Annotated in this window: 41 protein-coding genes (1 of these 41 cut by a window edge); 18 read left to right on the top strand and 23 right to left on the bottom strand. The window is 33.4% G+C overall.

The annotated features are described in order from the left end of the window. Positions 1-2 precede the first annotated feature (2 nt). Together WBG07_RS15365 and WBG07_RS15360 are read right to left on the bottom strand one after the other, a co-directional pair. Positions 3-341 carry a DUF4870 domain-containing protein gene (locus WBG07_RS15365; RefSeq protein WP_340202446.1) on the bottom strand — a complete coding sequence of 113 codons (339 nt, stop codon included), beginning with the start codon at positions 339-341 and terminating at the stop codon, positions 3-5. Between the two features lie 195 nt (positions 342-536). Beyond that, positions 537-1,037 (bottom strand): Dps family protein, encoded by a 501-nt coding sequence (locus WBG07_RS15360; protein WP_340202444.1) that lies wholly within the window; start codon positions 1,035-1,037, stop codon positions 537-539. Between the two features lie 194 nt (positions 1,038-1,231). On the opposite strand from WBG07_RS15360, the gene mnmE reads away from it, so the two are divergent. The 3 genes from mnmE to WBG07_RS15345 all read left to right on the top strand — a co-directional run bounded on the left by mnmE (position 1,232) and on the right by WBG07_RS15345 (position 6,715). Continuing rightward, entirely contained in the window at positions 1,232-2,644 is a 1,413-nt protein-coding gene (mnmE, locus tag WBG07_RS15355) for a tRNA uridine-5-carboxymethylaminomethyl(34) synthesis GTPase MnmE (RefSeq protein WP_340202442.1), read from the top strand. Positions 2,645-2,656: 12 nt separating this feature from the next. Then, positions 2,657-3,034 (top strand): DUF423 domain-containing protein, encoded by a 378-nt coding sequence (locus WBG07_RS15350; RefSeq protein WP_340202441.1) that lies wholly within the window; start codon positions 2,657-2,659, stop codon positions 3,032-3,034. Between the two features lie 537 nt (positions 3,035-3,571). Further along, positions 3,572-6,715 (top strand): glycoside hydrolase family 2 TIM barrel-domain containing protein, encoded by a 3,144-nt coding sequence (locus tag WBG07_RS15345; RefSeq protein WP_340202439.1) that lies wholly within the window; start codon positions 3,572-3,574, stop codon positions 6,713-6,715. Positions 6,716-6,973: 258 nt separating this feature from the next. Here WBG07_RS15345 and WBG07_RS15340 read toward each other — a convergent pair whose 3' ends face one another. The 9 genes from WBG07_RS15340 to WBG07_RS15300 all read right to left on the bottom strand — a co-directional run bounded on the left by WBG07_RS15340 (position 6,974) and on the right by WBG07_RS15300 (position 24,425). Further along, positions 6,974-7,861: a glycoside hydrolase family 17 protein gene (locus WBG07_RS15340; protein ID WP_340202437.1), complete on the bottom strand. Its 888-nt coding sequence runs from the start codon at positions 7,859-7,861 to the stop codon at positions 6,974-6,976. A gap of 231 nt (positions 7,862-8,092) precedes the next feature. Then, the gene (locus tag WBG07_RS15335; RefSeq protein WP_340202435.1) at positions 8,093-9,658 is read right to left on the bottom strand and encodes an MFS transporter; all 1,566 of its coding nucleotides are present in this window, start codon (positions 9,656-9,658) and stop codon (positions 8,093-8,095) included. Between the two features lie 22 nt (positions 9,659-9,680). Further along, positions 9,681-11,171, bottom strand: coding sequence for a glycoside hydrolase family 30 protein (locus WBG07_RS15330; RefSeq protein WP_340202433.1), 1,491 nt, complete (start codon positions 11,169-11,171; stop codon positions 9,681-9,683). A gap of 23 nt (positions 11,172-11,194) precedes the next feature. Beyond that, a complete protein-coding gene (locus WBG07_RS15325; protein WP_340202431.1) occupies positions 11,195-12,490 on the bottom strand; it encodes a glycosyl hydrolase family 17 protein in 1,296 nt (431 codons plus the stop codon). Between the two features lie 44 nt (positions 12,491-12,534). Continuing rightward, entirely contained in the window at positions 12,535-15,951 is a 3,417-nt protein-coding gene (locus tag WBG07_RS15320) for a hypothetical protein (protein WP_340202429.1), read from the bottom strand. 163 nt (positions 15,952-16,114) lie between these two features. Continuing rightward, on the bottom strand, positions 16,115-18,940 hold the full coding sequence (locus tag WBG07_RS15315) for a PKD domain-containing protein (RefSeq protein ID WP_340202427.1): 2,826 nt from the start codon (positions 18,938-18,940) through the stop codon (positions 16,115-16,117). 26 nt (positions 18,941-18,966) lie between these two features. Continuing rightward, positions 18,967-19,806 carry a glycoside hydrolase family 16 protein gene (locus WBG07_RS15310; protein ID WP_413788828.1) on the bottom strand — a complete coding sequence of 280 codons (840 nt, stop codon included), beginning with the start codon at positions 19,804-19,806 and terminating at the stop codon, positions 18,967-18,969. A gap of 35 nt (positions 19,807-19,841) precedes the next feature. Then, positions 19,842-21,251 carry a CIA30 family protein gene (locus tag WBG07_RS15305; RefSeq protein WP_340202425.1) on the bottom strand — a complete coding sequence of 470 codons (1,410 nt, stop codon included), beginning with the start codon at positions 21,249-21,251 and terminating at the stop codon, positions 19,842-19,844. 6 nt (positions 21,252-21,257) lie between these two features. Continuing rightward, the gene (locus WBG07_RS15300) at positions 21,258-24,425 is read right to left on the bottom strand and encodes a glycoside hydrolase family 2 TIM barrel-domain containing protein (RefSeq protein WP_340202423.1); all 3,168 of its coding nucleotides are present in this window, start codon (positions 24,423-24,425) and stop codon (positions 21,258-21,260) included. A 1,003-nt stretch (positions 24,426-25,428) separates the two neighbouring features. On the opposite strand from WBG07_RS15300, the gene WBG07_RS15295 reads away from it, so the two are divergent. The 3 genes from WBG07_RS15295 to WBG07_RS15285 are packed head-to-tail and all read left to right on the top strand — an operon-like array spanning position 25,429 to position 28,055. Then, positions 25,429-25,821, top strand: coding sequence for a hypothetical protein (locus WBG07_RS15295; RefSeq protein WP_340202421.1), 393 nt, complete (start codon positions 25,429-25,431; stop codon positions 25,819-25,821). After that, positions 25,802-27,169: a radical SAM/SPASM domain-containing protein gene (locus tag WBG07_RS15290; protein ID WP_340202419.1), complete on the top strand. Its 1,368-nt coding sequence runs from the start codon at positions 25,802-25,804 to the stop codon at positions 27,167-27,169. Before WBG07_RS15295 ends, WBG07_RS15290 begins: the two co-directional genes overlap by 20 nt. Beyond that, positions 27,162-28,055: a hypothetical protein gene (locus WBG07_RS15285; RefSeq protein ID WP_340202417.1), complete on the top strand. Its 894-nt coding sequence runs from the start codon at positions 27,162-27,164 to the stop codon at positions 28,053-28,055. Before WBG07_RS15290 ends, WBG07_RS15285 begins: the two co-directional genes overlap by 8 nt. Before the next feature lie 168 nt (positions 28,056-28,223). On the opposite strand, the gene WBG07_RS15280 is transcribed toward WBG07_RS15285, so the two are convergent. Beyond that, entirely contained in the window at positions 28,224-28,847 is a 624-nt protein-coding gene (locus WBG07_RS15280; protein WP_340202415.1) for a hypothetical protein, read from the bottom strand. Between the two features lie 483 nt (positions 28,848-29,330). Here WBG07_RS15280 and WBG07_RS15275 point away from each other — a divergent pair, with 483 nt between their 5' ends. Continuing rightward, complete coding sequence (locus WBG07_RS15275; protein WP_340202413.1) at positions 29,331-29,441, top strand: histidine kinase; 111 nt, start codon at positions 29,331-29,333, stop codon at positions 29,439-29,441. A gap of 150 nt (positions 29,442-29,591) precedes the next feature. Here the strand turns inward: WBG07_RS15275 and WBG07_RS15270 are convergent, their stop codons facing one another. Further along, entirely contained in the window at positions 29,592-29,780 is a 189-nt protein-coding gene (locus tag WBG07_RS15270) for a hypothetical protein (protein ID WP_340202412.1), read from the bottom strand. Positions 29,781-30,288: 508 nt separating this feature from the next. On the opposite strand from WBG07_RS15270, the gene WBG07_RS15265 reads away from it, so the two are divergent. Together WBG07_RS15265 and WBG07_RS15260 are read left to right on the top strand one after the other, a co-directional pair. Continuing rightward, a complete protein-coding gene (locus WBG07_RS15265) occupies positions 30,289-30,702 on the top strand; it encodes a hypothetical protein (protein ID WP_340202411.1) in 414 nt (137 codons plus the stop codon). Further along, complete coding sequence (locus WBG07_RS15260) at positions 30,699-31,886, top strand: hypothetical protein (protein WP_340202410.1); 1,188 nt, start codon at positions 30,699-30,701, stop codon at positions 31,884-31,886. The genes WBG07_RS15265 and WBG07_RS15260 overlap by 4 nt, the downstream gene beginning before the upstream one ends. A gap of 87 nt (positions 31,887-31,973) precedes the next feature. Here WBG07_RS15260 and WBG07_RS15255 read toward each other — a convergent pair whose 3' ends face one another. Next, the gene (locus WBG07_RS15255) at positions 31,974-33,368 is read right to left on the bottom strand and encodes an exonuclease domain-containing protein (protein WP_340202409.1); all 1,395 of its coding nucleotides are present in this window, start codon (positions 33,366-33,368) and stop codon (positions 31,974-31,976) included. 468 nt (positions 33,369-33,836) lie between these two features. Here WBG07_RS15255 and WBG07_RS15250 point away from each other — a divergent pair, with 468 nt between their 5' ends. Continuing rightward, complete coding sequence (locus WBG07_RS15250; protein WP_340202408.1) at positions 33,837-34,574, top strand: thioesterase II family protein; 738 nt, start codon at positions 33,837-33,839, stop codon at positions 34,572-34,574. Between the two features lie 14 nt (positions 34,575-34,588). Here the strand turns inward: WBG07_RS15250 and WBG07_RS15245 are convergent, their stop codons facing one another. Next, positions 34,589-35,245: a 4'-phosphopantetheinyl transferase family protein gene (locus tag WBG07_RS15245; protein WP_340202407.1), complete on the bottom strand. Its 657-nt coding sequence runs from the start codon at positions 35,243-35,245 to the stop codon at positions 34,589-34,591. Between the two features lie 199 nt (positions 35,246-35,444). Between WBG07_RS15245 and WBG07_RS15240 the strand changes: the two genes are divergently transcribed. Both WBG07_RS15240 and WBG07_RS15235 read left to right on the top strand, forming a co-directional pair. Beyond that, positions 35,445-37,661 carry a transglycosylase domain-containing protein gene (locus tag WBG07_RS15240; protein WP_340202406.1) on the top strand — a complete coding sequence of 739 codons (2,217 nt, stop codon included), beginning with the start codon at positions 35,445-35,447 and terminating at the stop codon, positions 37,659-37,661. A 49-nt stretch (positions 37,662-37,710) separates the two neighbouring features. Then, on the top strand, positions 37,711-38,463 hold the full coding sequence (locus WBG07_RS15235; RefSeq protein WP_340202405.1) for a tyrosine-protein phosphatase: 753 nt from the start codon (positions 37,711-37,713) through the stop codon (positions 38,461-38,463). On the opposite strand, the gene WBG07_RS15230 is transcribed toward WBG07_RS15235, so the two are convergent. The 8 genes from WBG07_RS15230 to WBG07_RS15195 all read right to left on the bottom strand — a co-directional run bounded on the left by WBG07_RS15230 (position 38,453) and on the right by WBG07_RS15195 (position 50,852). Further along, on the bottom strand, positions 38,453-40,849 hold the full coding sequence (locus WBG07_RS15230; RefSeq protein WP_340202403.1) for a GumC family protein: 2,397 nt from the start codon (positions 40,847-40,849) through the stop codon (positions 38,453-38,455). The two genes, WBG07_RS15235 and WBG07_RS15230, sit on opposite strands and share 11 nt — an antisense overlap. A gap of 18 nt (positions 40,850-40,867) precedes the next feature. Further along, entirely contained in the window at positions 40,868-41,638 is a 771-nt protein-coding gene (locus WBG07_RS15225) for a polysaccharide biosynthesis/export family protein (RefSeq protein ID WP_340202401.1), read from the bottom strand. A 43-nt stretch (positions 41,639-41,681) separates the two neighbouring features. After that, positions 41,682-43,616 carry a polysaccharide biosynthesis protein gene (locus tag WBG07_RS15220; RefSeq protein WP_340202399.1) on the bottom strand — a complete coding sequence of 645 codons (1,935 nt, stop codon included), beginning with the start codon at positions 43,614-43,616 and terminating at the stop codon, positions 41,682-41,684. After that, positions 43,613-44,704, bottom strand: coding sequence for a DegT/DnrJ/EryC1/StrS family aminotransferase (locus tag WBG07_RS15215; RefSeq protein WP_340202488.1), 1,092 nt, complete (start codon positions 44,702-44,704; stop codon positions 43,613-43,615). Before WBG07_RS15215 ends, WBG07_RS15220 begins: the two co-directional genes overlap by 4 nt. Before the next feature lie 612 nt (positions 44,705-45,316). Further along, complete coding sequence (locus WBG07_RS15210) at positions 45,317-46,870, bottom strand: hypothetical protein (RefSeq protein WP_340202398.1); 1,554 nt, start codon at positions 46,868-46,870, stop codon at positions 45,317-45,319. Between the two features lie 229 nt (positions 46,871-47,099). After that, on the bottom strand, positions 47,100-48,044 hold the full coding sequence (locus WBG07_RS15205; protein ID WP_340202396.1) for a hypothetical protein: 945 nt from the start codon (positions 48,042-48,044) through the stop codon (positions 47,100-47,102). Between the two features lie 2 nt (positions 48,045-48,046). After that, positions 48,047-49,453 (bottom strand): MBOAT family O-acyltransferase, encoded by a 1,407-nt coding sequence (locus WBG07_RS15200; RefSeq protein ID WP_340202395.1) that lies wholly within the window; start codon positions 49,451-49,453, stop codon positions 48,047-48,049. 139 nt (positions 49,454-49,592) lie between these two features. After that, on the bottom strand, positions 49,593-50,852 hold the full coding sequence (locus tag WBG07_RS15195; RefSeq protein WP_340202394.1) for a right-handed parallel beta-helix repeat-containing protein: 1,260 nt from the start codon (positions 50,850-50,852) through the stop codon (positions 49,593-49,595). Positions 50,853-51,069: 217 nt separating this feature from the next. Between WBG07_RS15195 and WBG07_RS15190 the strand changes: the two genes are divergently transcribed. The 6 genes from WBG07_RS15190 to WBG07_RS15165 form a co-directional block, all read left to right on the top strand. After that, positions 51,070-52,689 carry a glucosamine inositolphosphorylceramide transferase family protein gene (locus tag WBG07_RS15190; RefSeq protein WP_340202393.1) on the top strand — a complete coding sequence of 540 codons (1,620 nt, stop codon included), beginning with the start codon at positions 51,070-51,072 and terminating at the stop codon, positions 52,687-52,689. Positions 52,690-52,712: 23 nt separating this feature from the next. Next, complete coding sequence (locus WBG07_RS15185; protein WP_340202391.1) at positions 52,713-53,750, top strand: alpha/beta hydrolase family protein; 1,038 nt, start codon at positions 52,713-52,715, stop codon at positions 53,748-53,750. A 155-nt stretch (positions 53,751-53,905) separates the two neighbouring features. Beyond that, the gene (locus tag WBG07_RS15180) at positions 53,906-55,003 is read left to right on the top strand and encodes an acyltransferase family protein (RefSeq protein ID WP_340202389.1); all 1,098 of its coding nucleotides are present in this window, start codon (positions 53,906-53,908) and stop codon (positions 55,001-55,003) included. A gap of 3 nt (positions 55,004-55,006) precedes the next feature. Beyond that, positions 55,007-56,038 (top strand): NAD-dependent epimerase, encoded by a 1,032-nt coding sequence (locus tag WBG07_RS15175; RefSeq protein WP_340202387.1) that lies wholly within the window; start codon positions 55,007-55,009, stop codon positions 56,036-56,038. Positions 56,039-56,206: 168 nt separating this feature from the next. Continuing rightward, positions 56,207-57,205 (top strand): SDR family oxidoreductase, encoded by a 999-nt coding sequence (locus WBG07_RS15170; protein ID WP_340202385.1) that lies wholly within the window; start codon positions 56,207-56,209, stop codon positions 57,203-57,205. A 6-nt stretch (positions 57,206-57,211) separates the two neighbouring features. Then, positions 57,212-57,671 carry the 5' portion of a UDP-glucose dehydrogenase family protein gene (locus WBG07_RS15165; protein WP_340202383.1) on the top strand. It continues 872 nt past the right edge of the window, so 460 of the gene's 1,332 nt are visible here — the first part of the coding sequence; its start codon is at positions 57,212-57,214; its stop codon lies beyond the right edge, outside the window.

Below are 57,671 nucleotides of genomic sequence, written 5' to 3'. Positions count from 1 at the left end.
AATTACGAAATAATTCTTATTGATAATGGGTAATTGGGTGCATCTCCATTGCTCGCTCTTATGGCATTTACAATAGGAAAAATAAAACAAAATATCCCTATAAATAACAGTCCTAAAAGACCTAAACCAAATAATAAGATTAGTGGCACACAAATTAATGCATAGATAAACATACTTATTTGAAAATTTATAATAGATTTTCCATGTTCATCCATCGCTAGTATCTTATCGCGTTGTGTAAGCCATAAAATAAGTGGTACTATAAAACCTCCAAAACCGGTGATTACATCCAGTAATTGAGTTAAATGGGTAATAACAAGTACTTGTTTGTCGTTTTTCATGATTAATGATTTTTTGATTGATACTAATAAGACGTACAGAATTTGCTTTTGTTACATAAAAAAAGTCCGAATTTATATCCGGACTTGGTACCTATTTTAAAATACTATAATAAGCTTAGAAATGGTATTTTGCCTTTTCACCAACTAATTTTACTATTTTACTAATAGGCCTATTTCTAATTTATGAGATGTGAATTATGACATAGAAGGTTTCATCATAAATTCAGTAGTTTTCATTCTCCATGCGTCTAGCATCCAGGAAGTTTTTTCTAGTTCACGAATATAGGCTCCGATCAAATCAATAGTACCTTCATCATTCGCATCTCCAGCAGTGGCTACAATTTTTCTCATTTGCTTTAAAATGCTTCCATGGTCTTTCAATAGAATTTCTACCATTTCACTATCACTAATGGTTGCATTTGATTCTTCCAAATTGGAGAGCTTCAAATATTCAGAATAATTACTGATAGGTTGAAAACGTAAAGTTAATATCCGTTCTGCTATTTCATCGATTTTTATTTTTGCTTCATCGTATAATTCTTCAAACTTATCGTGTAAATCAAAAAAGTTTTTTCCTAAAATATTCCAATGAAAATTTCTTAATTTTTGATAATACATATGATAGTCTGCTAATAATATATTGAGTTCTACTACTGTTTTTTCTGTTTTACTTTGATCTAAATTCAAATAGTTCATATGTTGTTTTAAAGTTTTAAATTAATAATTCATTTGCTACATAGTAAGGAATGAAAGCTTTCAAGTCAAATATTCAGCAGGGTTTATAGATAGTTTAACATCTAGATGCTCAAATGTTAAAGGCTGTTAAAAGCAGTTTTCATAATCACTTTACTTTGCACTTCAATTTGTACTTTTGCAAAAATTAAAAACCTATGGTGAAAGATACCATTGTAGCTTTGGCTACTCCTTCTGGTGCAGGAGCCATTGCGGTACTAAGAGTATCGGGAAAAGATGCTTTAAACATTGTTGCCTCCATTTTTCGTTCCTGCAGCGGAAAAGACTTGTTAATACAACATACGCATACACTTCATTTAGGACATATCTTAGATGGAACACGTGTACTAGATGAAGTTTTGGTCTCACTTTTTCTAGATACCAAATCATATACCGGAGAGCCAACAGTAGAAATATCATGCCATGGCTCCTCTTATATTCAACAAGAAATAATTCAGTTACTCCTTAGAAAAGGTTGCCGAATGGCTAATGCGGGAGAGTTTACCCTTCGTGCATTTCTCAATGGAAAAATGGATCTCAGTCAGGCCGAAGCTGTAGCAGACTTGATTGCTTCTGATACAGAGGCTTCTCATCAAATTGCAATGCAACAAATGCGCGGAGGATTTAGCAATGAAATTAAAAAACTTAGAGAAGAACTTCTCAACTTTGCCTCCCTTATTGAGCTAGAATTAGATTTTGCCGAAGAAGATGTAGAATTTGCCAATCGAGAACAATTCACCTCCCTGCTTCTGCGTATAGAAGTTGTTCTAAAAAAGCTAATAGATTCATTTGCGGTTGGAAACGTTCTTAAAAATGGGATTCCAGTAGCTATTGTGGGGGAACCCAATGTAGGTAAATCTACGTTGCTCAATACGCTACTTAATGAAGAAAGGGCCATTGTAAGTGATGTAGCGGGAACAACGCGAGATACCATAGAAGATGAAATTAGCATAGGAGGCATAGGTTTCCGATTTATTGACACCGCAGGTATAAGAGACACTAAAGATATCGTGGAAACCATAGGCATTAAAAAAACGTTTGAAAAAATAGATCAGGCTCAAGTAGTGGTCTTGCTTTTAAATGCAGAAGCTTCTGGTAAGAACACTGAAAAATTAAAAACTGAGATTGAGAATATTCATCATAAGCATCCACTTAAACCATTAATTGTTATTGCTAATAAAATTGATTTGCTGTCTCCTGAGGATAAAAATCAAGTTGAAAGTCTTTTGAAAGAACTTACCCAGGAACGTGCTAAGTTTAATTATTTACTTCTTTCTGCTAAAACCAAAGAGGGTGTTGATACTTTAAAAAATTATTTGCTTGAGCTAGTTAATACTGGTTCGCTTCGCTCTAGCGAAACTATAGTTACCAATAGCCGTCATTATGATGCATTATTGAAAGCATTGGAAGAAATTCAAAAGGTACAGGAAGGTATGAATATGGGTGTAAGTGGTGATTTATTAGCGATTGATATAAGACAGGCTTTATATCATTTTGGAGAAATTACCGGAGAAATTACCAGTGATGATTTATTGGGTAATATTTTTGCTAATTTTTGTATTGGGAAGTAAAAAATTAAATTAATGACACAACAACTAGTACTTATAATAGGGGGTCTCTTTGGGGCCTTAGCAATTGTTTTAGGCGCCTTTGGCGCGCATGCTTTAAAAAAAAGATTTACACCAGATCTCATGCAAAGTTTTGAAACTGGAGTAAAATACCAAATGTATCATGCTTTAGTTTTGCTTATCCTAGGTTTTAACTTGAATCTAGATACATCCCTTGAACGAACCATTGCTTGGTTCTTGATTATAGGTACTGTTTTATTTTCTTTTAGCATCTATGGGCTTTGTATCTCTGCTTCTCTAGGAAAAAAGATTAAATTACTTGGTCCCATCACTCCGTTAGGTGGTTTGTGTTTATTGATAGGTTGGATTTTAGTCGTAGCTAGGTTTTTATAATAAAAAATCTATTTTCTTGCTTTTCCAAAAAGAAAAATATTTTATTTAAATGGCTGGGATTTAGGAAAAAGAAAAGGTTTTAATAATTCCATTTGGAAAAAAGAAATTACTGTCCAGATGAATAAGTTAAAGTTACAGATGGCATTTTTCTATGTAAAGAGAAGGAGAGAAATCGTAAAAGGATTAACGGTTGATTAAAACTAGAAAACAAAGCAATATAGTGAGTACCTAACCTAAATTTCATCAACAACTTTTTCCTCTAAAAAAACAAATTGATCCAAAGAATCACTTTTATAACATAAACCCCACTTCTTATCTGAGCTTTGTTTAAGACAAAAGTAGACTTGCTACGGATGACTATCCCCTAAAAAACAGTAGCTTAATTGAAAATAGGGCTATTTTTATTTATAAAATGATATGGATACTTTTGGTATTATTTATAGTTTAAATCCCACTTATGACATTTTAAGTAGTCTTATCAAGAATTTATCCGACATTGGTGCTTTAAAATTAAATTGAATAAATATTAAAATACAAATGAAAAGTATCCATTATACCTTCCTATTCATCTTTATTATTTTAACCAATTTCGTTGATGCACAAAAAATAATGGATTGGGAGAATCCAAAGATAAATTCTATAAATACCGAAAAAGCTAGAGCTTCCTTTTATCACTATGATGCAAACTCTTTAAACAAATTCCCAGCAGATCTTTCAAACTACCAGAGTCTCAATGGGTTTTGGAAGTTTAATTGGGTAGCGAAGCCATCAGAAAGACCTAAATATTTTTATAAAGATAGTTATGATGTATCTAAATGGGATAGCTTGGTTGTTCCATCTAATTGGCAAATGCATGGTTACGGAAATCCTATTTATACCCATATTAATTATTCTTTTCCAAAAAATGCGCCTGAAATACCACATGACAACAATCCGGTAGGGAGTTATAAAAGAACATTTTCTGTTCCAACAGATTGGAACGGCAAAAATATATTTGTCCATTTCGGTGCAGTTAGCTCTGCTTATTATGTATGGGTAAATGGTAAAAAGGTAGGCTATAAAGAGGGTTCTAAAACTCCTGGAGAATTTAATATTACAAAATTTATTGAACCAGGAAAGAATACTATTGCGGTTGAAGTATACAGATGGTGTGATGGATCTTATTTTGAAGATCAAGATTTTTGGAAAGTTAGCGGCATAGAGAGGGATGTTTATGTATACGCAACAAATAAAATCTACATTCAAGATTTAAAGGTGAATGCTTCTTTAGATAAATCAAACTACAAAGAAGGACTTATTAACATGGAACTTGCTCTAAAGAATACTACTGGCAAAGATCAGGTGTTGAAAATTGAAATTAAAGTGCTTGATGTAAATCGTGTGGTTACCTCCGGATCTAAGAAAATAACAGCCTCTAAAGACGAGCAGCACAATTTTAATTTCTCTGATGAATATTTAACTGTAACCCCTTGGTCTACGGAGACTCCTGAACTTTATGATCTCCAGATCGTGGTTAAAGATGATAAAGGAGATCAACTAGATGCAACCAAAATCCGTATTGGTTTTAGAACTATTGAAATAGGCAATGGTCAACTTTTAGTTAATGGGCAACCTATTTTGTTAAAGGGAGTAAATAGACATGAACATGACCCTAAAAATGGACATGTACTTTCACAGGAAAGTATGCTTGAAGATATTAAAGACTTTAAAAAATATAATATCAATGCAGTAAGAACTGCACATTATCCAAACGATCCATTGTGGTATGAACTATGCGATCAATATGGCATTTTTGTAATAGATGAGGCTAATCTTAAATCTAACGATTATGGCCTAGATTCTATTAATGTTACCTTCAGGAAAGACTTTGAGCAAATGCATCTAGATAGAATAGAACAAATGGTAAGAAGAGATGTCAATCATCCATCAATTATTCTATGGTCTCTTGGAAACACAACAGATGCAGACACCCATTATTTAAATGCGTACAAATGGCTTAAAAATTTTGATAGCACCCGTCCTGTCCATTATGAAAGTGCTGACAAGCCAGAGGTTGAAAATAACAGCAGAAATACAGACGTTATTAGCCGGGTGTATTATGATCAAGACAAAAAAATTATAGATTATTTTGATCTGGATAGTCAAAAACCTAAAGAAGAGCAACGTCCATTTATTTGGTTTACCTATGGTAATTCTATGGGCAACGCGAGCGGTCACTTTAAAGATTATTGGGAATGGATAAGAAGTAACCCAAAAGCGCAAGGAGGTTTTATTTCTCATTGGATAGATCAAGGTTTAGAAAAAAAGAATCCATCTGGTGAAATTTATTATAAATATGGAGGTGATTTTGATTCCGAAAAAATATGGAATGACAATAACTTTTTCGCTAAAGGCTTAATGACGGCAGATAGAACTCCTCACCCAAGTCTTTATGAGGTGCAAAAAGTATATCAGAATATTCAATTTTCACAAAAAAATGCCACACTATACCAAATCTTTAATGAGAATTTCTTCCTGTCTACAGAAGATTTAATCTTTACAGTTGAATTGATTGAAAACGGTAAAAAAATATATAGTACGGTATTAAACATCAATACAATACAGCCTCAGCAAAAAGAACTGGTTAGTTTTGATTTTAATTATGACAAAGATCCACTTAAAGAGTATCTTGTTAATTTTTACGCACATACTACAAAAGATTCTCCGTTTATAAAAAAGGGAAGTTTAATAGCCTCAGAACAGTTTTTATATAAAGAAGCAACTCCTTTACCCCCTAAAGGAAAAGAAAAACTTGAATTTTCTGAAGATGAAAAAAAGTTTTTTGTAAAAGTTCAGAATCTAGAATATACATTTAGCAAAACTGGGTTCGGATTAGTAAGCATTAAAAAAGATGGATTAGAAATGTTACAAGAACCTGTTAAAATGAATTTTTGGAGAGCTCCTACTGATCAGGATTTTGACACTTGGAAATTACAGGATTCATTAGGTAGTGACTATTTTAAATGGAGAACAGCAGCAGAAAAGTATGATTCAACATCTGTAGAAAAAAAGGAAGAAGCTAAAAAGTATATTTCATTCACATATAAACAATTTTATAAGGAGATTAAGGCTGTAAATAGAATAGACTATGTAATTCATTTTGATGGAAGATTGGAAGTAAAGTGTAAGTTGATACCGAGAAATATTAAGGTTCTAAAGTTTATTCCGAGGTATGGAATGCAATTTGTTTTAAGAAATGAATTTGATCAGGTAAGTTATTATGGTAAAGGACCACATGAAAATTATGAAGATAGAAATACGAGTGCTTTTGTTGGTTACTATGAAAATAAGGTAGAAGATTTTTATGTTCCTTATGCAAGACCGCAAGAAAATGGATACCGAACAGAAACAAGATTTGTCTCTTTAAAAGATCAAAAAAACAGAGGACTAAAGTTTATGACAGATAAAACTTTTTCGTTTTCTGCACATCACAATCCTATTTCAGATTTTGACACAGGAAATATAAAAATGCAGCGATATTCTTTTGATATAAAACCTAAAGCGGCTGTCTGGTTACAAATTGATTACAAACAAACTGGAGTTGGTGGAGATAAAAGTTGGAGTGAATTCGTATTGGCTAATGAAAAATATAGAATAGACCCCACAAAATGTGAATATAGATTTACTATAAAACCATTTTAAAGATATTTTGAAACGGTTTTTTTCTATTTAAAAAAACGTGATCATGAAATAATCTTAACAAAAAAAAAATTATGATATTTTGATTCAATAATTCCCATTTTTGAATAGAAATACAATGAACTTAAGTAAAACAAAAATTGCATCAAACTGAACCGAATAATCATCTATTTTGGATGAAGTATTTCGATTATATTTGATGCAATTCTTTTAGTATAAAGGATGCTTTAATAAGCCAACAGCTCCTTTAATTTTCTTTTATTAAAACTTTAACTGCTCATCTTTATCCCATAGGCCCCAATAAGCTCCTACATCACCTTCGGCACCAACTTTCCAGGACTCATCAAAAGAAGAAAAATAGAAAATCTCAATATCTTCATCTTCTGACCATTTTTGGGTATTCATAAAATATTTCAAGGCATTTTCATAAGTTGGGTACGCCCCTTCCAGATTAGTTCCTTGACTCGGCCAACCTGTTTCTGATATGATCACTTTTTTTCCGTTTGCTGCACGAAGTGCACGTTGATACATATCCTTCATATAAAGCAATGAATAATCTAAATCGCAACCTTCCCAAAATGGATAACAATTTGCAAGTACTACATCACAAGCTTCCGTTACCTTAGGATGCTCTGTAAACTCGTAATAAGCATCTACATATCCTACAGGTATGTTTTTGATCTCTTTTTTTACTTGATAAATAAAGTCCAGCAATTCAGCTTCTGTCAAATCACCACGATAAAGTACTTCATTGCCTACGGCAGCTATATCTACATATCCTTGATTTGCTAGTTCTATAAGACCCTTTATCTCTTTCTTATTAATTTCTGAATCATCTCCTAACCAGGCACCCACCATTGTTTTAATACCGTACTCGTGAGCAATTCTTGGGATAGCTTCATTTCCATCCGTACATGAAAAAGAACGAATCCATTTGGTGTACGGTTGAATAATTTTCATTCTCCGGTGAATTTGTTCTTCAGACATTTGATCTCCCGGTTTTTGACCTTCCATATAAGGACTGAAACAAAGACCATGCATTCCATTTTCTAAAACTTTTCTGCTTAATATTTTGAGTTCTTCGGTTGTTTTACCTGCATAATCAAGCGATGCTAACGCTAGAAATTTTTCTTTTCTTCCTGAAGACATATTTTTTAACTATGTTTTTAATTGTTTTTGTTATTTCAAGTTTCTATCTTCCAACAACATCCACTTAATTTAGACGTTTTAATGAATCATCTAACGATGAAAGATAGAAGGTATTTTATTCTTAATTACTTAAATTATTAAAATCTTTTGTTTCATTGATATCGCATAGCGTTCCCTTTCATTTTTTTACTCCCATGAATTACTTAGACTCTGTATCAATAATTATGCTTATTAAAGCTCCCCTCTGCGTTCAACCAACATCTCTTTAATTTCTTTTGCGCGTTCTTCACTAAGACTATATTTCCACATTACCAGAATAGCCAGTGCCGCAGTAAATGAAGGAATTACTATATCTGCAATTCTAAGATTGTTCATGGTTTCCAGCGTTTGCTCAGTAACATTTGGATCAAATCCTACAATCTTTAAAATTAATCCTCCTAACACAAGTGCGATAGCTTGGCCCAATTTAACCATCCACCAATAGATGGCACCAAAAGTACCTTCTTTACGTGGCATCCCATTTTCTAATTCATCTAAATCGCACACATCCGCTGTCATAGACATCATCAACGTAAATAATCCACCCATTCCAAAAGCAAATAATGGAACTGGTGCAAATATAAGCCATGGAATTTCACTACCGGGATCTATGGTGAACCAAGACATTCCAATATCATTCAAGATAGGATTTAATGATTCAAAGAGAGAACCTACAGCAGAATTTAAGCCTTTACCAAATCCGGTTTCACTAAATTTACTATTCAGTTCTTTATCAAAGCCCCACCATTTCAAAAGATATCCAACAATAGACAAAGTTGTAGAGATTATAAAAGCCTTTTTCTTTCCCCATTTGCTCGCCATTTTTGAAATAATAGGAATAACTAAAAATGCAGTAATCATGGCATTTATTGTATTAAACCAAGCCGGCCAAGTACCTGCCAATTCATAACTACCATTGTACATGTAAAATACAATAATAAACACCCCAAATGCAGCTACAAGCTGAAACCCATTAAAAACCAAAAATGTGGCTCCACATAATTTCATGAAAGGTTTGTTTTTAGAAACTTGAACAATCCCTCTAAATAACTCCTTCATATTGGAGGCCAGTGTTTTGAATGTAATTTCTGTTCTATTCTCCATGTTTGCAGAATCAATTCCTTTACAAAACATTGCCGGAAGAATTCCAAATACTACACACATGGCTCCTACAATCAGGGCCATTGTTCTCACTCCTTCTGTTTGGGTATTAAATGTATTTGAGTCTGGAATAATAACATACAGCCAAGGAACAATCATCCAAGCAATTTGCCCCATACTGTTTGCAAAACTCATTAATCTTGTTCTTTCATTATAATCAGATGTCATTTCATATCCAAGTCCTACAAGTGGGGTTGCAAACATCGTATTACCCACAAGAAATAGAATTTGAACGATCATTACATGCCAAATAATATAGGTTTGTGAAGCATTGTCATCAAGCTGCCACATTAAAAAGAAGAGAACTCCACTTATTAGTGCACCAATAAAAATATAGGGTCTTCTACGTCCCCATCTTGATTTTGTGTTATCGGAAATAAAACCCATTATTGGGTCTGTTATAGCATCGAATATTCTTGGTAAACCACCCAAAAGTCCTGCCCAAAGAGGATCAACTCCCCAAGCTGTTAGTAAGAAAAATTGAATGAAAACACCTAGTGTACCAGGTAAAATATTCAATATAAAATGCCCTGCCCCAAATGCAGCTTTTTGGCCAACAGGAACTTTGTCTTTTGCAGCGGTTTTGTTTTGCGACATATCGATGTATTTAAGTTAGTTTTTAATTAGCAATTATAACAGTTTGCAGAGCCTCTGCACTTATTTGTAATTCTTTCATTTTGTCTCCTAGTGAAAGATGAATAGTTTTGGGTGTAGTACCTTGATTAAGCATTACAACAGTGATCGCTCCATCTGGATTTTTTGTGGCAGTTACCAGAAGTGATTCATCTGAATTTTCAAATCCTATTCTTTTAGCTCCAGGTCTTATATATTTGCTGAAATGAGACATTGTATAGTACAGAGGGGTAAAATATACTTCATCACTTTCTATATCTACAATTACGGGAGCAACACACCAATTTTTGAACCAATTAGGGCCTCCTTGCCTATCTAAAACCATATTCCAATCTATCCAACCATCTACCCAATTGTTAAGACAACCAATAATATCTCTAGCATACCTATATACAGGAACGTATTTTGGATGATACTTTTTATCTTCTTCTGGTGCCCAATCCCATCCCCAATCTGTTGCTTCTTTTGACCAGTACCAAGCGTCGTCTTGCCATTTTGGAACTTCTGCATCCACACAGGCTTCAGATTGAATTAGATGTTTATTAGGTGCTTTCTTATGGGCATATTGCAGCGCATCTGGAAATACTTCGTAAGTACTGGCATACCAATGAATGGCCGTACCATCGTAATACTTTGAAGTTCCTTCATTTTTATACATCGCATCTACCCAATGGTTCAAGTGTTCTCTATTTTGATCGTATCCCAGAATTTTCAACTCACCTTTTCCGTCGGCTTCTAATTTAGGTCCCAAGAAATTCTGAACAAAATGAGTCATTTCCTCAGCTGTAAAATGCATACTTTCCCAGTTACTATCATTCCCCAACGGTTCATTTTCTACTGTAAAGCCCCAAATATCAATTCCTTCTGCTTTGTATGCATCTATGTATTTAGAAAAAAATAGTGCCCAAGTATCATAATATTCAGGAAGTAGTTTTCCTCCACGCCATTCGTTATTATCTTTCATCCAAGGTGGTGCAGTCCAAGGGGAAGACAAGATTTTAAATCCATCTTTGGAGATTTTCATCGCATCTTGAATCATGGGTATGAGATCATTTTTATCCTCTTCAATTGAAAAATGAATTAATTCTTTGTCATCCTCTACGGGCGCATATGAATAATTACTCAATGAAAAATCACATGAATTCATATGAGTACGTGTCAAAGAATACTTGGCTCCTGTCTCTCCAAAATAAGCCTCTAAAATTTTGTTTCTATTTTGTTTACTAAGGTTATTTAATAAATATGCAGAAGCTTCAGTAAAAGACCCTCCAAATCCTGTAATTGTTTGAAATTCTTCTTGTGGTAATAACTTCACTTCTACAATTTCATCTGTACCAGAAAACGTTGTTATTTCGGTCATTTTATGACCTTCTGATGAAGTTTCATAAACTTTCACATTCAAAAGTTCGTTCTTATTGTCGCAGCTAGTTATCATTAAAAAAAGAAAAATATAAATAAACGGATTTCTTAATTTCATACCTCTGGATTTAGAATACATTATCAATTGCGAACCAATACTTCATTTCTGGATGGCGGAACTAAAACATCTTTTAGAAGTTGGTCTTTGTTGCCATTATAGGTTTTTTTAATGCTATTACCATTTCTCGTTAAACCTTCAAACACACCATCATCAACCAAATCCCAAAGAGGATACTTAGCTTCTCCATCAATAGTAAATAACCCAAAGTGATTTTCTGAGCCTTTCGCGTTATGTGCATCTTTCCACCGCTCATTAAAGGCTTCAAAATAAAAACAGGAAATTCCGTTTTTATTGGTCCATTCCCTTAAATGTTTATAGTACAAACCTTGTTTATACTCATCTGTAGCTCTTGATCCTGTAGGTCCATAATGCCCATTAGAAATACTTGCCCAACCCGTTTCTCCTATATGAATAGGTTTATCTACACCTAAACTTTTCATATAATTAGAAATACTGTCATATTGAGCCATTGCGAATTCCTTCGCACGAAGCATTGCGGCATCAATTTTTTCTATGTCTGATAATTTTTCTTCTTCTTCTGGGACATACCAAAAATCAGGATTGTAATGCGAATTATGATAAGCATACGTATGCATAGAAATATAATCTACGGCTTTGATTAGTTTTTCAAGATCATTGGTATGGTAGGTTGCATCTCCTCCACCCCAAGATGAAAAATCATCAGAACTAGTTATCCATAAACTACTAGGAAGTTTTCCTTCTTTCTTTAAATTCTGAAGATGGTTTACCCATTTCAATATCACCTCTGGCTGCACGTAGTAGCTGGTAGCCCATCTTACCATGGCTTCATTTCCAACTGCTATTACCTTTACAATTTCAGGATATTGATTTGCTAGGGCTGCTGCTCGATCAATTTCAGCCGCATTTGCTTCACTCTCTATATTGTGATCTGGTGTTTGATCTGTCCATGCGTTTTTACAATCAATCCATGCGCCAAGCATAACGTACATTTCAAAATCAGGATCTTCTTCTTTTAATTGACGAATTGCTTTTAGCAAATTTGGTGCCTGCGCTAATTGTACATTATAAGTACGTAAAATTTTAATGCCCATCGCAGCCAAAATTTTCATATCGTCTTTAAGCTGCTCAATGGTTGGCTGTACATCCCTTGTTTTTTCTCTATATCCTCCATAGGAAATAGCTAAATAATCCGGATTACCTAAGATCTCTTTGGCTGTCACTTCTTTTTTCTTTTCAATTTGGGTTTCTTTTATTTCTTTCTTTTGTGAATTGCATCCATAACTTAAAACGCAAAAACATACTAGCTGAAAAATCAATTTTAAATTCCGTCTCATCCGTTACTATTTTAGGTTATTAAGCTAATTTTATACTTTAATGTCTACCGTTCAATTGCCACATTTATTAATCTTTCTTTTAAGGTTACCACAATGTGTGAAACCAAACCAGTTCTTTTAAAAACCTTTTCACTTGTTTCCTTATCTAATTGCAACTCATCAAATTGTTTATGGTGCTCATCACTAAAGATCACTTCTAAGCTTTCTGTATCTGCCAATTTATAAATAACAGGAACCTGACAGTAGGTAAAACATAGTGAGTTTGCATCTAAAGGAAGTCTTTTTTGATTGGCATCTACATCTAGATACTCAAACATTTTTGGGTGTGATAAAAATTCATTTCTTCTTAGCAAACAAGGATTAAAAGATAATTTGCCATTTTCTAAGAAAACGCCTAATTCTCCAAACCTGCTTAAAATATCTTCTTTTACCTGCCCGGTCATACCTGGTTGTTGTGCACCTTTTCCAGAAGGTGTATGTGAATATGGATCTGTTGGGAAAGCTCCGTAAAGTGAGGGAGATTTATGTACACCTATGCCTTCATTAATTTCATAATAGTGCTCTAATAACCTACCAATAACTTTATCACTTTCTTTATCTTCAATTGCTCTAATACAGCATTCTTGCACTGCCAATTGTAATTTAGAGACCATATGCCAATAAATAGAACCAAGACCTTCATACCCATAGAAAGTACCAGATCTACCCGTAAACGCTTTATGGTTAAAAACTTCCTCAAAAATGTTAAGTATTAATGATTTTTCAGCGTCTACTAAGTCTTTGTATTGAGATGCGTCTAATTTTGATAAGGCATTTTTAACACTATTGGCATTATTAAAATTACCATTAAAATGATATTTTCCATTTATATCTTTCTCTATAATTCTATTATTCCCATCTTTAACAAGCTGTTTTAACAATTGAGATCTTTCAATGGCTTCCTTTGGAATACTATTCTTATTTAAAAAACTAGGCAGTTCCTTATTTGGATACAGTAAATAACTATATTGATCTTCTCTAAATAGTGCACTATTTTTTAATCCATCTAGCAAGTTCATACAATCTTTAGATGAAATATAACCAGAACTCAAGGCTGCTACCTGGCCCTCTAACATTTCCTCTAAATAAGATATGGATACTGAATGATCTCCATGCAGTGTCATTAAATTGTAGGCATGGTACATATTATCTTTACGCCTATTAGCATCAATCGTGTGATCTAAATAACTAAGGGTAAGCTTTAAAAACTGAATAACTTTTTGTAGTTCCAGATTGTTTTTATTTCCTGTAAACTTTTTGTCATAAATAGTAAGTCTGTATTCACTTCCCGCCTGTCCAAGACCATCTAAAATTTGCTTACGATCTTTATCTGAAATTGTCGTATTTAATAAATCCTGATGCGTTTCTAAAGTTGCATGTATGCTTTGAAAGAATTTCATTAATTCTTCTGACACAGCAACCACTTTTACATTAGAATCAGTAAGCGTTTTTTCAAAAAAGTTTAAAAAACGTCTTAAATAATAGAGGGTCACCATGGACACTCCATTACCTACTAGGGCATTATTAGCATCGTTCCATTCTGGCCGTTGTGTATTTAACCAGATTCCAGCTTCAGGAATAAAATTAGATACTTTGGCCAATACCGTTGCCAATATTTTCTCTATAAAATTTACTTGATGTATGGTTCCCTCTTTATTGAATCTTAGGGCACTATCAGCTCCTAGAGTTTCTTTTGTAATAGCTATATGATGATCTAATTCCTCATCAAACTCTATAGTATCTTTTGGGTTATTTAAAATATCTTCATAACTCTTTATTTTATAAGGAACATTGGCATACACAAATATCTCCTCATTAAAATAAGAGTCTAATTTACCTGGAGTGTATTTCTCTATAAATTCTAAAAATTTAAGTAAGTATATAATTTGATGATCTCCCCAATATCCAATATATGACCAAGGATTATCTGGCTCAATAGTTTCCCAGTCAAATCCGTCTTTTGTAACGCGATAAGGGTTATATCCATCAAATGTAGTGGCATTCAAAAATTTATGAATCATGGCCTCAACAAATTCAGGAAAGGAGAGCGCTAGTGCTTCCCAGTTTTGAAAAATATCTCTCCAATTGCCTTGATAATCTAGAATTTTTGATCCATCTAATTCGCTACGTGTATTTATAGAAAATATGTTCCATGGTCTACTTGGGTCACCATGTCTTCTACTAAATTTAAGCGGCATATATTCTAAACAAAGTCTTCTAAAGTTCTTATCGTTACTTTGGTTAGCTACATTTTTTAATTGAGTAAGAGAAAATATTTCTGGAAGCGAATCAATAGTAGCTTCAACACTTTGAAAAACTGTTTTATTAGCATTTGATAGATAATTTTTGAAATCCCACTTTTCAATATTATAATTATTATCAAAAATCCCACCGCGCATAATATTGAACAGCGTATTAGAAAAATGTCTAGTATCTCTTAAATTATCTGCCGTTTGTTGTAAACCATCTGAACTTCCATTGAGTTGAATTAATCTTTTTGTGCCAAGTTCTACGTTTTCTAAAACTTGTTCATATAAGTTTTTTTCCTGATTAATTTGATGAATAATACTTGCAATAGCAGAATGATCTTGATTTACGTTTGCAACCAATATCCATTCTTTTTCTGCTAAAGATGCAAGCTCAATTTCCACGTTCACAAAATAGGCTCCTTTTTCTGCTTTAATGTCTGTTTCTTCTTTAATCTTGTTTCCACTTCTAAATTCTTGAAGCTGAAGGGAAGACACTAAATATTTTGGATTCTTTAAACCTAATGACCAAGCTATATTTGCTTTTAAAGCCTCACTTGGTTCTGCTTTATCTACAATAATTGCACTTAATGCATAGATACCAAGACCTACTTCTTTTTCAAGTTGATTTCTTTTGTAAGCATCTACCAAATTACTCACTCTGTTTTGAGTATCTGTAGGCACTCCATAGGGTAAAATATTCTGAAATCCATCTAGTAAGACCACATTGATGTTTGAAGATGAATTATTTACCAATGTAGACTTTTTTACAAAACCAAATTCATTGCTAGAGCTCCATTGATACCTAAAGGTTAAAGATAAGTCATGATTAATTTCTTCAAATATCACTTTATTACCAAAGATATTTTTATAAAGATTTCTAGTGGTCTTGTATAAACCTTCTTGTCGAATAGAAAATGGTTCCCAGAGTTGTTTCCCATTAACTTGAAAAATGGATTTGCTTCCTGTTATTTCAGCAGACTCTGTAATTTTATCATCCGTATAATAAGGGAAAAACGAATATTCACTGTTTTTACGTCCAGCTGTTAAACCTCCATTACTTGAAATAAACATCCAATGGTTGGAATCACTTACAATACTCATAAAAAACGGACGCATATGATCGCTATTAGCGATTTTAAAATACGCTTCGTTGTCAATTATAACTTGTTCCATTGCTATTTTTTGATGTGCTTTATCTTGCTTCATTAATGTATGTACAATGTGGTTTTTTATTAGCCTATCTAGAGGATCCTATAAAACTTTGATTCTATAATAAATTCAATACGGTCTTAACAGTTTGAAAGACCGTATTGAAAAATTAATTCTTATTTGTAAATTATAATATATTGATTGAAACGTTATCTAAATTTAGCGTAGAGTTACAACCATCAACGGCACCACAGGGAGAATTAAACTGTAGTGTAATTCCGCCACTAACATCCGCCCCATTTGGAACAGTAAATGTATACGTATAAGGTGTCCAAGTAGTTGCAAAAGTTGGTGATGGAGGGTTTTCTGTAAAGGAAACTCCTCCTGCTTGAATTTCGCCAAAAATTTGAATGTTAATCACGGCTCCAGGCGCAGTTGCTCCTCCTAAGTAGTCAAAAGTTATTTGTACAGTATCACCGGCGTTTACAACACCCGCTCCTTTACGTTCTTGCTTTAAAGTAGCATTACTTCCAGCTGCTGAACTTCCAGTAGCCACTATTTTTCCAGACCAATCTCCACCATTATTCTCAACTCCATCTATGGTTATAGATCCTCCATTTTCAAAAACTTCCCAACTAGTGAAATCTCCAGTTTCAAAATCACCATTTTGTGCGAGACCAGAAGTAGTACCTCCGCCTCCACCTCCGCCTCCGGAGCCTGCAACTTGTTTTATATCATCAAAATAATACACGTCACCATCACAAGGTTGGTTTCTTTCAAAATAGATAATCATACTTTTATAAGTACCTGTATTGACATCAGAGAAATCAAAAGTTAACTCTTGCCACGCACCTACTTGGGTTATGGTGGCAACACGGTCTTGTGCAGGATCTGTATCAGGGAAAGGTAATCTTTCTAAACGCAGTGTTACTTCTGTAACCTGTGTTTCTGCTAGAACCTTCATGGTGAAAACTTTATTAGTAGCTGCATTGGTAAAATCTAAAGCAGTTGCTAGTTCTGTTCCAAGTCCCGCAAAAGTTTGGCATCCTCCAGTTTTCGTAAATTTTTCTACATTACAGCTTGAATTGACAGCATCTAACACAGGGTTTTCAACTATTTCTCCTGCAGTATTTCCAAAGGCTTCAAATGTTGTGTTTACATCATTAGTAAGGAATGTCCAGTTAATATCTCCGTTAGCAGGGTCAATATTCTCTGCTGTTTCAGGAGTACAAGTGGTACCTACACCGCCTGCAACTTGTTTTATATCATCAAAATAATAAACATCTCCATCACAAGGTTGGTTTCTTTCAAAATAGATAATCATACTTTTATAAGTTCCAGTGTTTACATCGGAAAAATCAAAAGTTAGCTCTTGCCATTCTCCTACTTGGGTTATGGTGGCTACCCGGTCTTGTGCAGGATCTGTATCAGGAAAAGGTAATCGCTCCAAACGGAGTGTTACTTCTGTAACCTGCGTTTCTGCTAAAACTTTCATGGTGAAAACTTTATTAGTAGCTGCATTGGTAAAGTCTAAAGCAGTTGCCAATTCTGTTCCAAGTCCTGCAAAGGTCTGGCATCCTCCAGTTTTAGTGAATTTTTCTACGTTACAGCTTGAATTAACTGCATCTATCACAGGGTTAGGCACTATTTCTCCAGATGTATTACCGAATGCTTCAAATGTTGTGTTTGCATCATTGGTAAGGAATGTCCAATTAATATCTCCGTTAGCAGGATCAATATTTTCAGCCATTTCGGGTGTACATGGCGTACTTACGTTACCTGATACTTGCTCAAAATCATCTACATAAAATGTACCTGCCGCTGCACCTGGGCCGTCTACAAATAGTACCATATCATTGTAAGAACCTGTTGAGTTAAATGTAAAAGTTAACTCTTCCCAACCAGAACCTGTATGGTTTTGAGTATCTTCTGTATCACCCTCTGTACCATCTTCAAACTTCAATAAAATAGGTAAGGCTTGTGTAGAGAACATTTTTAAACTAATTCCTTTATCTGTTGTAAAGTCTACGGGTACATCAAAATTGAAAAACGCATTTTCAAAATTTGCACCAACATTCGTAATTTGACCTACTTTGGAAGCAACATTATTAATACCAGATAATTCTGGATTATCTACCACTGTAAAATTCACGTTACCAACAATTTTAGTAGCATAATCTATGCCTTCACAATCAAAATCTACTGGTAATTTTAATTCAGTTTCTAGACATGGAATATCGTCTGTATTGATTTGCTCTATTCCATCCAAGTAAAAAGTGCCAGCAGTTGTACCTGTTGGATCAATAAAAAATGTAATGATTGAAAAGCTACTCGATGAATCAAATGTAAAATACATTTCTTCCCATCCTGTTCCACCGTGACTTACGGTTACTTCTGTATCTGGACCATTACCATCTTCTAATTTTAATAAAACATTTATTGGGGTATTAGACCAGAAGTCTATTTTTACGGATTTGTCTGTGCTTAAATCTAATGGCACTCCTAACTCAAAAAAGAAACCTTCAAAAGTTGCTCCGCTATTTACGATTTCGGCAACATTAGATGCCTCCGTATTTGAACCTGACAAATCTGGATTTTCTACTATTTGGAAAGCTACCCCATTGAATACGGTAGGCTCATAAGATACTTGCGGGTTATCAAAAGAAATTGGGAATGCTACCACTTCAGGAATACTGATGGTTATAACATCTTCAAAACTTTCTGAGGCACCAGCACTATTACTTGCTTCCAACGTTACAGTGTAAACTCCTGTAGGGAATGACTTGATAGGGTTGATCTCAGTTGAAGTGGTTCCATCTCCAAAATCCCAGGCATAAGTATCTGCGTTTGTAGATGTATTGATAAAGGTTACTGTTCCTGTATCTTGATTAATTGTTTGCGTAAAACCTGCTTCTATTTGCGGTAATATTACATCGTCGTCGTCACATCCAACATAAGCTAATGCCAATATTAACACTGCAACTATTCTAAATCCTTTAAAAATTTGTTTCATAATATACGTATTATTGATCCCTGTTTTTATTGTTGATACACTCGAACATAATCTACGAGCATTGTTTGTGGAAATTCAGTTTCATCATTTGGACTACCTACAAAGCTGCCTCCTACCGCTAAATTTATAATAATATAAAATGGACGGTCAAAAACCCACTCGCCTGGAACATCTTCTGGCGTAATTTGGTTGTAGAGGACATCGTCAACATAATAGTTGATATAATTTGGTCCCCATTCAATGCCAAACACATGAAATCCAGTATCAAATCTGTCATTTTGAAGCGTATATCCTTTAGAAATAGCTTCGCCTGCAGAATATCCCGGACCGTGTACGCTCCCTAAAATGAGAGATGGATTTTGGCCGCGGTATTCCATGATGTCAATTTCACCAATATTTGGCCATATTTCTGTACCATTATTGTCATCACCCAGCATCCAAAATGCAGGCCACATACCTTGTCCATAGGGTAAACGCATACGTGCCTCAAAACGGCCGTATTGCTGCTCAAATTTGCCTTTGGTAAGTAAACGTGCCGATGTATAAGGGGAACCATTAAAAGACTCTTCTCTGGCGGTAATTAATAGGTACCCATTTTCTACCGTTACATTTTCAGTTCTATCTGTATAATATTGCAATTCATTATTTCCCCAACCGTTTTCGCCTGTTCCTATATCATAACCCCAAATTTCCGAGTCTGGCGCGCCTTCGGTATCAAAATTATCTTCTAATACTAAATTATTGAAGGTAGCTACGGTTTGCGTCTCATCTGTAGAGCAGCTATTCATTGCATAGAAGCATGCAATAAGTGCGCTTTGCAGAATAATAATTTTTAGTGTAGATACTGTTATATATTTTCTTATCATAATTTTATTATTTATAGATGAATCATAGTACTGCCTTACTCAGTATAGAAATATATGTTGTCTAATATAAAGTTAGGTCCACCTGTTAAAATTAGCGCTCCTAAATTATTTTTTTGAGAAGCAATATCTCCACCAAGCGGTATTTCAAAAGAAGTCCATTCACCAGCTGTTAATCCTGTTACATCAAATCTAAAATCTTTGTCATCACCTATGGGAAATCCATTATTAACATCTGTCTCTATCTCTTGATTTGCACCAACGTCTCTAATTTGCAATCCAAATTCTATTCCAGCTTCTTGTACATATACATCAACATGCATAAATGTTAATCCCGAAGCATCCACCGTATTTTCAAAAACAATTCCAGTAAAATTATTATTGGAATATATGAGCACTGAATTATCACTTGGTCCTGCAACAGTAGTCTCCGTTGTTGATCCTCCAAAACCAGGGGTAAAGTTGCTTTCCGTATCATTTACATAGGTATTGCTAAAGATAGATTTTACATTAGCTTGGGGTAACGTTGGAATTGGAGCAGTTGGCAGACTGCCAGTTGCTGTTATTTCTATAGAACCTTCTGCCAATACACCTCCTAAGATTGCTGTTATTGCGGCAGTTCCTTCACCGACCACAGAAATCTCACCTAATTCACTTACTCTAGCCACTTCAATATCTGTAGAAGTAAAATTGAAATATGATGGAGCTGCCGTAACTGTTTGATTAATTCCGGTAGACAAGTTAAATGTCTGGGAGAGTCCATTTATCTGAATACTTGAATTTGTAAAGGTTTGTTGTACCAAATCTTCTCCATCAAAAATCTTTGGATTTGGTTGTGCAACCGCACCGAGTTTTTCAAACTTAACTTCGTCAAACCACAATATGTATCCGCCCTCGTCTCCTTCAAAAGAAGCTCCTTCAGCCAACCAGAACAATCCGGTTTCATCAATTAAGTTAGATGCATCTGGTATGGGGATCACGTATTTTTTCCAATTGGTACTTACGTCTAGACCGTTTAGTGTTACCTGATATTTATTATTTGTAGCGGCATTAATTCCAAAACCTATGGCATCAATTGTTGCTGCCTGAGATGCTTTGGCATAAAATGTAAGCGCATCAAAATCTGTAAGATCTCTGGCAGCAGTAGTATTAAATGCAGCACCTACAAAACCATTTCCAAATGAAGGAACATCAAATCGCATCGCAGAACTCCCTGAAAATACCTCGTCTGTAACAACAGTGAAAGCAGTAGGATCTGCACCTGCATCTACAAAAGGAAAATAATTTAAACCAGAAGAAAAGGAATCAATAAAAACATCTCCATCGTTAGGAAAGGTAGCAAATACGGCGTCATCTGAAAGGTCTCTTTCACAACTCACTAAAAGCATAGTAAATACTAGAGTTACTAAGGGAGTGATTTTTGAAGTTATATATTTTTTGTTTTTCATGATAATTTATTTTCCAATGTTAATCTGTACATAAGTTCTTATTTCCCATTCTTGGCCGTTATCAAAACCAACAGTACTAACTGGAGGAATTGGTGGAAATGTATTGGGTGAAACTGCATTTGGTGAGTATCGTGGTGAAAACTCATTCAAAGATCTCCATGTACCTCTTATCCCAATTCTTGTGCTAGGTAAAATAAACCAGTCTGGTTTTCCTAAACTTGTAGAAATATCTAACATTAACTGTAATGGAAAGGTTAAGTTAAAATCACGATGGTAATCAAAAGGACCCCAATCATTCACTTTTACATGTGTTTCCAATCTCATTTTTTTATAAATAGCTCTGATATTTCCTCCAAAACGCTTAACTAATCTATCTGAATCACCATTTGCCTGACCATTACCATAGTAAAAGTTTCCTATAAGTCCTAAATCTGGATTCACTTTAGAAACCATTCTAGAATTTATCTCCCATAAATCTTGGGCTGGTGCTGAATTGGGAAAAGCAAAAAATTGTCGATTAGCTAAAAAACCAATATGTGCATCCATGGTTGTTGGCAGGTGACGATAAACGAAGCCTAAATTCATAGCAAACTTAGCGTCTTCAGATCTATCGTTGTCCCATTCATACATCCAGGTTCCAGGGGTAGGATCATACGTTAATAATATTTCACCTGCTGTAGTTTCCCGATTCCAACGCACCGCAAAAGGATCGTCAATAACATTTCTTAAACGCCCTGGACCAGTGACATCATTAGGAATGGCATCTACCAAAGGTTTTTGCCATAAGAAATTTGGTGCGATTTGGAAATTTCCTGTAGAATAGGTAAATCCTGTTAATACATTTACTTGATTACCGCTCCCTGTATCTTTCAATTGCCAACCTGTAAATGTACGTGTTAGATCTGCCCCTCCATTTGCTATTAAGCCCATGTAAGCTGTTTGACCATACCAATTAAACTTACCTCCTTCATAGGTAACCTTAAACTTTCCACCCCAATTATCACTAGATTTGATTTTATCTTGATAAACTATGTAGTTGCCTGAGGTACCGCGAACGTCTTGATAAGTACTCCCATTTAAAGGACTTCCAGACCAGAGACCACCTACGGTAATTCCAAATTTCCCAAATTCTCTTTCTATAGCAAGGGTGGCTCTTTCTGTTGGCCAAGGTGGAATTACACCACTCCTCAATTGGTTTTGATCTAATTGCCTTCTTCCATTTTCATCAAAAATGATATCAGTTTCAAAATCTCTGTGATAAATACCTGTAACGCCAAATTTTCCAATTTGTCTGCTATATTTAAAAAGCATGGTTGGATTTGCACCCCACCATAATTGAGGGCCAATAGCTGCCTTTAAACCTTTTAATGCGCCTTTACCATCAATTTCGGCTCCTAAAATCTCACCATTATAAATATCTAGGTTGGGACCGTAATTTGCTTCAGGATACAATCCGAAAAAATCGCCTTCATATCCCCAGTGGTAATGGCCTGTTCTGTAAAAACCTCTTAAATCAAAATCTTTAGCATTCCATTCAAATTCTGCTTGATAAACAGCTACTCTATTATTATCTGCTAATATTACATCACCCTCTGGTGAATCTACTGTAATTGGTCTGGCCCTATTTTCATAAAAAATTTCATCAATAGGGTTGAGAGCTACGTTACCTGTTACATTAAATTCCACATTTGCTCGCATATTTGGTGCAGGCTTTCCTTCTAAACCTATGAAATAGGATTGCATATGATCAAATCCCAATTGATTTGGAAAAGAATTTGATTCTGGATCGGGAGTTTCTGGTGTTGTGATTAAACTTCCTCCAGTACTAAAAGTGCTAAAATTTGCTGATAATCTGCTAATACTTAACTTCTCTGAATCACTACCTCCTAAAGCTGCTTTATCTCCGCGAGCTCTTAAAACCGCATCCATAAGATTAATGTTACTAAAATAGTTTTGAACAAATTCTTGATCAACACCTTCCGCATAAGGATTTAGTTGATGCGCTTCTTTTAAAGCATAGTATGCTGCACGTGGATATAAATCATATAATCCTCTCTCATTAGATTTTCCTTTAGCGGCAATACCAAACCATTCTTCATTCATGTTCTTTGAACCATTCTCAGTATCTAAATCATATCCCTTACTCAACCAACTCGCCTCTGTATTATGAATATCTAAATCTTTAGTTTGACCTCTTTTCCACCAACCATCGCTAAACTGAAAGGTAAATCCTCCGATTGCATTTTCTGCCTTACCTAAACCAGCTGCATTTGCGTAAATTTCTTTCCAGTTATTCACCATATAATATGCTTGCATTTTTTGATCCTCTTTATTATTAAGGGCATTAAATGCATCTGAACCAAACTCGGCAAACATTATAGGTTTATTAAGCTCTTTTTTAACTCTTTCAAAAGCATCTCCAAAAGAAACTCCCCTATACATATTAGTGGCATAGATATCAATGTCTTTACAATGCTCTGCTACCAGTTCTACATATAACATATCTCCATTACATATAGCTACCGGATGATTTGTATCTATTTTTTTCATTTCCAGAACCGCCTCATTCATTAACTTATACATTGCTCTGGCCCTTGTTATCACCGTACCCTCAGTTTCAATGGGAATATCTTCTGTTTCTGCACCACCCCAAGATAGTCCATAGTTATTTTCGTTACCCAACATGAATAGAAGTAGACCAGGTGTATCTTTAAATTCCTTAACCATATTCGTAGCTTCTTTCAGTAGAAACTCTCTGGCATCTGGATCTGAATACTCAGTGTTTGGTACCCAAGTTCCATTGAGGGTTAACCCATACCGTCCAAAAGAGTGATTAAGCATGGTATAAATACCATAATTTTCGTAGATATACTTCACCCATTTTGGCTGGATACCTGTATAAACTCGAATAACATTTACCCCCATATTTTTCAGGAGCCCCATTTCAGAATCTAATGCGGCTTTAATAAAATTATCAGATTTTGCCCAAAAATTATAAGAATAATTAGCACCAATAGGAACATAATCCCAATTCATACCATTGATAATGAAGTCTTCTCCATTAACCACCAATTTCATTCCTTCTTCATTCTTTACAACAGAAACCTGATTGGTTTGGGCATACCCACCTATTGCAAATAAAAAAAGTAGTAACCTCAGCAAATTGTTTTTCATAGTATTGTATAGTTTAAATTGATCTTAATGATGAAGTGTTCTAAACCCGTTTCCTTTCCCTACTATTACCATTTTATCTTTGATTTGCGTTTTTGAAATTTGATAGTTTTAGCAATTTTATTCTAACTATTAAATTAATTTAAAAGCATCTAAAAAAACCTCTGGTTTATGAACAGTTAAACTTATCTTAAAAAGATATGAAATCCACATTAAACACCTTTACAAAAAACATACATAATAAAAATATATATGTTTTTTTATCATTTTAATAAAAACCCTTGTTAATAAAGGTCTCAATGGCCTATTATTCAGCTTCACTAAAACGTTATAGTTGATTATGTATAGGTAATGTTGAGGTCTTTTGGTGAATTTGTCTTTTAGTGACTAGTGATACGGTTGAGAAAATGAACTACACAACATTGATTTTAGGCAAATTTTGATCATTAAAACAGTCTTATTGATAAAAATACCGTTACAATATTATTAAATAATGAAATTTTTACCCAATTATTAAATTCCTATGAATTTAAAATAATTTTAAACGAAAAGTTTAGTCAGTAAAATTTCACATATTAATTAGTTTTTATTAATAAATGCAGCTATCCTTTATTCAAAACAGAAGAATCAAAAAGAATATATACTTTAATCTATTTTGTGCTTTTTTAAAAAAAGCATTTAAGAGAAGTTTATGCTATTCAAGAATTATATATCTAAGTGTAATATCTTGGAATTATTTAATCTGCTATGAATTGTACATTACTAAAAAACAATTGAATATTTCTAATTTACTTGTATTTCTGATAATGTTATAGGAAAAAAATTATGAAATCATAAAAAAATTCACTAAATTTATTAGGAATTAGGAATCTTAAAAATTTCCCTCTTTATTAAAATTTCTAATTAGTAGTACTAAACTACTTCCCCCCTATTTGTTATCACTTTTAAAAATTGCATATGAAGAATTGAGAGTTTTAAAAGAGTATTAATCAAATCTTATTGTATTATGTCAAGAACAATGAAATTTAACAATTCAGGGAAAACTCCACTCAGCAAAATGAGTGAAAAAGAAATCAGTAAAATGGTCATTCAACAGGCGGAAGAAATGTTGGATAAACTTCCCAAAGATCTTAGAGTTTCTCAAGTAAATTCTATACAATTGGAATCAAGTCTGCAAGAGGTTGCAGATTTTGGAGCATGGGCACAATGGACTCGCGCATGTTGCGATAAAAGAAACCAAATTGATGACTTCATCAATCCAGTTATCGACGAGTTGGCAGTATTTGATCCAAGAGTTGAGAGAAGTATTTATCAGGATCATTTTGATTCTAATTTTAACGTGAAACAGGTTACTGAAGAATCCTCTTTAAAGAAAATCAATGCAAGATCTAAAAAATAACGCTTATTCTCATGTTATTGATTTAGATAGAATACACCATTTAGAAAGAGGTTCTAAAGAGCTTATTATTGATCGTATTAATGGCAAGTGGGTAATGCTCCCAAAAGGAGTATCTGCCCTGTTGCCAGTATTGTCAATGAATCCAGATACACTATCAAATCAACGACTAAAAGACAGTTCTCGTCAATTATCGGATATACTCTTAAAACAGGGTATAGGCTCAACCATGCCTTTACAGCATGAAACGCTTAATACGGTTATTCTAAAACTAACCAAAGCCTGTAACCTAGGTTGTTCTTATTGTTATGATTTTGAGAAAGAAGATAAAGCACGCCATCAACAGTTAGAGATTACACTTTCTGCAATATATCAGGCTATTGATATGGCAGATAAAAAGATTAACTTTATTTTACATGGTGGAGAACCTATGCTAGTCTGGGAGATGGTAAAAGAACTTGTAATTAAAGGACATCAATATGGTCAAGCAAAAGGGGTTCAAGTTTATTTCATCGGGCAAACCAATCTTACCCGTGTTGATCAAGAAAAAATTGATTTCTCAAGAAAATTTGATATTCGATGGGGAGTTTCCATAGACGGGCCCCCCAATATTAATGACAAATTCAGGATAACACATAATGGAAAAGGATCCCTCTCAGTATTACTGGAGGCAATTGACGCCTTTCCTACATTTATAAGCCGCTGCAATGCAATGAGCACCATTACCTCTGCAAATCATACTAATTTACCAGAAGTTGCGCATTACATCATGGGTTTAGGCTTTTCGGGCTGGGATTGGACACTATTTCAAGCAATTGGTAGAGGCCGAAATCAAACCGTTTTTGATTATGACATTGATCTTTTGTTAAAATCCTGGGATGCGCTATTTGATGAAGTATTGTCTGGAGTTTTTGATAGTTTTCCTATAGAACCCATATTAAAGTATCTTAGAAACTTTCTGGATGGCCCTGTATATAATATGTGTATGCGTTCTAAATGCGGTGCAGGTCGTGATCTTTTATCTGTAAGTTTTGATGGTACTGTAGAGGCATGTGACTGCATTGATCCTTGCGGTCCTCTGGCAAGTTTAGGTCATGTAACTAAAGGTGGGCTTAAACAGGCATATAGTACTCCTAAAGCAGATTTAATTCGTTCAAGGGATGTAGAAACCTTGCAATGCGGATCCTGTTTGTGGCAAGCCGTTTGTGGAGGAACTTGTATGGCAAGAGCAGGAGGTATTGAAAAAATATCTAAAGATGAATGCCTCATGTCATTACATATTTTTGATAGAATTTCTTTATCGCTTTCCCAAAGCGATGCGTTAATTAAATACAGAAAAAGTTGTGATTAATTTTTTTGACAAAAGCCTTGAATATTCACTCCAACAGTTATTAGCTAGTAAAAACGGAGTGGGGTTTCTACAATCACTTAATGAAGCGAAAATCTACGAATTAAGTAAAGAACTCGTTTCCAAAAATTGGTTTAATGATGCACATTTGTTAGAAGCGGCTATTTCTAATATATGGCCCAATGGCTCTGTTGTTGGTTTTGTATCTCACGTAATATGGTGTGCACATAGAGAAGCACTTTCAAAAAGTGTTTCAGGGAAGGGAGAAAGTGAAATTCCCATGGTTGTAAATGGATTGAATCATCTAGATGCTATTGAGAATAAACCAGCAGTTATTATTACTCCTATGACCTTAGCAACAATTGATGCTGTTACCGTGATTACTAAACTTTCTTCAAAACTTGATAATGCCAAAGATTTTATTATTTACGGAGAGAATATGGATCCTTATTTTGACGTATACCCCAAACTAAGACCATTATTTGCAGAAAACAATTTATCAGGTATCAAAACAATTAAAAAGGTACTCAGGAACAATGGATTATTCTTTACCTATGCAGATTTCGTGTACGATACACACAGTAATATGGAAGGAAATCTGTTTGGTATTAAAAGAGTTTATTCTCAAGGATTTCTTTCCATTACGGCCAGTAGTAAAGCCGTTTTATTACCTATGCTTCTTTTAAAAAAGCAGGATACAATTGAAGTGAATCTTTATTCTGCTATCCAACAAGGCGCTACTTCTTCACAGAATCAGCTCTCAAAAAACATGCAAACACAGATACTTTGTATTGTAGTTGGTAAAATTTTGGAAGGACTTATTGTAAAAGCGACAAACCAGTGGAGACTTCTACCTACATTATCTCACGAAGTTGAGTTTAGTATCTGAACCGATTTGACCTATGCTCTAAACTATCCGTTTTTAAAAAAATCTCTTGATTATAATTATGTTTTATAATTTATAAGAGTAAAAATAATATAGCCTACTTCCATAATGCTAATAGGTACTCCAAAACGGAGAGCTTAACAAATTACATATCATGTTATAGCTTCATTGCTACTCCCTGTCAATTTCTTTTAAAAGTTGGGAATACTCCTTAATCCATGGGTATAATTTACCTCCAATACTAATTATTGGATTTTTGCGAAGATTAATAGGTGTCTTAGAAGAAGGAAATGCCTTTGCTAATTGCGCTGCTACGTTGGTGTTTTTTTCAAGATTATAGGTTTTGTACTCATAAAAGTCTTCTTCAAGACCCTTAATAATATTTTCGCAACTCTCACATGCTTCCGGTAAATATACAATGATTTTTTTCTTTGGTATTTTTCTTTTAGGAATCACTACCACCTTTTCAAAAGGCTTTTTAAGAGCACGTTTTGATAAACTATCGCTTACGATTAGTTTATAATTGTAGTTTGGTGTTTTTCCGCGAATTAAGAAAATATTTTTTAATAATACTTTAGAAGTTGCTGGAACTCTGATTTTTCTAGGTTTTGCTAAGCTCTGTTTAATATTAGAACCTGTGACCTCAATTAAAACATCAAAGTCTTTATCTGTCTCATTTAATGCATAAAACGCAATTTTTCTTTCGGTTTTATTTTCAATTATTTGTATCTCCCCTTCTTGGGCATTTATTATAGTTGTTAATAAAAGACAGATGATAATAAATTTGTTCAGCATAGCAATTATAATATTAAAAAGAGGTGATCTCAAAGTTACGCATTCTAGATATAATAAAACGTTATATTATAGTGCCTAAACTAAAGTACACGGATAACTCCATATAATTTATAAGAAATGACCTCTTATAGCTTTCAAACAACCGTTTGGCATATTTAGATTTCAAATAATTAAATCTTGATATAATTTTATGGAAGAATTATCAAAATAATTTATCATTATCACCGTACTGATTACTCCAATTAAAACCGGATGCAACTAAAGATATCTAAAAGGAATATTTGGTTTTACATTATTCAATTCCTTTCATGGGGCACTTTATATGGTTTTAACTTTTTAGCCTACTGGCAGCAAAACATTGATGATATCATCCCTATTCAAGCTACTATAGAATGGCTCTGCATGGTTACATTAAGTATCATAATCACAACATTTTTAAGGTATATTTAAAAAAAACGATTCCTGTGATAACCTAAAAGAAAAATGCTTACCAGACTTTCAGATATACTACATTATTACTTGACCAAAAACAATGTAAATGCAATTGCTATGGAAGAGGAATTAAAAATGGTGCAGAATTATATTTACATTTAAAAAAGGTAACCTCAAATTTTAAAAAAAAATCAAGTATCTAATTAGTTGTTTTACCTTTAAATTACGTTTTCAATCTAAAAGGAAAAGTAGCATCTTTAAATCAAAAAAGAGGCTTTAAAAACAGCCTCTCCTAAATATAAATGAGTAGTATTACTTCCAACAATTACATTGTGAATGAGGAAGAGAAAGTTGGTCTTCTCTACAAGTACGCGCTTCAGTATGGATATCAATAGCATCTGAACCCCCATTATCTGGTGCCGCTCCTCCTTTAATTACGTAAATTTTAGAAATTACCTGCTTGTTAAGCTTTAGCTTCGAATTTAATTGCTTTTTCTTCATGTTATCTTTTTTTAGTTAATTTTATAAAGATAATAATTTTACAATTATTTTAAGTTTTAGACCCATTTTAAATAAGATATATCTTTCGTAAAATAAATATTGTTTCCATATATCTTGTAATCTATTATAGATTATATATTGTTTATGCAGATCTCAACTTTACCCATCAATGGGTATTTAAAAATGAATGTTAATAGTTTAATTTTAAACCAAAGATTAATAATAAATGATTTTTTCCTATTTACATTAGGGAAAATTTCTTTTTAATCAAGAATTATTGTATTAACTTAGTAGAAGTCAACCAACCTGACAGTCAGAATTTTAGTTTAAATGTAGTAAGCATTAATAGGATAGAACAAATTTTTGTTAGCACCTATAAAAAAGCGAGTACTATTTCTATAGCATATACTTTTTTATTGATCCTTTTAACAGAACCATTGGTGGTTGTTTCGGTTTTTATAATTCATACGAAACCCTTTTAAATATAGACATCAAAAAATAGATTAAAATGACTCCTAAAGATCAAGAATTACTTAAAGCATTGCAACTAATGCGGGATCAACAAAAAAAAACCAAGCAAACTGAAGCTGTTCAAAATTCTGATGATAAAATTCCATCACAAACAGGGTCATTTATTATTACAGAAGAAGGTGGGGCACAAACGGGAGGTTTTTTAACAAAAAATGATCCAATTGATACTTCAATGAATTCAGGCGATGGTGCACAAACCGGAAGTTTTATTGCGCCCATAGAAGTTTCATTTCACATGAAATCAATATTTGACGGCTCTATAAATATTGATTTAAGCTGTGCCAGACCAGAATTCTTAAAGCAAAGTAGCTATCTTGAAAATTTAAAATCTAGATTAGAACACATTGACACTAATATTAAAATTAATGTACTCAAAAAAGAAGAATTATGAAACCGTACAGAGTTAACGAAAAAGACGTTAAAGGAAATACTATTTTACGCATTCATGACCAGCTTACGGATAGTAATGGTAATATGATTTACAGTTTGTATGATAACGAAAATCATAAGCTAAATTTTTGGGCAGCTGCTAATAATTCGTTCAATAATAGAATTGTATCACACAGGTATATTATTTCGCAATTAGTAAGGTTGGGAGAACAACTTTTTGAATACGAAAAAGAAAAGTTTAAATGGTTTGGACTAAAGGAAAAAAATGCTACCAACAGCATTCAAAATTTCAATCCCTATAATGCAATTATTGCAAATATAATAAGCAGTAGTATTGTAGACACACCTGTAATACCAGCTATTAAGCAGTTCCAAGATCTTAAAAATGATTTTAAGTCTCAAATAATTTCAAGGGCGCGTTTCGTATATCTTTACAGATGCTTAAAAATGGTCATTTTTGTGTTTTTTATGGCTCTTTTTCTTTGGTTTTATGAAACTAGTATGGCACATTGGTTATTTTTCACTCATTTCGCGGATGCTTTTGTACAATCTGCATACATAGCTGCTGCGGGTGCCGTAGGAGCATTTATGTCTGTTACCCAAAAGATATCATTACTCAAAATAGATCCATACCTACCAGATAGACGCACTATTCTTAATGCCTTTATTAGAATTTCCATTGGTATGGTTTTTGGAGTTGTATTGTTTTGGATTCTTAAAACCGATTTAATAAAAATCTTCAGTATGGAATTGCTTGATGAAACTAATGTAAAAACCTATTATATGGTTTGTTTACTTACTGGTATCCTTGGAGGTTTCAGCGAAAGATTAGTACCAGATATACTCAGTAAAGAAGCAGGCAAAGATGTCAATACTAGTAAAAGTAATACTCCTAATTCTCCGGTAGTTCCCCCAGCAGATGTTGTTCCTAAACAAAATAATCCAGAAGTACCGGATGATACTACAAATACTGAGAATTCTGAAAAAAACCCTGTAGACTCTAATATTAATGATATTGTTAATCAACCTGACAAACCTAATCGCGTAGAAAATGACGCCGAAATTCCGGTAAACACTAATAATACTAAGAATCCTACTGAACCAAAACCAGAAGATATAAATATAAGCACAAACGAATCGGCTAAAGGTGATATTGCAGCGCCAAAGCCTTCTAAAAAAGAATAATAACAAGAAGATAACGGTAAGATAGTTTTAATTCTTAAATGAATCCTAAATATTTATAGACTCCTATAAAGTTAGATTAGTTGGGGGTTAAGTAGCTGGTGTATTGTTCAATACAACGTTCTGAGGAAATTTGTGGACATATTGGGCTATAATACGCCTTACATCACTATTATCTGTTTGGGGTTGAAGCCAAGGTTCCAAATTTTGACTAGTTTGAATTACTGCATTATTTTCTATAAAACCATAGCCCCTATAAATCCCATTTTTAATCCATACAAAAGCAGTTTCTTCGTTAGTTCTTCCCTTCTCTCTAATTAAGAGATTATCTCGGGTTTCTTTCATAAAGGAAATAGCGTTTTCTACTCTTTTATTGTAATCACTTACAGATTCTTTCTGATGACAAATTCCTCGGCAATTTGATATTTTGAAGTGCGAACATGTCTTTACATTTTGTTGTAATTGAGTATATTTAGGACAAAGTTCAAACTGCTCACATAGCATTTCTAAAAATGCAATAGCTTCGGTAGAAGAGTAACAAATAACTATAGGATTAAAAGCGGTTTTTATAGTACAGTATCCGAGTTGAACAATTCCAACTCTATTTGTATAGCTAACTATTGCATATCTAGCATTTACTTTTTTTTGGGCACGGTTATATTTTGGATAGTATTTTTTTATTGCGGCAGACTCTGCTAAAAGTGCAAGCAATTCGCTTCCAGTCACCTCATGGTCTATATGAGCAGTTTCACTACATAACGCTATCTCCTGAGGAGATTTATCATAAAAATGACTCAAAACACGTTTTTTAATATTTTTTGCTTTTCCCACATAGATGATGACCCCTTTGGAATTCTTGAAATAATATACACCATTTCTAGAAGGTAATGTCTCATAAACTTCCTTTGATAGTAATGGTGGCAAGGCCACCTCACCTGAGTGTGCATGTAAATGTTTTGCTATGATTCCTGTGGTATCTTTTGCTATTAATTTCTCCATCAAAAGCACAGTGGCATCTGTATCACCTTTTGCACGGTGACGGCTATTTATTGCAATTCCTAATTGATTGCATAAATTACCTAAACTATAGGAACGATACCCAGGAAATAGCTGACGCGCTAATCTAACCGTGCAAAGTCTTTTTCTCTTAAAATTAACATCTACCCTTTCAAATTCCTTCCTCAATACATTATAATCGAAGTTTACGTTATGTGCTACAAAAATTCGACTTTGGGTTAATTCCAATAATTTTGGTGCTATTTGTGAAAAAGTAGGTGCACCTATAACCATAGATTCATCAATACCTGTTAATCCTGTTACAAATTTTGAAATAGCAGATTCAGGGTTTACCAAAGAATGATAGTAATCTGTCACACAATTTCCATCATAAATTGCTACTGCTATTTCTGTTATTCGATTACCACTGGTTCCACCCAAACCAGTAGTTTCTACATCTATTATTGCATATTCATATGGATTCTTCATACAATGATCAAGTTACTTTATCTTCCTGAAAAAGACAACTTAGTGCTCTATAGAAAAATAAATAAGGGCCCATAATTTTCATATTCAACAAAAATATTTTCATCTATTAATTCAACATAAAATTATAAAAATGTTATTAAAATACTTTATTACAGAATTAAGAAGTATTGATTAAAGATTTTTCTGTCGTAATTGAATATAGAATTAAGTCAAATTAAAAAATTAGTAATCTGCAATGATAAGAATTAACGTATGTAAGTAGGCAATGGAGAGAATAATAGTGTTAATTTCACTTCAATTTCAATTAAATGTATAAAACCCTTAAATGAATTAAGGGTTTCCCGTAAAAGTTTTTTTTGATTGGGTTTTCATGCTAATCTATAGCAGATAAATTAATATATTTGAGAGACTAATTACTAAAACTAGCTTTTCTGCCAACCGTTTAATTAAATAATTTAATTTATAAGTATGGAAGAAAAAATTGCAATCATTGCATTACCCTTTGCCGGTGGATGTACTAATTCTTATGCGACCCTCAAGAGATTTACCCCTACACCATTTGAATGGATAAGCATTGAAATACCAGGTAGGGGCAATAGGATAAATGAATTAGCAATACCTGATATTGAATCCGTATGTGATGATATATTTGCACAAATTCTTCCAACCATTAAAACCACTGAATATTTATTTTTTGGACACGGAATGGGCGCTCTATTGGGCTATGAATTAACAAGGCGTATTCAACAAGCGAAAATACCACTTCCCTCTTGTCTTTTTTTTACGGGTCAAATTGCTCCATCTGTAGTAACTAATAAGAAAATTTCTAGGTATGACAAACATTCTTTTTGGGCAGAGATTAAGAGTTTAGGGGGTATCTCTGATGCTTTATTTGAAGATCAAGAGTTAATTGATTTTTTTGAGCCTACTATACGGGCAGATTACTGGGCATTAGACCATTATGAATATCGCCCTTTAATAGAACGTCTTGAAACGCCTATCTTCATAAGAACTGGAAACCTTGATGCCAAAATAAGCGCCGGAAAGATAGATATGTGGCAGGAAGAAACACTTTATCCTTTAGATTGGGACGTATACCCTGGTAGCCATTTCTTTATTTTTGATGATTGCTATAGTATTATGGAAGATTTAACAGAATCGTTAGACATTGCAAAAAGTATGTCTTTTTCATACAGAAAATATTAGTCTTAAGAGACCACTCAATAAACCCTCAATTCTTGAATACTTAAATTATAATATCTTATTTTTAATTTATCTTCAGGAATTTTGGTAGCTACATAACAAACATGCTTCTTAGAAATTTCAAGTTCCTTAAAATGCCAAATTATGTCTTTGTAGTATGTTGGATTCATTGTGCAGTTTGAGCTCTGCAAACCATCAATTAACCCTATTCCAATAGCTTTAAGTAAAGCTTCTTTTCTAACCCATATATGATAAAAAGAATAAACAAAATCTCGACTGTTTTCAATATACTGTTGCTCAATAGGATGAAAATACGAAATGATATCTTTATCTTCAAGTTCTTTGATTGTTTCAATATCAATACCTATGTCACCTATTTCAGATACTCCTAAAACAACCGCTCCATCTGTATATGAAAGACTAAAGTGTAACCAATTATCTATATATGGCTTATGCCTGTCATCTATTCTTTTTACGACTGGAAAATTAGAAGACAGCGTAGTTTCTGCCCATGCTTTTTTTAATAACATTCTTCCTGCAATTCTCTTTAAACGATCTCTATCATGAAAATAAGAACTTGCCTTTTTAATAAAGTCTGGATCACAATCCTTTAAAAAATCATCATAAATTTTCTTATTTTCTAGGTCAATAAAATGAGTAAAAATAGTAAGCATGAAAATTCTTATAATTTTACGTAAATCTAATACTTTAAGTTTCAATTTCGAAATTAGACATCTTATGTGTTAGAAAACTTTAAAAAATGTCGTCTAGTAGGTCATTTCAAATCGTATATACTAAAAACCATTCATCCTGAAAAATTATTTAAAATCTCCCGTTCTAAAAGGAAGTAAAATTCTATTTTTAAGAATACTAGTGTGGTCCATTTGTAGTACTCTTTTACTACTCTTTTTTTTTATCTTTAGTATTTACGTAGGCTTATGGGGTAAAATACCCTCTACAAAAGAACTACAACAAATTTCGCTTCCGGAAGCTTCAATTCTATATGATTCTAATAAGAAAAATATAGGCAGCTACTACTTTGAAAATAGACAATCTGTAACCTATGACGAGCTCCCAAATTATTTGATTAATGCATTGATTGCCACAGAAGATATTAGATTTCAACAGCATCATGGAATTGATTATAAAAGTCTTTTAAGAGTAGGTATTAAAACCATTATGCTTCAAAATGAGGCTTCGGGCGGTGGTAGCACCATTAGTCAGCAACTCGCCAAGAATCTTTTTCCAAGATCAGCCATCTCAAAAGGAGGTATTCTTGTTCAAAAAATTCGTGAAATGATTATTGCAAAAAGAATTGAATCACTATACAGCAAAAAGGAAATAATTACCCGTTACTTAAACACAGTTGCATTTAGTGACAATGTTTATGGTATTGAAGGTGCTGCTTATAAGTTTTTCAATAAGCAAACAAAAAATCTTTCAAAAATTGAGGCCGCATTATTGATTGGAACTTTAAAAGCAACGCACACTTATAACCCAAGAAAATTTCCTGAGAGAAGTAAAATGAGAAGAAATTTGGTTTTACAACTAATGGTGCATCAAAATTACTTATCAAAAGACTCATTAGAAATATTAAAGGAAGAGCCCATTCAACTCAATTACCAAGGAATTACAAAGACGGAAGGAACCGCTCAATACTTCAAGGAGATGGTTAGAAAAGAATTGATTTCTTGGGTAAAGCAGCATGCAAAGGACACAGGAAAACAATACAATATTTATACAGATGGTCTTCAGATATATACTACCCTTAATTCTGATATGCAGACAATTGCAGAACAAGTAGTATCTGATCATATGAAAAAGTTACAAAATATTTTTGAGCGTGAACATGGAAATTCTGCTCCATGGCTTAAGAATAAATCCCTATTGCATAAAAAACTTAAAGGAAGTGCCTCGTATAAAAAGTTACAATCACTTGGCTTGAATGAAGAAACTATTTTTGATTCATTAACTGTTCCTAAAACTAAAAGAATTTTTGAATATGGAGAAGATCGTGAAGTATTTATAAGTACTAAAGATAGTATTCAACACATGATGAAATTTCTCAATTTAGGATTTGTTTCTTTGAACAGAAAAACTGGGGCTATTGAAAGTTGGATTGGTGGCATCAACTTTGATTGGTTTAAATACGATCATGTTTACCAAAGTAAAAGGCAGGTAGGCTCACTGTTTAAGCCAGTAGTATATGCAGCAGCTATTGAAAATGGCATAAAACCATGTGAATATTTCGCTGCAAAACCCGTTCAATATGAAAATATGGAAGACTGGACACCTACAAATAGTGGAAATGATAACGAAAAATATTTAAACTATTCCATACCTTACGCGCTGCGTAATTCTGTAAATACCGTTGCTGTTAAAGTAATGGAAAAAACAGGAATTAAAAATGTAATAGAGCAAGCTCAAAAAATGGGAATAGAAGGAGCACTGCCAGAAGTACCTTCCCTTGCTTTGGGTACTGCAGAAGTTGATTTGTTAACTATGGTGAAGGCATATACTTCTTTTCTTAATGAAGGTTATTTTGTTCAGCCATATACTATCAAAGAAATAAGAGATAAAAATGGGAATGTATTAACAGTTAATAATCCTATAAAATCAAAAAAACCAGCTTTTTCAAAAAAAACTGCTGCTTTAATGCTGGAAATTATGAAAGGTACAGTTGAAAATGGCACTGCAAGCTCTTTGCGAAAACAATATAATCTCACTCAGGCAATTGCTGGTAAAACAGGTACTACGCAAAATAATAAAGATGCATGGTTTATGGCATTAACTCCAAACCAAGTTTATGGTACTTGGGTAGGAACAAACTCTTATGAAATTGGCTTTAAAACCACAGCTAATGGGCAGGGAGCAAAAGCTGCCCTTCCTGTATTTGCTAATTTATTTAAAAAGATGATCCATCACAAAAACCTTAAGAGATATACGGTAGATTCATTTCCGGAAACACCCATTACAATAAATAAATTACTGGATTGCGAAGGAGTAAAAAAGGATGGTTTTTTTAAACGATTATTTACAAACCCTAATAAAACCAAAAAAAGGGATTTTAAGAAAAAACAATCTCGCTGATTAAGTGTTCTTAAACTTGTATATAAATTAATAGCTTATTTTTGTTTTCATGTTCCAATTTTTTACTAAAAAATATTACCTGCGAGATCTTTTAGACGGTTTCATTGATATCCACTGCCATATTTTGCCTGGAATAGATGATGGTGCTGCCGATGTGAATCAATCTATAGCACTTTTAAAAAAGTATGAAGCCTTAGGCATACACGACTTTATTGCTACACCACATATTATGATAGACTTTTATCCTAATAACGAAGCAACTATTGCAGAAGCTTACGAAAAGTTAGAAGCAAAAAATTTGCGTTCGAAAATACCCGGACTCATCATTAATCTTTCTGCTGAATATATGATTGATAGTCATTTTGAAGACCTATTGGAAGCTAAAAAAATCGTGCCGCTAAAATATCGATATGTTTTGGTAGAACTCTCATATTTACAACCCCCATTGAATCTTAGTAGTGTTATTCTCAAAATGAGAGAATACGGGTATTATGTTGTTTTGGCGCACCCAGAACGCTATAATTTTTATCATAATCGAAAAGACTATTATAAGTCACTTAAACAGATGGGATGCTTTTTTCAAATGAACATGCTTTCTCTTACTGATTATTATGGGAAAAGTGCCCAAAAGACGGCTAAATGGTTGCTTGAAGAAAACCTTATTGACTTCATTGGCACAGATACTCATAAAACAATACAATTAGATTTCTTATCACAAATTAAACTTAACGGCAGAACAAAAGACCATATTCAACATATCATTCGTAGCACAAATGAATGTTTTAAAGGCTTTAGACTTTAACTTTTCGTTTTTTCTTCTTCGAGGTCTTTTCTGCATGATAACCATAGCCATACTTTGCCCCATACCCAAAGTTAGATGCTTTGACATCATTCACTATAAACATCATTCCATTAAGCTTTTTATCTGCATAGAGTTCTGCTGGAAAATTTAGTAGTCTACGTTCTGTGTAATTTGCACGAGTAACATAGATCGTATGATCTGCGTATTGGCTGAATAAAAGCGTATCTGTTACCAACATACAAGGTGCAGTATCAACTATTACGAAATCATATAATTCTGAGACATCTTCCAACAGTTCCTTTAATCGCTCACTCATTAATAGCTCTGCCGGATTTGGAGGCGTTTTTCCAGAATAAATAATATCTATCTGATTTCCCTCTACTTCTATGGTTTCCAAAATACTTTTTCTGGAAACTCTTTCATCATAAAGGTAATCTGTTAAGCCCATTTCTTTTGGCTCCACTTTTAGATAATCATGAATTTTTGGGTTTCTTATATCTGCTCCTATGAGTAGTACTTTTTTATCAGAATTAGCAAGTGTTAAGGAGATATTGGTACTTACAAAAGTTTTACCTTCACCATTGATAGTAGATGTTACAAATATGACGTTATTATTAGATCCTTCCTTTTTATGTCTGCTTCGCATTAAGTAATCAAGATTGGTTCTCACAATCCTAAAAGATTCAGAAAGTACAGATCTGTCATTCCGTTCAATAATGAAAACTTTCTTTTTACCTTTAACCTTAGGTATTTCTCCAAGTATTGGGATGTTTTTAAAGATTTTTGCGAGCCCTTCCTTATTATGGATTTTATTATCTAAGAGTTGTTTTAAATAAATAACAGAAAATGGAAATGCCAAACCTGCTACTAATGCTGCCATAAAAATCACTTTCTTTTTTGGAGAAATCGGTCCGTCATTAGGACTGTATGCGGTATCAATAATTTTAGCATTTGGAGAAGTAGCCGTTAAAGAAATGGTAGCTTCTTCTCTTTTCTCTAAAAGATAAAGATAAAGTGATTCTTTTATTTGCTGCTGCCTTTCTATATCCCGTAATTGTCTCGCCTGGCCTGGAACGGATGAAATTCTCGAATTAATTCGTGCCGCCTGTTGCTTGAGGTTATTTACACGAATGCTAAGTGTACTTCTCAGATTACTTAGACTTTGCTGCATACTTTGGCGTAGCCCATTTATCTGTTGATCAAGATTTACTATAATAGGATTTTGTTCATTAGAACTTTTAAGCAATTGATTACGCTGTAAGATCAATTCATTATACTTCGCAGAAATATTACTTATAGATGGATCAGACAGACCTATATTAGATGGAATGGGTTCAAAAGAATCCTGACCTTTCAAGTAATTATTCATATAATTAACCATACTAAGATCTGTACTATTTTTTATCAACTCCTGTTCATTATCAGAACCCGTATTTAAGTATATATCGGCTTCCGAAGTAATATCAGTAAGACGATTTCCTGTTTTAAACCTCTCTGCATTGCTATCTACATTGGCAAGATCAGTTGCAATGAGATCTATACGCTCATTAATAAAATCTGCGGTAGCTTTAGATTCCGCATTTTTTTGATCAATGGAATTTCTATTATATTCATCAATTAATGTATTGATTATCTGCTGTGCCTTGATTTTATTAGCGTCTTCTAAAGAAATGACAATTACTTTGGAAAGTGGTTCTACTGGACTAATAGAAACCCGTTCCTTATACAACTCAGCTACCTTTTGAACTGGATGAATAAGTACTTTTATAGTTTGGCCAGCATTATTTTCTATATTCTTTATAGTAGGTATGATTACAATATCTCCTAAAAGTGTGGGGATATTTTCACCAAAATAATATTTTTTACTACGCTCTTTTTCATCAATAGAATATTCAAAAGAAGTTTCTGAAATAATTTTGATATTAAAAGCGAACTTAGAAGATTTTATGATAGAATCTGATTCAATAAAATTGACCTTAATAGGAGGGTATGGAAAAACCTCTACGTCATGAACCCTGCCTTCCGTAAAGAATTGAATATTTAATTTAAGCTTCTCCACGACGTTCTCCATGAGCTTTCGTGATTTCATTACCTGAATTTCATCTTCCACCTTTTTACTCTCCACTTCAGACAAAAGCTCCAAGTCTTTTAACAATGCACTAGCCGGTGTAGAAGAATTTTTATCATCTACCAGCATAATCTTAGCATAGGCGCCGTAAAGTGGCGTTGTATATCTTAAATATACAAATGCTATAGCGATGCATATAATGCAACTCAAAGCAAACCAATACCAATTTCTTAAATAGGTTGCTATGGTATCTCTTAAGCTAAAGTTTTCAGAAACTCCTGAAAAGGCTTGGGTATTACTTGACTGTCCTGTTTCCATTAGAAACTCCTTCTTTTCTTACTGTCTTGTTAATATAATAACTCCAGATGTAATGAGTAAAGATACAATAGAAATTACAACACTTGTACGACTGTCAAGAGAAGATGATGAAATAGCAGATTTATTGGGTTCAACGTATACAACATCGTTTTGTGTAAGATAATAAACCGGTGAATTCATAGATTCTTTGTTGGTAAGGTTAATTCTGGTGTATACCTTGGTGCCATTAAAGTCTCGTATTACTAATACATTATCTCGACGCCCTTTAATATTTAGATCTCCTGCTTGACCAAGAGCCTCTAGTATAGTAATTCTTTCTCCCGAAATTGTATAAGTGCCTGGGCGGTTTACTGAACCTAATACAGTCACTCTAAAGTTTGTCAATCGAATATTAACAATTGGATCTTTTAAGTAGATGCTTAGTTTTTCTCTAAATAACTCTTTCGCTTCTTGCACTGTAAGCCCCTCCAACTTAAGCTTTCCCAATACAGGATAATCAATAAAACCATCTTTGTCTATCAAATAATCTACTGCCTCAGAACGTCCGTTTTCTGTTGCTTTAATTAAATTGAAAGGTCGTGTTGCCTCTGAATCAAATGTAGAGATGTAGATATTTAAAATGTCATTTACTTTAAATTTTGAAGCAAAAGTATCTGTATCTACTACCGTTTCAAAATCCTTCGCATCCTGAAAATAAACTACCTCTTTACGACTGGCACAAGATGAAACAAAAATGGCTATTAATGCTAATACTAACAGCCTTTTCGAGAAAAACATGAAATTTTTCATTAATTAAGTTTACTTATAATTATTATTCTTTTTTATCAGTCAGTCAAATGGACTCTAATTTTTTCTCGCGATAGTCTTGAAGTTTGGAATCTTTATCTCCATCTAATACTTCAAACTCCGAATTGTTAGACTTGTATTCAGGAACCAAAGATTTCATCTTTTTAACAATATTCAAATTTTGAAATCTATTTGAAATACATAATTCCTCAATTTCCGATTTCATCTTAGTATAATCTAAGGCTCTTGTCTTACTAATCCGGATCTTCTCATGATACGTTTTCATAGTATTTTCACCATTGGCAAGTAGTTCTTCATATAACTTCTCACCTGGTCGCAATCCAGTAATTTTAATGTTAATATCTTCTGGAAAACGGAGGCCAGATAGTTTAATCATGTTTAAAGCAAGATAATAAATCTTAACAGACTCACCCATGTCAAAAATAAAAATTTCTCCTCCTTTACCCATAGCACCTGCTTCAAGTACAAGTTGAGAAGCTTCTGGTATAGTCATAAAAAAACGGGTAACGTCTTTATGTGTCACCGTTAAAGGGCCTCCTTTCTCTATTTGTTTTTTAAATAAAGGAATCACAGATCCGTTAGACCCCAACACGTTTCCAAAACGAGTGGTTATAAACTTCGTATCACACTCACGTTGTATACAACTTATATACATTTCTGCGATTCTCTTTGTAGCGCCCATTACACTTGTTGGGTTCACAGCCTTATCCGTAGAGACAAATACGAACTTTTTTACTTTATATTTAGCTGCAGCGTCGGCAAGTATTTTAGTTCCGTTTACATTAATTTTAATCGCTTCGTAAGGATTGCACTCCATTAAAGGTACGTGCTTATAAGCGGCAGCATGAAATACCATGGTTGGCTGAAATTCCTGATAGATATAATCTACTCTATTTTTATCTCGGATATCTGCAACAATTGGTGTAAAATTGGTATACCCTTTTTGTTTTAAATCTTGTTGTAAATCATATAAATCAGATTCTGCCTGATCTACTAAAACGAGTTGTTTTATTTTATAATTAGCGATCTGTGTAGCAATTTCACTACCTATAGAGCCGGCAGCACCAGTAACCATTATGGTTTCTCCTTGAAGTTCCTTTTGTAATTTAGGATTCTCAATCTCAATGGGTATACGATCTAATAGATCTTCAATTTGTACTTGTTTAATTTGATTAAGACTTAATTCTCCATTAATCCATTTTTCAATAGGAGGAACTATTTTTACATTTGTTGGTAGCTCTACCATGCTGTCTACTAACTTTCTAAGTTTTTGAGAGCTAATATTTTGAATAGATACAATGATCTCCTCTATATTGTGATGCTTAATGTAGGTATCATTTATTTTTGAAGGATTTAGGATGGGAACTCCGTTAATAAACTTCCCGTGTTTCTTAGGATCTTCATCCATATAACAAATCACACTCACATGATTCTGCGGATTATTAATTAATGCGTTATAAGTAACAATTCCAGAATCTCCAGCGCCATAAATAATTATATTTTTACAACCTTTAAAACGTATTGAAATATGCTTAAACGCAACTTTAAATAATAAACGACTTGCACTTAACGCAACAAATGAAATAAAAGAGTGTATAACCACAATAGAAAGAGGTATTGTAAAACCAGAGATTAAATTCATCTCCTTATTAATTACCACAAGCCCTATTGAAAGAAAAGATAGTAGCGAAATTGCCTTAAAAAGATTTACTACATCTGTAAATCCGGTATGGCGTATAACTCCTTTATAAGATCCAATAATTAGAAAACTTACTACAGCGGTTAGTGCCAAAACAGGAAGTTGTATTAAAAACTTACCTATGTCAAAGTTGAGGGTAAAGTTAAACCTGATCAAATAAGACATAAAAAAAGTCACTACCACTATCATTATATCAATGAAAAGTACCAACCACCTGGAAGCATATCTTTGCGCCTGATTACCAAAGTATTTTTTTATCATTGCTGAATGTTTTTAATGATTAGAGCTGTTATTTTTTGTAAATCAGCCTCCGAAAGATTTGATCCACTAGGCAAACAAAGTCCGGTTTCAAACAATTTTTCCGATACTTGATTTGTATAGCTTGGACAATCCTTAAAGATTGGCTGCATATGCAATGGCTTCCATAACGGACGAGACTCTACATCTTCTTTTGCCAGTGCTAATCTAATATATTCCCTTGATTCATAAGAAGTTGCAGTTAAACAACTTAACCATCTGTTAGAAAAGAAACCGTTAGGTTCTTTAAGAAAATTTAACTCATCAAATGAACCTAATCTGGTTTGATAGAACTCATAATTTTGTCTTCGTGCAGAAACACGATCATCCAATACCTGCATTTGTCCTCTTCCTATACCTGCAACTATGTTACTCATTCGATAATTATAACCAATATGAGAATGTTGATAATGAGGTGCATTATCTCTGGCTTGTGTTGCCAAGAATATTGCTTTTTCTTTTAACTTTTTATCAGAAACTACTATTGCTCCCCCTCCAGAAGTAGTGATGATTTTATTACCATTGAAAGAAAGAACGCCTATAGTTCCAAACGTCCCACACTTTCTACCATAACAGGTGCTTCCAAGAGCTTCTGCACTATCTTCAATAATTGGAATTTCATATTTGTTGGCTACAGCATGAACTTCTTGAACTTTATATGGCATACCATACAAGTGAACCGCTACAATGGCTTTTGGTTTTTTCCCTTTTGCAATTCTATCTTTTATTGCTTCTTCTAATAATTCTGGACAAATGTTCCAGGTATCCTTCTCACTATCTACAAAAACTGGAGTAGCACCTTGATAAACAATAGGGTTTGCGGAAGCAGAGAAAGTGAAACTTTGACAAATCACCTCATCTCCAGCGGAAACTCCCAATAAAACTAAACCTAAGTGAATAGCTGCAGTTCCAGAACTTAGGGAAGCTACTTGTATATCTTCTTGCAAATAATTCTCTATTGCATTTTCAAAACCATCTACATTAGCTCCAAGTGGGGCTATCCAATTGGTATCAAATGCCTCTTTGATATACTGTTGCTCATACCCAGACATATGGGGAGAGGATAATAATATTTTTGTTTTAGTCACCACTTACTTACCTAAATTATATTAGTTCAACGTTTGTGCACACTAGTGTCACCAATAAAGCCAATAAATCATGAAATACTTGAAGAGAATCCTTCACCTGAGGTAAATAAAGTGTTATATTTTTAATAATCAAATGATTTTGATCATGTTTATAACTAAGGTCTAGAATCATTATTCTAAGTATTAAATTAACTCCTGCTATTAATCAATCAAATACTTGAAACTTAATGTTAAATTTAAGAATTGTTTTGTAGTACAATTAAGATAATTTGGTTATTTCGGCAAAAACCATATAAACATCGGTTAACTACCTTTTCAAGAGGGGAAATACCCTTAAGAGTTAAGGCATCACCTTATCTGAAGCTCCTTACATTTCTAGACATGCATCTTCAAAATATAGGAATAATTCGTGCCCAAAATGTATTAATTTATAGTAGGTATTAAGCGAAGAACTTAAATTATATAGGAGATTGCTGCTTTCAAATATCCTTTTTGGGTTTAAAATTTTTAGGCATAAAAAAGCTCCATGTTTTTACATGAAGCTTTATCAATGTTGTTAAGATTTTTACACTAGTATTATAAATCAATTCTATTAAGGAAATCTTCTAAATTGGTAAATCCATTACCGTTTTCATCTCCATTTCTATCTTCTGGATCATTAGGGTTTAATCCCTTTGCTATTTCCCAATCATCCGACATTCCATCTAAATCAGAATCCTGATAAGGTGCACCTGATCTTAAAGTTGGATAAACCCATTGATCACTTGTTCTGTATACAGATGGACCTGTTTGATTCTGAACATCTTGAATATATTGTTTATCTAAATCATCTTGATTGTATTCTACCGTACCATCGTCTAGCAGTCGCCTATTGGCTCCTACATCTGCAATAACAGATTGGTAAGCATTTCTAGCAGATTGAAGCGTTAAGGGAACTCCAAGTGGAGGAAAAGCATTTGATACTTTCATATTATTGGGAGCAGGATCATTTTGTGTATAGTTTCCACTATTTACAAAAACTGTCCAGGTAAACCAATTATCAGCATTCTCGTCTGTTAATGTATTAGGCAACACCAGGTTTCCTGCGGTATAAATTTGAGGCGTAACACCACTTGAAATCGTAATCTTATTCATTATGGTGGTAATTCTGCTTTGTGTTGCAGGACCTTTTGAATAATAATTATTTATATGATTTAACTTAGGTGCACTCACCACTCGAGTAAGCCGGTATCTCCAATTATGAATTACATTATTGGCTATTTCATAATTACCATTTCCGGATGTATTTGGAAATCTATGGCTTATATGAACAGACAAGTTATGATGAAAAGAGAAATCACCAGCATTGTTTTCTCTACCATTACCAGAAGTAGCGCCAATAATATTACCTGTTTTGGATTCTCCGAATAAGCATCTCTGGATAGTGACGTCATCCACAATTTGTGCCCCATCTGTTACACTAAAGGCTTCGTCTCCTCCAAAACTAACTGAGAGGTGATCTGCAATAAAGCGTCTTACGCCTGTTACAGTGATAGCATCATTTGATTTTCCAGCACCTTGCCGCACTCTAAAATGTCTTAGAATGATGTCTGTCATATTATTAAAATAGATGTAATCACCAGCTATAGTAATACCTCCTTCTGGGGATGTTTGACCCGCAATAGTTAGATACCCTTTATCTGGACCCGAAATATAAATTCCTGAATTAAGATTAATCTGTCCACTCACGCGAAAAACAATAGTTCTTGGATAGGGTTGATTTAAAGCCCAACGAAAAGTACCTTCATAATTACCGTCTTCTAATGTGGTTACAGGAATAACTGCTCCCCCTCGTCCACCAATAGAATAAGCACCAGCGCCTTCCGCGGTTGGAAAAGCTTTTACTTCTCCATAATAGGCGTCATCTTCTTCTCCATCTCCGTCTCCGGAGCCATCTCCTTCTCCATCTCCAGAGCCATCTCCTTCTCCGTCTCCAGAGCCATCTCCTTCATCGTCGTTAGAGTCATCATCTTTTGGGGGATCTACTGGAAGTTCTTCTGAATCTTCAGAAATAGATTCAAGAAACTCATCTCTGTTTGTACATGCTAACAAAAAAACAAGCATGAGCAAAGAATAAATAAATTGCTTCATTAGGTATAAGATTTTAGGGCTGTCACAAATATATACATTTTACCGATAATTTTATACATTTCATCGATTTTTTTCAATTGAAACAAAAAATGAAAGGAAAAAATAAAATTTTTCAGGTGTCATATATAAGTATTGCTATTAATCTAAAGATATACGCTTGATTCTTAGCTGATGGATTACATGCACCTAAAATTAATGAATATTTAACATTTTGCAACTTATATTATAACTAATCCATTTGTTTTTTATTATATGTTGTGAGGTTTGATTTTAAATGTAGTGTGAATTGATTTGCTCCTCTAGCGGACAGGTGCGTGAAATCTTTCCAATACTCTGGATTAAAATTATTGAATACATAGGTATAATCATAATACCTAATATTCTTAGATTCAAAAAAGTTCTGGGTACGCTCTATTAATGCTGGATTAATATGGTTAAGTGTAGGCGAAGTAAAGAAAACCAAGGAAGATTCATTTTCAAGACATTTTTTCTTAATTCTATCAATAAGCTTTTCTACCAATGGATTTATTCCAATTATATGGTTGTAGCCTATAGAATCTCTTCCTTTATTATTCCATAAATCCAAAAAAACCTCTTTTTGAGTCTCATTAGGAACTAGCGGATCATATCCATGATATTTTTTATAATCGTAAGAAGGTTTAAAGTAATTTTTAAAAAAACCTAATGTTTTGCCATTATAAGCATAACTCTTAGATATTTTTAAAATACTCAACTCTTCTGGAAATAATTCTTCAATTACACTTCTAATGCCTTCTTCCCTATCAACCAAGTTTATAAGACTTAAGCAATCTTTTCCTGTATATGAATTATCTGGATCCAGTAAACTATTTTGGTCTATATGAACAAAAATTTGTTGATTCTTTTTGGTTAGCGTTTCTATTAAAGCAGCAGCATATCCAATTTTGGTAGCATCCACTCCCATGTTGAAAGCAGAACTATCTAATTCAAGAATATCTATGTGGTGATTTGCTCTAGAGCTGCCAAAAACTAAGGTGTTCACAGAATCTTTTAAACCCAAAAATTGATTCACTTTGCCAGAAGTTTGCCCAGTATAAACATTTTTATCTAAATAGCGTAAACCAAGAAAAACAATGCTGTCTGTAACCAGATAGCCAAGAAGAATTAAAAGGGCTAAGACAATTGTTTTTTTCATGATTAAAATTGAAAATAAATAAAATTACTGGCACTAGAGAAAAATAAAACTATATTAATTATTATAAAATTAAGTAATAACACATAATTAACGGTTGAAATTTTAGATCCTAATGTTTCTAAAGAAAACCCGCGAACGAAAAGAAAAACATCCATTGATAATGCCAAAAAGAGACCATACGCCAAGCCCGCTATGCGATTGGTACTTCCATAATAGGGCATTAAATACTCAGAAGAAGCTATTTTTTGAAATATGGTAATGGAGTCTTCAAAACTCACGCTTCTAAAAAATACCCAAATAAGGCTCACCATCACAAAAACTAGTAGATTTTGGAGAAACTTATACTTGGCAGCTACGAGTCCGAATCGTTTTTCCACACCTAATAGTAGGCCATGAATGCCACCCCAAATAACAAAATTCCAAGAACTTCCATGCCATAAACCGCCCAATAGCATGGTTATAAAAAGGTTACGATATTGTTTAACTACCCCGTTACGATTTCCTCCTAAAGGTATGTAAAGATAATCCCTTAGCCATGAGGATAATGAAATATGCCATCTTCGCCAGAATTCCGTAATTGAAGATGAGAAGTAGGGTAAATTAAAATTTCTTTTAAAATCAAAACCAAGCAACTTTGCGGTTCCAATAGCGATGTCTGAATAGCCACTAAAATCAAAATAAATCTGAAAGGAATATAATAGGATCGCCATAACAATACTAGAAGCATTATGAATTTCAGGATTATTGTAAATACCATCTATAACAACTCCTATAGAATCTGCTACCACTACTTTTCTAAAAAATCCTACAGCAATTTGAAAAACACCGTCTTTAAATCGTTTATAATTCCATCCTCGCTTCACTAAGATTTGCGGAATAAGATTAGAAGCACGTTCAATAGGGCCAGCAACTAGTTGAGGAAAAAGACTTACAAAGGTAGCAAATGCAATAAAATTACGAGTAGGCTTAAGGTCTCTTCTATAAATGTCTATAGAATAAGACATGGTTTGAAAAGTATAAAACGAAATGCCTACGGGCAGAATAATATTTAAGGTGCTGTATTGCATATCATACCCCAAAGCACGCCATGAGGTAACCCAAGAATCAATAAAAAAGTTGAAGTATTTAAAAAAACCTAGCAACCCTAAGTTTGTAAACATACTCATCATGAGAAACATTTTGCGTCTCTTTTGATTTTTCTGTTGGTGAATTGCTATTCCTAAAAAGTAGTCAACAACAGTAGAAAAGGCTATTAAAGATAAAAAGCGCCAATCCCACCATCCATAAAAGAAATAGCTTGCAAGTAATAACAAAAGGTTTTGTAGCTTGACAAAACGGGCAGGAATTGCCCAATATAATGAGAATACTGCTGGAAAAAATATCAGAAATGCCAGGGAATTAAAGATCATTCTGTGATTCTTGATTAAACTGGAGCCGTATTCAGTTGTGGTTAACAGGAGCGAATTTAAAAATATTATTTAGATCTCCTTTATTGCTTAAAATAAATCAGATGTGTGGTAAGTTTTTAAGGATAAATTGATTTTAAACTCAGTTGTCTTTACTTAAAAAAAAAGAAATGGAAACATTTCTATTTTGATTAGGATTATACTTTACATATTCTATATTTTGCTGATATGAAAACTTTGTAAAAACAGTTCCTTCTATTGATTCTACACCTTTTAAGGTACGTAATGAACTTCCTCTTACCTTCATGAATGGAAGATCACCCTCATAATCAACCTTAAGATTATCAAATTCAAAACCGCCTAGCGGACCCGAGGATGCAAAATAGTCTGGAACTTCCAAATATACTGGTGGCATTGTTTGTTTTTTACAAATGTTTTTAGCCGTACTATTCTTAAAAATTACTTTATAAGCCTTACTAATTTTACGGGAATAGAGTATTCCCCAATCACTCCCATCAACCAAGAGTCCATCAAAAATCACCCTACCCTTAACTGGATCTTTAGGTGCAGCTGCACTTACTATTTCTGCTGCTACATAGGCATTTTCAGGGATATGATTCATACTTAGGTAACAATTTTTAAAAGTTATACTTACCGGTATAGAGCTGCTATTCAATTTATTAAGACCTAATACAATTCCTGAATGATTGTTATTAATGAATTTGCAATTTTCAAAATTTATATTTACCATTCTGTCTTCTGGATCATCGGGTTCCAAATCTAAACCTGCTTCGGGCAATGTCCCTTTAGTATCTTTGAAAATAGCATTTTTTACCCATACATCTTGGGCACTTATTATACTCATCCCTTGTCTTTTATGGTTTTCAGAGACAATATCCTCAATTATTATATTTTGAGAAAAATCACCTTTTTTCCATCCATCTATATAAATACCATCTCCTCCACTATTTGCGAATTTTAATCCTTTAATACTAATTGTATTCACATTTATAAGGCTCAAAGTCATTCGCCATTCACCATCTGTATATTCTTCTTTGTTCATTACTAAGGAGGCTCCGTAGCCAAAAAGCTGCAAATGAGAACAATTCAAAAACTTTAGCAAAACATCTCCTTTTCGTTTAAAAGCATTCTTTTTAGCCCTTAATACGACCCCAGATTCTAACATAATCACTTTATGATGAATATTGCTTATTACGGTTGGAGAAAGAATCCAATCCTTATTTTGTTTATCTATTATGATCGTATCATAAGCAGAATTCAGGGCTTTTGTGAATGCCAGCGTAGCATCATTTTCATTATATCCGAATTCAGAAGCATATTTGGATTGTGACCAAACCAACTGGCAAAAAAGGAATAGAACTACTTGTAAACTACATTTCATTTAAGGAAATACTTAAGTTGGAATTGGAAATTTAAGCAATATTACGTTCATAATAAAAGTAACTCAAAGGTAAATTGATCTTAAATTAATACCATTACATCGATTCCATGTATAAGTTGTTCTATTTGTTTTGGTAAAACGAATTATTTAAACTATTTATGCTTAAGTATAGATAAGTCCCCTAAATCTTGCTAGTTAATAGCTTCGCTTATTCTTTATGAAAAAAAGGTTACGTATTGCAATAGTTTCTGAAAATAGTCTTCTAACAGCATGGCAACATGCCATTGTTTCTGAGCTTAATAAATCTTTTTTACTAGAGACCGCTCTTAAGATTGAGGTGAAAAGGCCTGCCAATATGGCTTCTTCTGAAGAACATATAGAATCCTGGTTTTGGAAATTGTATAAAAAGTTGGATAAGAAAATTTTTCAACCCAAACCAGATGCAACGAAACTCATTGATGGAAATGATTTATTTTCCGAGACGATGACATGCCAGTTTTGCAAGGAAGAAGACGTAAAGCGAATGATGGCAAAAGAATTGGATGTAATTATTAATCTTACCAGTTTAAGACTTCCGGAACCTCTTTTATCACTTAGTAAATATGGTATTTGGTATTTTATTCATGCAGATGTAAATCATCCTTTCTACAAACCCATTGGAGCGTGGGAACTCTTTCATAAAAAACCAGAGATTGGTGCTGCGCTTTGTTGTCAAAAAAGTGATCATGCTACGCCTCTAATTCTAGCGAAAACCTTTGCTTGTACAGATCGTTTGAGTTACTCAAGAAATGTGAATGCCATACTCTGGCAAACTTTTCCGTTAGTAATTACTGCGCTTAGAAATCTCTATCTTACAGGAGAAGCTACTTTTTTCAAAAAGGCAATTGAAAAATATCCTGAAGTTCCAGAATACTTAAATGAATCTGCAGAAAAATACCCTAAAAACCAACTCATTTTAAAGCATTTGTGGAATAGTGGTTTTTCAAAAATTAAACAATTAATTCTAAGTAGATTCTATTTCAACCAATGGACATTGTTATTTCATGCCTCAGAGAACGGAGTTCCTGAACTGGATCTTACAAAGTACAAACGAATTGTTCCTCCAAAAGACCGCTTCTGGGCAGATCCTTTTCTTTATAAGAAAAACGGAAAGTATTATTTGTTTATAGAAGAGTTAATCTATAAACGAAAGTTGGGAGAACTAGCCGTTATGGAAATAGATGAACAAGGTAACTATACACAACCAAAAACAATTTTATCTAAAGACTATCATTTGTCTTACCCATTTATTTTTGAAGAAGATGGGGTTCTTTTTATGATTCCTGAAACAAGTAATAATAGGGATATTCAGTTATATGTTTGTACCGATTTTCCACTAAAATGGGAACTGGTAGAAACTTTAATGACCAATGTTGTTGCCGTAGATACTACCATTTATAAAAAAGATGGCCTTTATTGGATGCTAACCAATATAAAGCAGTATAAAGGAGGTTCTAAACATAGTGAATTGTTTTTATTTTCTGCAGAAGAAATTACCTCAACCCAATGGAAGCCACACCCTCTTAATCCAATTGTTTCAGATGTAAAACAATCAAGACCTGCTGGAAGTTTATTTAAATTGGGTGAAAAATTAGTTCGCCCTGCTCAAAATTGTTCATATTATTATGGCTATGGAACTAATTTTTGTGAAATTACCAGTATGGATGAAGTTCATTATAAACAAGAGATTATTCATACCGTTAATCCTAAGTGGAAAAAAGATATTTTGGCCACCCACACCTTTAATCATCTTGACAAAATAACTATAAGTGATGCTTTGATTAAAAGAAAGCGTTAATTTTAGCTATTAATTATCAAAAAATGCCATCACTGTTTTTTGCAAAAAAAGTATTTCGGTTACTACTTATTTTAATCTTATTAATAGGTGTATTCTTCTCTGGTATTTATGTGCGCCATAATGAAGAGATTTGGCAAAAAGTTCGTAAACCCTTTAAAAAAATTTACCATTGGAAAAATGCTTTTACAACCGCTAGATGGGGTGATGAATTTAAAGTTATTACTATTAAAACTGATAAAAAGGAAGCCGAAAAAGCATACTTTTATTCCAGTACCTTTCAAAAAAAGAGACCTTTATTAGTAAGTCTACATACTTGGAGTGGTGATTTTTCAGAATACGATGCCTTGGCTGCTCTGGCACAAAAATATAACATAAATTATATTCATCCTGATTTTAAAGGTGCCAATACAACACCTCAAGCCTGCTGTAGTGATGAGGTAATTCAAGCCATAGATGATGCCATAGACTTTGCTGTTAAAAATTCCAATGTTGATACAAATAAAATATACATTACAGGTGCCAGCGGTGGGGGTTACGCCACTTTATGCATGCTTATGAAATCTAAACATCCAATCAGTAAATTTTCTGCGTGGGTTCCAGTTACAGATTTAGAAGCATGGTACCGGGAAAATAAGATTAACAAAGGTAATTTTGCTAATGACATTCTTTTATGCACTAATTCAGGGGAAGAAATTAATCTACAAAAAGCTGTCAAAAGATCTCCATTGTATTGGCCCAGCAGCTCTCCGAATATAAAGAATGCTCAAATCTATCTATATGCGGGAATCTATGATGGAATAACTGGTAGCGTTCCAATTACACATACGATTAATTTTTACAACAAACTTTTAAAAGATCAGGAAGTTGAGCTTTCTTCAGCCTATGTTTCAGACAAGGAAAAAGCGCATTTGTTGGAGAAAAGAACTAAGGTTATGAATTATGGAAGTATTGCGGATCGTGAAATCTTCTTAGAAAAAAAATATCAAAATATACATCTCATCATATTTGAAGGGGGACATGAAATGTTAGCACCTTTTAATATACAAAATCTACTTGAATGAATTTATAAGCTTTCAACCGTTCTTTCCTTTTTGCAGACAAAAGTTAATTAGTGAATTTCAACGGGGATTTTGCCCCGATTAACATAAGAATTTTAAGGAATTCATCCTTTTTTTTCATATTTGCGCTAGTATTCAAAATCAAGTATCAAAACCAGTTGGAAAAACAAGCCCGTCACAGATTATATCATATTGATCTGCTTCGATTTATTGCCGCCCTTTATGTGGTTTTCTATCACTATGGATTTCGTGGTTTTGCAAAAGACGACATGTCTGTAGTGCAATACGAGCCTTTAGAAAGTTTTTCTAAATATGGGTATCTTGGAGTAGACCTGTTTTTCATTATAAGTGGTTTTGTTATTCTCATGTCTGCAAAAAAATCAAATATCGTGGATTTTTGTATTTCCAGATTCAGCAGACTGTATCCTGCTTATTGGGTAGGTATTGCATTAACAACTTTTATAGTAGTTTTTTTTGGTGGTGAAAGATTTAGTGTAACTCCTAGTCAGGTTGCATTCAACATTACCATGCTAAACGGTTTTTTTGAAATTCCATACGTTGACGGCGTATATTGGTCTTTGTTGGTTGAGCTTAAGTTTTATATTCTAATTGGTTTTATCTTACTTTTTAATAAAATAAAATATATCAAAATCTTTGCTTATCTGTTGTTAGGAATCGCAATTTTACAACTAGTATTGCCATTTGGTGATGCACCATTACCTTTAAAAGTTGTTTATTACTTTAGCTTTCCAAGATGGAGTAGTTATTTTATTGCAGGAATGTTTTTCTTCTTAATAAAGTCTGAAAACAAGGTTAAATACTATTTTATCCCCATACTAATATGTTATATAACTTCTGTTCAATATGCCTTTCTTAAGGCAGACCATTACAATGAGATGTATCACGGGATTTTCTCTTACACTACGGTTGCTGTCTTAGTAACAGTTTTTTATATTTTTATGTTCTTAGTGAGCATAAACCAACTACAGTTTTTAAATAAGAAAGCTTTTTTAAGTTTAGGAGTACTCACGTATCCTTTATATCTTATACATCAAAATATTGGTTTTATAGCACTTAATAATTTGCACACCTATTTCAATAAATGGGTATTACTTAGCTTATTAATAATTGTCATGTTGGCTATCTCTTTTATTATCAGTAAGTATATTGAAAAGCCCTTTGGGAATTACATCAGACAATCACTTAAAAAGAATACAACTCTTATTAATTTAAAATCAAAACTTAAACCACAATAAACTATGAAAATACTTGTTACCGGAGCGGCAGGATTCATTGGCTTTTACGTTTCAAAAGTATTAGTTGAAAAAGGCCATGAAGTAGTGGGAATAGATAATATAAATGATTATTATGATATTAATCTCAAGTATGCACGCCTAAAGGAGCTTGGAATTCATCGGGAAGAAGCGGAGACTTTCAATAAACTTTGTCTAAGTTCAACACTTGCAAAAAAGTTTTATTTTGTGCGAATGAACTTGGAAGACCGTGAAGCACTACCAGAATTATTTCAAACACAAAAATTTGATGTAGTTTGTAATCTTGCAGCCCAAGCTGGAGTTCGTTATAGCCTTGAGAACCCTGAAGCTTATATAGACAGTAACATTGTAGGTTTCTTAAATATTCTGGAATGTTGTAGAAATAATGCTATTAAACATCTGGTTTATGCCAGTAGCTCAAGTGTTTATGGTCTTAATGAAAAAATTCCTTTTTCTACCAGCGATAGTGTAGACCATCCTATTAGTTTGTATGCCGCTTCCAAAAAGAGTAATGAATTAATGGCGCATACCTATTCACATTTATTTGATATTCCATCTACTGGGCTTCGGTTTTTCACCGTATATGGTCCCTGGGGAAGACCAGATATGGCAATGTTTCTCTTTACTAAAGCCATCACAGAAGATAGCCCTATTAAAGTGTTTAATTATGGGAAAATGGAACGTGATTTTACCTATATTGATGATATTACCGAAGGCGTTGTAAGGATTATTGAAAAACCTGTAGAAGATAGAAAAAAAGCTGGTAAACTATACAAAGTATACAACATAGGTAATAATGATTCCGTTAAATTGATGGATTTTATTAATGAAATTGAACACAATTTAGGGAAAGAAGCCAAAAAAGACATGATGCCTATTCAGCCTGGTGATGTAGAAAGAACTTGGGCAAACGTAGACGAACTGATAAAAGACTACGATTATCATCCTAATACATCTGTAAAAGAAGGTGTGAAAAAGTTTGTCGCATGGTATCAAGATTTTTATCAGAAAAATTAACCATTGCAATACATTTGTATCAGTTTTTAAAACCTAAAGAAAGAATTTTATTCACACTATAAAAGGCAAATGTGAATTTCATCGTTAATAATGCTTACTTGATATAGATAATTCTATATTTCATATGTTATTAACCATATTTGCCCTTATTTTATCGATAACGAACTAATGAACAAATCAGGACCCAAAGAGATTACGCATCAAAAAGTACTGGTAACAGGCGGTGCTGGCTTTATAGGCTCTAACCTCTGTGAAAAATTACTGGACCTTGAAAATACAGTAATTTGTATGGACAATTTAGCGACAGGAAAGAAAGTCAATATAGAACCATTTTTAAATCATCCATCCTTTACGTTCATAGAAGGTGATATTAGAAATATAGAAGATTGTAAACGCGCTGTAAATAATGTAGATTATGTATTACATCAGGCTGCTTTAGGCTCTGTACCAAGATCTATTAATGATCCTATAACCAGTAACGATGTAAATGTCTCTGGTTTTTTAAATATGTTAATTGCTTCACGTGATGCCGGTGTAAAAAGGTTTGTATATGCAGCAAGCTCTTCTACTTATGGTGATTCAAAAGCATTGCCTAAATTAGAAGATACTATTGGGAAACCGCTATCTCCCTATGCTGTTACCAAATATGTAAATGAATTGTATGCAGATGTATTTAACAAAACCTACGGCTTAAATACTATTGGTTTAAGATATTTTAATGTTTTTGGCAGAAAACAAGATCCTAATGGAGCATATGCAGCAGTTATTCCAAAGTTTGTGTTGCAATTTCTTAATCATGAGTCTCCAGTTATCAACGGTGATGGTAAATTTTCAAGAGATTTTACCTATATAGACAATGTGGTTCAAATGAATCTCAGATGTTTGGCTACAGAAAATGAAGAAGCATTCAATAATGTTTATAATGTAGCGTATGGAGAACGTACAGATTTGAATGAACTCACGCAACTTTTAAAAACATATCTGTCTGCCTATGATCCAGAAATAGAGAATGTACCTATAAAGTATGGGCCTGAACGCAAAGGAGATGTACCTCATTCTCTTGCCTCTGTAGACAAAGCGAAAAAATTATTGGGATATCAACCTGAATTTGATATAAAAACCGGCTTAAAAGAAGCCGTTAAATGGTATTGGACAAATCTAAAATAAGTAAAAATGAATTTGACTGTCATTGGAACCGGATATGTAGGTTTAGTAAGTGGAACTTGTTTTTCTGAAATGGGAAATAGAGTAACCTGTATTGACATTGATGAAAATAAAATAGAAAAACTAAATCAGGGTATTATACCCATTTATGAACCTGGATTAGATAATATGGTAGCCAAGAATGTAAAGCTTGGTAATCTTAAATTCAGCACACAACTAAGTGATGGGCTTGATAAAGCTGATATCGCTTTTATCGCTGTGGGAACTCCTATGGGGCAAGATGGCTCTGCAGACCTTCAATATGTATTGGCAGTCGCAAGACAAATTGGTCGTGAAATGAAACACAGGTTAATTGTTGTTGATAAATCTACAGTGCCTGTAGGTACTGGTGATAAAGTGAGTGCTGTAATTAAAGAAGAACTTGCCAAAAGAAATGAAGATATTGAGTTTCATGTAGTTTCTAATCCTG

This window comes from Ascidiimonas meishanensis, assembly GCF_037782385.1.
GTDB lineage: Bacteria > Bacteroidota > Bacteroidia > Flavobacteriales > Flavobacteriaceae > Ascidiimonas > Ascidiimonas meishanensis.
This window is presented reverse-complemented; position numbering and strand designations above follow the sequence as displayed.

Bases quoted from the DNA above. Each gene is read 5' to 3' on its own strand.
- WBG07_RS15365 (WP_340202446.1), bottom strand. From the start codon at position 341: ATGAAAAACGACAAACAAGTACTTGTTATTACCCATTTAACTCAATTA.
- WBG07_RS15360 (WP_340202444.1), bottom strand. From the start codon at position 1,037: ATGAACTATTTGAATTTAGATCAAAGTAAAACAGAAAAAACAGTAGTA.
- mnmE (WP_340202442.1), top strand. From the start codon at position 1,232: ATGGTGAAAGATACCATTGTAGCTTTGGCTACTCCTTCTGGTGCAGGA.
- WBG07_RS15350 (WP_340202441.1), top strand. From the start codon at position 2,657: ATGACACAACAACTAGTACTTATAATAGGGGGTCTCTTTGGGGCCTTA.
- WBG07_RS15345 (WP_340202439.1), top strand. From the start codon at position 3,572: ATGAAAAGTATCCATTATACCTTCCTATTCATCTTTATTATTTTAACC.
- WBG07_RS15340 (WP_340202437.1), bottom strand. From the start codon at position 7,861: ATGTCTTCAGGAAGAAAAGAAAAATTTCTAGCGTTAGCATCGCTTGAT.
- WBG07_RS15335 (WP_340202435.1), bottom strand. From the start codon at position 9,658: ATGTCGCAAAACAAAACCGCTGCAAAAGACAAAGTTCCTGTTGGCCAA.
- WBG07_RS15330 (WP_340202433.1), bottom strand. From the start codon at position 11,171: ATGAAATTAAGAAATCCGTTTATTTATATTTTTCTTTTTTTAATGATA.
- WBG07_RS15325 (WP_340202431.1), bottom strand. From the start codon at position 12,490: ATGAGACGGAATTTAAAATTGATTTTTCAGCTAGTATGTTTTTGCGTT.
- WBG07_RS15320 (WP_340202429.1), bottom strand. From the start codon at position 15,951: ATGGAACAAGTTATAATTGACAACGAAGCGTATTTTAAAATCGCTAAT.
- WBG07_RS15315 (WP_340202427.1), bottom strand. From the start codon at position 18,940: ATGAAACAAATTTTTAAAGGATTTAGAATAGTTGCAGTGTTAATATTG.
- WBG07_RS15310 (WP_413788828.1), bottom strand. From the start codon at position 19,806: ATGATAAGAAAATATATAACAGTATCTACACTAAAAATTATTATTCTG.
- WBG07_RS15305 (WP_340202425.1), bottom strand. From the start codon at position 21,251: ATGAAAAACAAAAAATATATAACTTCAAAAATCACTCCCTTAGTAACT.
- WBG07_RS15300 (WP_340202423.1), bottom strand. From the start codon at position 24,425: ATGAAAAACAATTTGCTGAGGTTACTACTTTTTTTATTTGCAATAGGT.
- WBG07_RS15295 (WP_340202421.1), top strand. From the start codon at position 25,429: ATGTCAAGAACAATGAAATTTAACAATTCAGGGAAAACTCCACTCAGC.
- WBG07_RS15290 (WP_340202419.1), top strand. From the start codon at position 25,802: ATGCAAGATCTAAAAAATAACGCTTATTCTCATGTTATTGATTTAGAT.
- WBG07_RS15280 (WP_340202415.1), bottom strand. From the start codon at position 28,847: ATGCTGAACAAATTTATTATCATCTGTCTTTTATTAACAACTATAATA.
- WBG07_RS15275 (WP_340202413.1), top strand. From the start codon at position 29,331: ATGCTTACCAGACTTTCAGATATACTACATTATTACTTGACCAAAAAC.
- WBG07_RS15270 (WP_340202412.1), bottom strand. From the start codon at position 29,780: ATGAAGAAAAAGCAATTAAATTCGAAGCTAAAGCTTAACAAGCAGGTA.
- WBG07_RS15265 (WP_340202411.1), top strand. From the start codon at position 30,289: ATGACTCCTAAAGATCAAGAATTACTTAAAGCATTGCAACTAATGCGG.
- WBG07_RS15260 (WP_340202410.1), top strand. From the start codon at position 30,699: ATGAAACCGTACAGAGTTAACGAAAAAGACGTTAAAGGAAATACTATT.
- WBG07_RS15255 (WP_340202409.1), bottom strand. From the start codon at position 33,368: ATGAAGAATCCATATGAATATGCAATAATAGATGTAGAAACTACTGGT.
- WBG07_RS15250 (WP_340202408.1), top strand. From the start codon at position 33,837: ATGGAAGAAAAAATTGCAATCATTGCATTACCCTTTGCCGGTGGATGT.
- WBG07_RS15245 (WP_340202407.1), bottom strand. From the start codon at position 35,245: ATGCTTACTATTTTTACTCATTTTATTGACCTAGAAAATAAGAAAATT.
- WBG07_RS15235 (WP_340202405.1), top strand. From the start codon at position 37,711: ATGTTCCAATTTTTTACTAAAAAATATTACCTGCGAGATCTTTTAGAC.
- WBG07_RS15230 (WP_340202403.1), bottom strand. From the start codon at position 40,849: ATGGAAACAGGACAGTCAAGTAATACCCAAGCCTTTTCAGGAGTTTCT.
- WBG07_RS15225 (WP_340202401.1), bottom strand. From the start codon at position 41,638: ATGAAAAATTTCATGTTTTTCTCGAAAAGGCTGTTAGTATTAGCATTA.
- WBG07_RS15220 (WP_340202399.1), bottom strand. From the start codon at position 43,616: ATGATAAAAAAATACTTTGGTAATCAGGCGCAAAGATATGCTTCCAGG.
- WBG07_RS15215 (WP_340202488.1), bottom strand. From the start codon at position 44,704: ATGTCTGGGTATGAGCAACAGTATATCAAAGAGGCATTTGATACCAAT.
- WBG07_RS15210 (WP_340202398.1), bottom strand. From the start codon at position 46,870: ATGAAGCAATTTATTTATTCTTTGCTCATGCTTGTTTTTTTGTTAGCA.
- WBG07_RS15205 (WP_340202396.1), bottom strand. From the start codon at position 48,044: ATGAAAAAAACAATTGTCTTAGCCCTTTTAATTCTTCTTGGCTATCTG.
- WBG07_RS15200 (WP_340202395.1), bottom strand. From the start codon at position 49,453: ATGATCTTTAATTCCCTGGCATTTCTGATATTTTTTCCAGCAGTATTC.
- WBG07_RS15195 (WP_340202394.1), bottom strand. From the start codon at position 50,852: ATGAAATGTAGTTTACAAGTAGTTCTATTCCTTTTTTGCCAGTTGGTT.
- WBG07_RS15190 (WP_340202393.1), top strand. From the start codon at position 51,070: ATGAAAAAAAGGTTACGTATTGCAATAGTTTCTGAAAATAGTCTTCTA.
- WBG07_RS15185 (WP_340202391.1), top strand. From the start codon at position 52,713: ATGCCATCACTGTTTTTTGCAAAAAAAGTATTTCGGTTACTACTTATT.
- WBG07_RS15175 (WP_340202387.1), top strand. From the start codon at position 55,007: ATGAAAATACTTGTTACCGGAGCGGCAGGATTCATTGGCTTTTACGTT.
- WBG07_RS15170 (WP_340202385.1), top strand. From the start codon at position 56,207: ATGAACAAATCAGGACCCAAAGAGATTACGCATCAAAAAGTACTGGTA.